This window comes from Rhodococcus sp. WMMA185 (assembly GCF_001767395.1).
In the GTDB taxonomy this organism is placed as follows: domain Bacteria; phylum Actinomycetota; class Actinomycetes; order Mycobacteriales; family Mycobacteriaceae; genus Rhodococcus_F.
In genome coordinates this window covers 4124647-4182317 of the sequence record NZ_CP017014.1, presented here as the reverse complement: position 1 = coordinate 4182317, position 57671 = coordinate 4124647, and the positions used below count along the sequence as shown (strand labels likewise).

The window sequence follows — 57671 nt, the reverse complement described above, 5'->3', positions numbered from 1 at the left end:
CCGCATGGGTCAGCCACTGAATTTTCCCGAAGGGTTGGCCGCGCACCACGGCTGACCCTTCACCTGCGACCGGAGCGGCCCATGCCTCACCCAAACTCGGCGATGACGCCCAAGCACCGTCTCATCGTCGCCTGGCTTCGGGCCGCCGTACTGATTCCTCGGCTCAGGCCATCGCTGTGCCAGTACGTCCGGAATCAACTCTGTAGGCAATCTCGACGCGCTCGCTCTCGGAACGATCAAGCAGTTCACGCAGTGGCGGGGCGAGGGCTCGGCGGTCGGACGGCAGCCAGGAATCTCGCCACCGCACCCACCGGCTCTCCCACTTGACCTGTGCGGCTGGCAGGCATCTCGCAACGGGCAAGAGCTTTCCTCAACGAGGCAATCACTAGATCCTGGGCGTCTCACCGTCTGCAATCCATGGCAGCGGTTTGATGATGCGACAAGGGTTCCCGGCAGCGAAGACGTGGGCCGGAACATTCTTCGTTACGACGCTGCCGGCCCCGATTACGGTGTTGTCGCCGATGGTCACACCGGGGCAGACCGTAACGCCGCCACCCATCCAGACATTGTTGCCGATGGTGATCGGCGCAGCGGTCTCCCAGCGCTGCCGCCGGGCCTGGTGGTCGGCCATGGGATGTAGCGCGGTCAAGAGCTGTGCCCTGGGTCCTATCGAGACGTCGTCACCGATGGTGATCGGCGCACAGTCCATCAGGATCGCGTCGTAGTTGAGGAAGCTGTTCGCGCCGATACGAATGTACTGACCGTAGTCGCATTGGAACCGCGGCATGATCCATGACCGTTCGCCCAGCGAACCGAGGAGCTTGTCCAGTAATGCCCGGCGGACATCGTCCTCCTCGGCAAGGGTGGCATTGAACCTGTCGAGCAGCCGTTGGCACGCCTTGCGATCGGCAACCAGATCCGCGTCGTTGTCCTGGTACGAATCCCCACGCAGCATGCGTTCACGTTGTTCACCCACAATCGGCGACCCTAACTGTTGCGGGTCAGGAGGTTATGGCCAGATCCGACCCTCGCGCGAAGCGGCTCGTGATGCTCGAGTCCGGGACGGAGCACGATCTGTAACTCCGCTGGTCACCTGCCCGAGGCACTTCGATCGGCTAGTTAAACTAGCGTCGCATCTCGCTAATCTTCGCTGCTGCTCGACAAGAACTACCCCCGCGCCATGTCTACGAACTTGGACAGGTGAAGTTGGTGTGCCACGGTGATTGTCGCCGTCGGGCCGTTGCGGTGTTTGCCGAGGATGAGGTCGGCCTCGCCGCCGCGTGGGTCGTCTCGCTCGAAGGCATCGGGGCGGTGGAGCAGGATGACCATGTCGGCGTCCTGCTCGAGCGAGCCCGACTCGCGAAGGTCAGACACCATCGGTTTCTTGTCCGTTCGCTGCTCGGGTCCACGGTTGAGCTGACAGATGGCGACCACGGGGACCTCGAGTTCCTTGGCGAGAAGCTTGAGGCTGCGGGAGAACTCGGAGACTTCCTGCTGACGTGACTCGACCTTCTTGCCGGACGTCATCAGCTGAAGGTAGTCCACCACAATGAGTTTGATGTCATGCTTCTGCTTGAGGCGGCGGGCCTTGGCGCGGATCTCCATCATGGTGAGGTTGGGGGAATCGTCGATGAAGAGCGGCGCCTCGCTGATCTCACTCATGCGGCGAGCGAGTTTCGTCCAATCGTCGTCGCTCATCTTGCCCGAACGCATGTCACCGAGTTTGATCTTCGCCTCGGCGGACAGCAGTCGCATGACGATCTCGGTCTTCCCCATCTCCAGGGAGAAGATGACGGAGGCCATGCCGTTCTTGATCGAGCACGATCGCAGGAAATCCATGCCGAGCGTGGAATTGTGCGTTGGGATCATCGACCGGCCGGCGAGATAGAGATGCTCAGCGTTGTCGACCTCGACGCAACGCACTGGGACGCTGTCGATCCGGCGAACATCGACGATTCGGCGCGCCGAACTGACGGGACCGCGAAGTTCCTTGTGCTGGATTGCCTTTCGGTGAAGCTGGAACACTTCCTCATCTGCAGAGAACGTGAGACAGCGATCTTCGTGGCGGCAGTCATATCCCAACCCGACTACCAGCTCGCGAACATCCGCCGCGAGCGGAATCTCCTTGGCCTCGAAGCGAACCGATCCGTCTTCACTGACCGAACCGCCTACGTCGAGCAGACCGGCCAGCAGCTCGCGCCGCTCCAACACCGAGCCGCGCAGCAATTCAGCCGGAACGCGCTTGTCCGCCTCTGGGACCCCGCAGGCGAGCGCGGCTCCCAGCGCGTAGGGGTCGACGTCGAGGCTCGACGTAGGTAACTCGAGCGCGCCGGCATGTGCGACGTAGTGCCCCCGCCCCAGCGATTCGGCAATCTGATCCGTGGTGCGGACGGCGGCCACACCGCCGGTCCGCGTCAGCCACTGATGCTGGGCGTCTGCGACCAGGACGGCGCCGTCGGAGAACTCCACCTCGTAGCAGGGCCGGTCGAGCATGACCTCGGTGGCCGCGACGACGCGAGTGGGTAAGCCGTCGGCGTCGATCAGATGATCACCCACCTGAACCTCACCCATGGTGGTCCAGCCCGTCGGGGTGGGGAGGGGTGTGTCGAGAGCGAGCGCCTTACCCACACCGGGCCGGGCCGCGACGATGATCATCTGGCCCGGATGGAGGCCGTTGGTGACCTCGTCGAGTTCGACGAACCCGGTGGGCACACCGAGGGAGATTCCGCCGCGGCTGGCGATGGAGTCGATCTCGTCCATCGTGGGCTGCAGCAACTGCTCGAGTGGGACGAAGTCTTCGGCCGTGCGCCGCTCGGTGACCTCGAAGACCTCCGCCTGGGCGCGGTCGACGACCTCGGCGACATCCTGGCCGTCAGCGCCGGTGTAGCCGTACTGCACGATGCGGGTACCGGCATCGACAAGGCGTCGCAGGATCGCCTTCTCGGCCACGATGTCGGCGTAATATCCGGCGTTGGCGGCGGTCGGCACCGTCTGGGTGAGCGTCACCAGGTAGGGCGCTCCGCCGATCCGTCGGAGTTCGCCGCGCCTTTCCAGTTCAGCGGATACGGTCACCGGGTCGGCCGGTTCACCACGGGCGTAGAGGTCGAGGACGGCGTCGTACACAGATTGATGCGCGGGGCGATAGAAATCGCCGGGCCGGAGCACCTCGAGCACGTCGGCGATGGCGTCCTTGCTGAGTAGCATGCCGCCGAGCACCGACTGCTCGGCTGCCATGTCATGCGGAGGCTGCCTGCCGAACTCCTCGCCCGGCTCCTCGGGTGGACCCGGGTAGTCGGAACGGCCCCGATCGTCTACTACAGCCACTCGACCGCCCTTCCGCATCACGTTCCGTTGCTGCCGAGAACTCCATCTCGTGAGCTTCAAGATCTTTGGTACTCGCCCCTACCGACAACCTTCTCAGGCTCGTTGCGGCAAACGGCGCCGTGACAGGGAGACACGCTGAAACGAGGTTAAGGACGGGGTGCCCCTGTGTTCAAACCGTCCTGTGCACAGGGTTGGGGACAAATTGTGGAAACAACTGGACAGGTTTGTGAACCCCATGGGGACAACCTGAGGATAAGTGTGGATCACAGTCCCAAAATGCCAGTTCAGCCTCGATTTTTAGTTTTCCACCGTTGTGGATGGAAACTCGTTCGGCGTGTCTTTGACGTCGAGGAGCCGGGCGTGTCGTGCCCGTTGCTCCCGCCTGGGAAGATGGTCCGAGCCACATTTCGCACGGATCATGGGCCATCCCGCAGATTCGACAAACGCAGGCCCCGACGCTCCGAGGAACGTGGGGCCTGCGCTTGTCAGGAACGGAGTCGGCTAGGCGCTGACGACGTTCAGGTGGAACTTCGCAACCACGTCGGGGTGCAGGTTCACGGCGATGGCGTGCTTGCCGGTCGCCTTGATGTGAGCCTTCGGCAGGTCCAGGATGCGCTTGTCGAGAACGGGTCCACCTGCGGCCTTGATGGCACCTGCAACATCGGCGGCGGTAACCGAACCGAAGAGCTTGCCCGAGCCACCTGCGGTCTTGACCGACAGCGACACCGACTCGAGGCCCTCGATCGCAGCCTTGAGCTCCTTCGCGTGGTCGAGACCGCGCACAGCGCGAGCCTCCTGAGCACGACGGATGCCCTCGACCTGCTTCTGGGCGCCACGGGTGGCGACGATCGCCAGCCCGCGCGGAAGCAGGTAGTTGCGGCCGTAGCCGTCCTTGACCTCGACGGTGTCGCCGGGGGCACCGAGGTTTTCCACGTCAGCGGTGAGGATGAGCTTCATGTCTTTCCTCCCTTTCCCTTAGCGAGCCACGGTGGCGTAGGGCAGCAACGCCACCTCACGAGAGTTCTTGACGGCAATGGCAACGTCGCGCTGGTGCTGGACGCAATTGCCAGTGACACGGCGCGCGCGGATCTTGCCGCGGTCGCTGACGTACTTACGCAGAAGCGTCGTGTCCTTGTAATCGATCTCCGTGTTCTTCTCTTTGCAGAAGACGCAGACCTTCTTCTTCATTACCTTGTCGCGCAAGGGCGGCTTAGGCATTTGTTCGCTCTTTTCTGGATGTTCCGATCAGGTACGGATCAGAACGGTGGTTCGTCGCTCCCACCACCAGAGCCTCCGAAGGAGCCCTGCGCCTGCGGCGCACTACCCCACGGATCGTCTCCGACACTGGTGGATTGCGAACGTCCGCCGCCCGATCCGCCGGAGGAACCGAAGCCACCTCCGCCTCCGCCGCCGCGACTGACCTTGTTGACCTTGGCCGTGGCGTACTTCAGCGAGGGGCCGATCTCGTCGACCTCGAGCTCGACGACAGTGCGCTTCTCACCTTCACGAGTTTCGTAGGAGCGCTGCTTGAGCCGGCCGCTCGCGATCACTCGCGAGCCGCGGGTCAGGCTCTCCGCCACGTTCTCGGCTGCCTCGCGCCAGATGTTGCAGCGCAAGAACAGGGCTTCGCCGTCTTTCCATTCATTGGTCTGACGGTCGAAGGTGCGGGGCGTGGACGCAATGGTGAAGTTCGCGACCGCGGCACCCGCGGGTGTGAATCGAAGCTCCGGATCAGCCGTCAAGTTTCCTATGACGGTGATTACGGTGTCGCCTGCCATGTGGTTCCTCCTGCAGAATGTGGAGTTCGGTTGGGCACGAGCCTAAGGCTGGTGGCCGACAGAATCACTTGTTGTGGCGCAGAACCTTCGTACGAAGCACCGATTCGTTCAGGCCGAGCTGACGATCGAGCTCCGCGACAGTGGCGGGAGCAGCGCTGATATCGATCACCGCGTAGATGCCTTCGCTCTGCTTGGCGATCTCGTAGGCGAGGCGACGCTTACCCCAGACATCGACCTTGTCGATCTTGCCGCCGTCCTGGCGAACAACATTGAGGAACGTATCCAGCGAAGGAGCAACAGTGCGCTCGTCCAGGCTGGGGTCCAGGATGACCATCAATTCGTAATGACGCATAAGACCTCATCACCTCCTATGGACTAGTGAAACGGCCACGGGCTGTCCGTGGCAGGAGGGTCGTTGCGTCAGCAACCTTTGCAGGCTACACGACGGGCCCCTGACCAGCGAAATCAGGACTACGCGTCGAGGAAATCGGACTTTTTGGCGAAATCACCCGCCCAAACCGCGAATAGTTATACACTCCCGGCTGTTCTATTCACCCTCTCAAAGGCGGCACAGTGAACATCTCTCGATCGAGGCGCGCGACGGTTGCCTCCCTGACGGCCGCGGCTGCCATCCTGGTTTCGCTGCCGGCGACCGCGAACTCTGCCGAACCGTCTGAGGACACACCCCTTGCAGACACACCCCTTGCAGACACACCTTCGGTAGACGCACCTTCCACGGACACAACTTCCGCGGACACAACTCCCGCGGACACGCCTGCCGTCGACACCGATCAGCTCGGGTACGACGAGACCACCACAGTCGGCGTCCACAACGCCTACGAGAAGTTCGCGTTCCCCTACCTCGCCGATGGGCTGGACTCCGGTGCCGCGCTGATCGAAATCGACGTGTGGAGCAACGGCGCGGGCAAGGGATGGCGGGTCTCCCATTCCAATCCCATTGGCAATGACAACAACTGCGTCGGCGCGGAGTCGGAGGCGCAGTTACGCAAAGGGTCACGCGATCAGGGGCTCGATGGCTGCCTCACAGATATTCGGACCTGGCATGAGGCGAACCCCGACCACCCTCCGGTCATCTTCAAGATGGAGATGAAGGACGGGTTCAACACAACGCAAACCGGCGGCGCCACCGGGTCCAGCGGGTCGGGCGGACCGGCGGCCTTCAGGCGAGGGCCGAGCGAGTTCGACGAACTCGTGAGGGAGCAGCTCGGTGACGCGCTGTTCAGTCCGTCCGATCTGGTCGGCGACTCAGGATTGACCTTGGACGAGGCAGTGCGCACCAACGGCTGGCCGACCCGTGACGCGATGCGGGGCAAGTTCCTCTTCTACGTCACCAATGGAACGGTGGAGGGGGAGAACCCGCTCGATAGCCTCAAGACCGACATCGAGTACGCCACGCATCTTCGGGATCTGGCGTCGGACGATGAGCTCGACAAGGCCGCAGCCTTCCCCGCAGTTCTCGGCTCGACGAAGGGCGACCCCCGAGCGAAAAAGTATGAGGACGAGTCGATTCGGCCCTGGTTCGTGGTGTTCGACAGTGGTGCGTCCGGATACATCTCGAAGAAGATCGACACCGACTGGTATCGCGAGAACGGATACCTGCTGGTGATGACATCCGCGCACAGTGTGCCGCCCGCGATCGATGCCTGGACGCCTACCGAAGCGGAGGCGCTTGACCGTGTAGCCGAACTGGCCGCTCACTCGGCGAGCATCGTCACCTCCGACTGGACCACGCTGCCGACGGTGCTGTCCGAGGTTCTTCCGCGGGGCGAATGACACAACTCCTCGCCGACGTCTTGTGTCCGGTGGTCCGACCTAGGTAGTTCGTGTCGGACCACCGGACACAAGACCAAGTGAGCTTCACGAGATGCGGCGCCAAGCTCCGACTGGCCGCACACCAACCCCAAGGCGTTTTCGGGGTGGCTCGGATGACGTGCTCACCTCAGAGCGTCTCGTGGACCTACACCGGCTGACTGTCTCGGAGGCCGCCAAGCTCTAGTGGTTGTCCCGCCGATCGCTTCAGGCGACGTGAGCTGCGTTGCCGGCAGGAGCGTGAAGTGGCCGCCTACCCCGCTTCGAGGGTGGGCGGCCACTTCACATTTATGCGGTTCGGGCCAGGGCGTACAGGTCCCTGAGCCCCTCAAATCAACTCCCGCCCAAGCTTCCCCAAGGGTTGGATGGGACGGGCTCGGTTGCCTCTGTGATGTCGAGGGTGGCCTCGAGGATCGCGTCGTCACCGACCCCGTTGGATGCGGTCACCGTGAACGTGTACGTCCCGGCAGTCGTCGGGGTTCCGGACAGCACACCCTGCTCGCTCAACGCGACCCCCTCGGGCAGGGCCCCGGCGGTGACGGCCGCGGTCGGCGCAGGTTCTCCGGTGAGGGTGAAAGTGTGCTCGTAGGGCTGGCCGACGACCCCTGCAGTCGGTGTTCCGGCGATTTCGGCCGGAGTCTTACCGATCGCGATCACCGACACGGTGCCGTCGCCCCAGTTGGTGACATAGGCGTGGGCACCGTCCGGGGTGATCACCACTCCGGACGGACGGTCGCCGACCGGGACGGTGGTGGCAATCGTGTTCGTGGCGGTATCGATCACCGACACTGAACTTCCGTCAAAGTTGTTGACGTAGGCGAGGTTGCCGTCCGGTGTGATTGCGATCCCGTTTGGTCGGTCGCCGACCGAGACGGTGGTGACGACCGCGTTGGTAGCGGTATCGATCACCGACACCGAGTTGTCACCCTGGTGGGTGACGTAGGCGAGGGCACCGTCCGGGGTGAATGCCACCCCGATCGGTTGGACGCCGACCGGGACGGAGGCGATGACTGCGTTGGTAGCAGTATCGATCACCGACACCGAGTCACCGAGGAAGTTGGTGACGTAGGCGAGGGCACCGTTTGGGGTGAATGTCACCCCGAACGGCACCCGCCCAACCGGGACGGAGGTGATGACCGCGTTGGTAGCGGTATCGATCACCGACACCGAGTCGTTGGACGTGTTGGGGACGTAGGCGAGGGCACCGTCCGGGGTGATCGCCACCTCGTTCGGTGTGCCGCCGATCGGCACGGTCGTGATCTCGGTGTTGATGGAGGTATCGATCACCGACACCGAGTCGTCAATCAGGTTGGTGACGTAGGCGAAGGCGCCGTCCGGGGTGATCGCCATGCCGGACGGCCCTTCGCCGACCGGAATGGTGGCGGTGACCGTATTGGTGGCGGTAGCGATCACCGACACAGAGTGACCGTTCTGGTTGGCGACATAGACGTGGGCGCCGTCCGGGGTGATCGCCACCCCTCCCGGTCCCGCCTCGACTGTGATCGTGTTCGTGACGACGTCGGCGGTTGCCTGCCCGACAGCAGTAGTGAGGGCCGTGGCTACGACGAGAACGGTGCCGCCGAGTACCGCCGGCATCCGCGAAGATCCGACGCGTGAGCGCGGCCGATCAATGGTGGCCAAGAAATTGTTCCCTTCCAACGGAATCCGCATCCCGGGCACAGGCCACGGGAGGTAGCCACAGGAGGTGGCCACGCCCAAGGAACCTACATAACGGACGGTCGCCTTAGTCAGTGTTGGGCGAAAATGCCCGGCAGTCGACAGCTCGAGCTCAACACCATCACCATCACCACCGGCACGCAGCGGCCGAGAACCTGCACGAATGCCGAAGCCTCCACATGCCGGTAATCTCCGAATGGGGGCCGCGCACCCGGAAGGACCAGCCGTGAAGGTCTTCTACTCTCCCGACTACGCCGCATCGCCCCACGCGTTCGACATCACGCTCAAGTCCCAGTGGGTCGCCGAATCGCTTCTTCGTGATCCCATTGACGGGGTGGAGCTGGTACGCCCGCACTCGCTGGATGTCGGGGAACTGGCCGCCGTCCACGACCTGCAGTACGTGGAGGCGGTGCACTACGGCACACCCCGTGGCCTCGCCGGGTCGCCGGGACTGACCTGGGACGAGGATCTATGGACCGCAACTACGGCGGCGGCCGGGGGCATGGTGGACGCGGCCCTGGTCGGGCTACGGACCGGTGGGGTAGCGGGATCGCTGTCGTCTGGGCTGCACCATGCCTGCCGGGCCTCGGGCCGCGGCTTCTGCACGTTCAACGGCCTGGTACTGGCCGCCCGCGCCGCGCTCGATGACGGCGCCGAATCCGTACTGATCGTGGACTTCGACGCGCACTGTGGCGGCGGAACCGCCTCGCTCATGCAGTCGGACCCCCGGATCTGGCAAGCCGATGTATCCGTGGACTGGTTCGACTTCTACGATCCGACAGACCGCTGTCAGCCGACCCTGGTCTCGGAGGGGGAGCAGTACCTGGCCGCGTGCACCCAGGCCCTGAGCCGGATCGAACACATAGGGCCGAATTTCGACCTGGTTCTCTACAACGCCGGGATGGACCCCTACGAAGGCTGCGACACCGGCGGCCTGGACGGCATCACGAAAGAGGTGCTCGAAGCCCGCGAGAATCTGCTGTTCCGGTGGTGCCAGGAGCGCAAGATGCCAGTCGCCTTCGCCTTGGCCGGGGGCTACGTCAGCGCGCACCTCGACGAGAAGGAGTTGGTGGACCTGCACCGGCTGACGATTGCGGAGGCCAGCCTGCTCGACTAGGGATGCGAAGTCTCCCAACCGGTCGCCTCACCGCCTGATCACTCCCCGGCGAGCCGTCCGCAGTGATCGCACATTTGGCGACAAGCCCGGAGTCTGGCACCCCCGGACACTAGTGTGGATCCATGGTTATCGGAGTTCGGCAGCGGACGCCGATCGCAGCCATCGCCGTCGGATTGGCGGGTTTGGCCATGGTCGCCGGCTACCTACAAAAAGCCCGCTGCGCCGGGCCGCCATTCAACGAGGTCGGCCGCAGCCTGATCTTCGACCGGATCAAGGACACGCAGGTCTGCTATTCCGACATCCAGTTGCTGTGGCTCGGCCGCGAGATCAACTTGCACGTATTCCCCTACCTCACCGGTGGAATCAGCTCTGACGGCAAACTCATCGGGGGCAGCGTGGAGTACCCGGTACTCAGCGGTGTCCTGATGTGGCTCGGCGGCGTCGGTTCGCACACCGACGCCGATTTCCTCCTGCACTCGGCGTTGATTCTCGCCCCATTCGGTCTGCTCACAGCGTGGATGCTGGGACGTCTGACCGGCTGGTGGGCTCTGCTCTGGTCGATAAGCCCACCGTTGGTTCTGTATGCATTCCACAACTGGGAACTGCCAGTGATCGCGATGTCGGTCGCCGCGATCTTCGTGATGAGCCTCGAGAGTATCCCGTTCCGCAGGCGCGCGGTCATCGCTGCGGTACTTCTGGCCGTGGGCTTCTGCCTCAAGCTGTATCCCGGCGCGTTCGTGCTTCCGCTGATCGCTTACGTCCTGACACGAGGCGGCGGGGCCGAACGCCGGTACGACGTGCGCGGCGCCGTGATGGTCGGGGCAGCCGCGGTGACCACCGTGGTGGCGGTGAATCTGCCCTTCGCACTGATCTCGTACGAGGGCTGGCGTGCATCATTCACGTTCCAGCAGAATCGGCTGGCCGATATCACCACCAACTCGATCTGGTACTGGGGTCTGCGACCGTTGTTCGGACCGCACAACACCGATACACCCTTGCCGGCCTATGACCAGACCGTCGGCATCGTCTCGCCGCTACTGGTGTGCGTGGCGTTTGCGGTGGCGTTGCGGCTGGGCTGGCTGCGGTACCAACGAGAGGGCTTGTACCCGTGGATCCAGGTCAGCGCCGCGATGCTCTGCGGATTCCTGTTGCTACACAAGGTGCATTCGCCGCAGTACACACTGTGGCTGGTCCCCTTCTTCGTCCTGCTACGGGTGCCCTGGGGCCTCGTGGCGGCGTATCTGGTGGCCGACCTCTCGCTGGGGATCGGAGTGTTCAAGTACTTCGGGGCGCTGGTCGCTCAAACCGACCCGACGACATACGAGCTCCTGGTGAAGTTCGGGGTGTGGGGTCGCGCGGGACTACTCATTGTGCTGTTCTTCGTATTCCTGCGCGCCACGCTGCGCCGACCGGCCACAGCCGAAGCCGAACCCGCCGGCCCACCGCCATCCGACGCGAAAGTTGCTGCGGGTAGAGGCATCTGACCACTGCGCGGATCTTCGACCTGGACAGCGGCGTCTATACTCCTATCGCCCCTATATCGGGCGTGACAACGGGGAGGCCACCGCATGACGCACTGCACGGATCAGCAACCGGTCGTCCGGGAAGACGGGCCGCTTGCACCGCCTCCGGCCAGCCATCTATCGCTGGCGATTCTGGCAACCATCGCGTTCTTCCCGCTCGGTGTGATGTCGTTGATGCGGGCCGGCAGGGTAAGCACGCTCTGGGAACTCGGTGAGTACGACGCCTCGGTGCGGGCAGCAGCCGATGCCCGAAGCTGGGCCAAGCGGAGCTTCGGCGCCGCTCTCGCCCTGTCAGCAGTGGCGTTGGCCGGGATGTTGCTGGTGCTGCCCTGACCCTAACCGGTTCACGACGGAACCGTCTGGGCAGGAACTGCTTCCACAGCCGATCGTGGACGCAGCCAGTTGGGTAGCCATCGTGGTTGTGCGTCGGGCGCCTGGTCGAGCACACCGCCGGACGGATCGTCGATGAAGCCGTACCGCACCAGGTCCTCGCCGGGCCGGTAGATCTGACGGACGATCAGCGCGCAGATGACGATCACGGCGATGTCGCGAACCACCACCGTGGCCGTGAACCACTGCTCGGGCAAGCCCTTGTTCGACGTGCCGAGGTAGTAGAACATCCGGGGTACCCACACCAGCGCGTCGATCGTCATCCAGGCGAGCAGGATTCGCCGGTGCGGGAAGGCGAGAACGGCCAGCGGCACCAGCCACAGTGAATACTGCGGGCTCCACACCTTGTTGGTGAGCAAGAACCCGGCAACCACCAGGAAGCAGAGCTGCATGAGTCGCGGCCGGGTCGGCGCCGTGAGCGCGATGTAGCCGATACCGACACACACCAACGCGAACAGCAACAGCGATACCGTGTTCAGGACCGTCGGAGATTCACCCGCCGCAAGGACGCCGTCGAATCCGGCCCAGCCGGTGAAGGACGTGATCACGTTGTAGATCGAATCGGGATCGGCCCCGCGCTCGGAGTTCAGACGGAAGAACTCGGCCCAACCACTCGGGAACAACAGGGCGATCGGCAGATTGACCGCGAGCCACGCGCCGAGACCAGCCAGCGCCGCCACCGACCAGTCGCGCATCTTGCCCGCTCGAAGGCACAACACCAGCAATGGCCCGAGCAGTAGCAGCGGATACAGCTTGGTCGCGCCGCCGAGCCCTAGCAAGATTCCGGCGAGCATCGGCCGCTTCCTAGACCACGCCAGCAACCCGCCCGCCGCGAAAGCCGTTGCAAGAGGGTCGAAATTCGTGAACGCATGCACGATCACGACGGGTGAAGCCGCGATCATCGCGGCATCCCAGATTCGGCGGCCCGCCAGAAGCGCACTGGACCATACCGTGACCAGCCACGCCAGCGCCAAGCCGAACGCAACGACGTTGAAATAGATCACGACCTGCAAAGCGCCGGGAAGCCAGTGCACGGAATCCCACGCCTTCGCGACGGTCATCGAGACGTACTGATAGAGCCCGGCGATCACCGGATACTCCATGTAGCGGACCTGAACCTGGCCGTCGCGGCCGTCCTCCTCCCACGACTTCTTGTAAGGGAAGGCTCCCTCGTTCAACCGTTCCGCTCCGTAGAGCGGCACCGTGTCCGAGTAGCACATGGCAACGTATTGCCGACCGCCGCTCCAATCCAGCGCGAGCGCGCCGTTCTCACCTACAGGTGCCTGTTGAATGCACGGCGCCTTTGTGAACCAGCCCAGCGCGAGGAACACGATCGCCAGCAACACGATCGCGCGCATCGGCGTGAAGAAGCGGGTTCGTCCCACCACCGCATGTCGACCGACGGGACCGCCTATCACTGCCGAGAGGTCAGCTGTCAGCGGATCGGTGCGCCCCGGAAGATCCCGCCAGTCCGCGCAGCGCCGATCCTGCGCCAGGGGTGCGGGCGAGACATATCCCGCCTCGTCTGCATCTCGGGCGGCATGCGCATCAGCGTTCTCGGCCACTCCGCGAGGCTACCGGGCGCCGCAAACCGGTTGGAACTTACTGTCCGCCCGCGCCCGGTCCCGGCGGGGGAAGCAGGCGCGGAATCGGAATGGAGATCCCGGGCAGAATCTCGACCGGCTCCTGCGTAATGACTACGGGCGGGATGAGATCCGACGGAATTTCGAGTGTGTCCGTCGGCTCCTCCGACGTGGTCGTGGGCGGCCCAGTGAAGGACGGAACACCCGATTGACCGCCGATCGATCCAGGCCTCGGGAACTTCTCGTTGGACGTGCCCGCCAGGGCGTCGTCCATCGTGTCCTTCCAGATGTCGGAGGGTAGACCGGAGCCGTAGATCATTCCACCGCTGGCGGTGCGCAGCGCCTGACCGTCGGCAGTGCCCACCCAGACCGCAGTCGACAGCGATGGCGTGTAGCCGACCATCCAGGCGTCCTTGTTCTCGCCCGTGTCACCCAACTGAGCGGTACCGGTCTTCGCTGCCGACGGGCGCCCGCCTGCCAGGTTGTGGTTGCGCGAATACGCGGCGATGGGTTCCATCGCTGCAGTGACATTGTCGGCTACGGCCCTGTCGATGCGATTCTCACCGGGGACGATGCCGCGATCGAACAGCACGGTGCCGTCCGCACTCACCACCTTCTGGACGAAATGTGGAGCGTGATACGTACCGGAATCGGCCAAGGTGGCATAGGCCGACGCCATGTCGATCGGGCGCGACAGGTACTGGCCGAGAACGATTCCGTTGTTCGGACCTCTGTCGTCGGGCTCTGTCAGGGTTGGCCCGATCCCCGGGATGTCCTCCGGTATGCCCGCCTCGTGAGCGATGTCCGCGATAGCCTGCGGCCCACCGTCGAGCTCGAGCTGCAAGCGGTAGAAACTGGTGTTGAGAGACCGCTTCAGCGCCTCGGCGATGGTGCAGGTGCCACAATCCTCGCCTCCGACATTGCCGATGGTGATGCCGTTGACGGTGAGTGGAGAGCTGTCGTACATCTGTGACAGCGGGATGCCCTGGTCGAGTGCGGCCGCGAGCCCGAACACCTTGAACGACGAACCGGTCTGCAGGCCGGCGTTCGCGAAGTCATACCCGACGCCGTCTTCGCCGCCGTAGTACGCCCGCACCGCACCGGTCTTCGGATCCACCGAGACGACGGCGGCGCGCAGGTCGTCCGACTCACCCGTCATGTTGGAGCGAACGGCATCGACGGCAGCAGCCTGGGCCTTCGGATCGATCGTGGTCGTGATGTCCAAGCCCTCGGTGTTGAGTAGCTGTTCACTGATCCCTGCCTCGCCCAGCTCACGCAAGACCTGGTTCTTGATCAAACCCTCCGGCCCGGAGCCCTGGTCGCCGTGGTCGACCTGAGCGAGCGGCACGAACGCGGGGTATTGCATGCCCGCCCTGGCCGACTGGTCGAGCGTTCCGGCGTCAACCATGCCGTCCAGCACATAATTCCAACGCGCCTGTGCACCCTCCGGATTGGTCTCCGGATCGAGCAGCGACGGCAGCTGGATCGACGACGCCAGGACGGCGCTCTCCTCGACCGTCAACTGCCCGACCGGCTTGTTGAAGTACGCCTTCGACGCCGCCTCGATGCCATACGCACCACGTCCGAAGTAGATGGTGTTCAAATACGCGGCGAGAATGTCGTCCTTCGTCCACTCGCGGGCCATCTTCGACGAGATGACCAGTTCCTTCATCTTGCGCACCAGTGAACGTTCGGAACCGACCATCGTCTTCTTCACGTACTGCTGAGTGATGGTCGAGCCACCGCCCGCGCTTTCCTTACCCAGGACGTTGTCGCGAGCGGCACGCACGAAGCCGCCGATCGAGAAGCCCGGGTTCGAGTAGAAATCCCGGTCCTCGGCAGCCAGTACGGCGTCCCGCGTGTGCTTCGGAATCTCGTCGAGCGCTACCTCGGATCGGTTGCCCTCGGGCGGCACAACCCTGCTGATCACTGTAGTTCCGTCGGCCGCGTAGATCGTGGCCACCTGGTTGGTCTTGAGGTCGCCCGGACGCGGGACTTCCTGAACGACGTAGGCCGCCATGAACACCAGGATCGGGACGAGCAGGGCCAGCGCGATACCCGCATACGCCGTCCGCCGAACGATCCTCCACACCGACTTCTTTTTCTTAGCGGCTGCCTTCTTGCCGCCCCTCGGTGGTTCACCCCCGCGGCCACCGCCACCGGTCCTACGGCCGCCCGAGGGCGGGGGACCGGGCGGACGCCCACCGGAGCCCGATTGGCTGCGAGTTTCCTGCGAACGCGGTGCGGGGCGTCCCGGTGGAGGGCCGGGACGGCGCGGCGGCGGGCCCGAACGTCGCGGCTGGCCCGGGGGGCGGCCACCACCTGCGGTCGGGGGCACGGCCGGGCGCCCTCCAGTCGGGGGGCCTGCGGGGCGTCCACCGGTCGGGGGGCCCGCGGGGCGCCCACCGGTCGGGGGGCCTGCGTGACGGCGTGGAGGGGGACCGGGAGGACGACCGGCCCCCTGAGAGGGTGGGTACGGCCCGCGCCGGGGCGGGGGCGCGCCCGCAGGCTGTCCGCCGTGGGGTGGTGGACCGCCGGGGCGTCCTTGTGGCGGGGGGCCACTCGGTCGCCTCGGACCGTTCGGTCGATCACCCGGGGCGTTGCTGCGGGGGGAACTCACGTACAAATCTCCAGTGGTTGGGGACCTGATTCAGTCCTTCGTTGCTACTGTGCGAATTACTCGGCCCGCATTCCGGTGCCGACCGGGATCTACTCGCTTGCGGTCCGACGGGCCCGTGGCGAAGACCGGCTCGGACTTTTCGGTGTTGGTAGGGTACCGAGAACATAGGACTGCACCAGGTGATTCCAACTACACGTGCGGCATACCTCGACCACGTGAACCGAGAACTCCTCCTGAGTAGCCGCGAGGCGGACCAGTTCTTCTGCCGTGCGGGCTGACCCCGAAACGGAACCCAACTTCTCACCGAATACCCAGGAGACCAGAGTCAGCTGTTCCTTGCGGCAGATAGGGCATACGACGTCACTGCCCCTGCCGTGAAACTTTGCAGCTCGGAGCAGGTATGGGCTGGCGTCGCACACCTCGGCGACACCCGTCCTACCTGAGTAGACCTCGGCCAGGAGAGACCGGCGCTGAAGCGCATAGTCCACCACCTGCCGCTGTATCCGCACGCAGACCAGAGTACGTGCGTGCGGCGTCATAGCTAGTGCGACTCCCATTTTCGGCTTTCCTGCAGTGCGCCTCGTCACGTCCACCCAATGTGACATTCGTTCAGTCAGACGATCCAGGTGTGACATTGGGCGCACCTAAGCAGAAACGCCGATGCGCCGCGCATCCAGTACCGGCAACTCGTGGTTTCATGGTGCATCCATCGACTCGGCATATCGCCATATATATCGGTGCGATATAATCGGCAGGAATCAAGTGATTTTGGTTGGGCGACTCGGGAGGTGGGCATGCTCGAATTGGCGATTCTCGGACTGCTCCACGAGTCGCCCATGCATGGTTACGAGCTACGCAAGCGGTTGACAGGACTGCTGGGCGCATTTCGCGCCTTTTCCTACGGCTCCCTCTACCCGACGCTTCGACGCATGCAGGCGGACGGCTTGATAGCCGAGGACGCAGGATCACCAGGGACTGCCAAACGACGTGCCCGCCGTGTCTACCAGCTCACGCCGATCGGCAAGAAGCGGTTCGAGGAACTGGTCGCCGACACAGGTCCCCAGAACTACACCGACGACGGATTCGGTGTTCATCTGGCCTTCTTCAGTCGCACCCCCGCAGAAGCGCGGATGCGGATTCTCGAAGGCCGGCGACGCCAGGTCGAGGAGCGCCGTGAAGGGCTCCGCGAAGCGATCGGAAGAGCTAGCGGCACACTGGACCGCTACACCAGACAGCTCCACCAACTCGGTCTCGAATCCAGCGAACGTGAAGTGCGCTGGCTCAACGAGCTGATCGCAGCCGAGCAATCGACAGCAACACAAAAGAAAGAAGGAGAACCCGACAATGGGTGAGAACAGCACCGCGGTGCGCGTGGCCATTGTGGGCGTGGGGAACTGTGCCTCGTCCCTGGTCCAGGGCGTGCAGTACTACAAGGATGCCGACGAGACCGCAACCGTTCCCGGTCTGATGCACGTCAAGTTCGGCAGCTATCACGTCCGTGACGTCAAGTTCGTCGCAGCTTTCGACGTCGACGCCAAGAAGGTCGGATTCGACCTGTCCGAGGCCATCTTCGCCAGCGAGAACAACACCATCAAGATCGCCGACGTTCCGCCGTCCGACGTGACCGTGTTGCGAGGCCCCACACTCGACGGCATCGGCAAGTACTACGCCGACACCATCGAGGTCTCCGAGGCCGAGCCCGTTGACGTCGTCCAGGCACTGAAGGACGCCGAGGTCGACGTGCTGGTCTCCTACCTGCCCGTCGGCTCCGAGGACGCCGACAAGTTCTACGCCCAGTGCGCCATCGACGCAGGCGTCGCGTTCGTCAACGCACTGCCCGTGTTCATCGCGTCCGACCCCGAGTGGGCCGCGAAGTTCAAGGATGCCGGCGTTCCGATCGTCGGTGACGACATCAAGTCTCAGGTCGGTGCCACCATCACCCACCGCGTGATGGCGAAGCTGTTCGAAGACCGCGGCGTGCAGCTCGACCGCACCATGCAGCTCAACGTGGGCGGCAACATGGACTTCAAGAACATGCTCGAGCGTGATCGCCTGGAGTCCAAGAAGATCTCCAAGACGCAGGCTGTGACGTCCAACCTGACCCGCGAACTCGGCGACGGCAACGTGCACATCGGCCCGTCTGATCATGTCGGTTGGCTCGACGACCGCAAGTGGGCATACGTGCGACTCGAGGGCCGCGCATTCGGTGACGTCCCCCTCAACCTGGAGTACAAGCTCGAGGTCTGGGACTCCCCGAACTCGGCCGGCATCATCATCGACGCGGTCCGCGCCGCCAAGATCGCCAAGGACCGTGGCATCGGCGGGCCTGTCTACCCGGCATCGGCATACCTGATGAAGTCCCCGCCGGTCCAGATGGCGGACGACAAGGCGCGCAGCGAGCTCGAGGCGTTCATCATCGACGCGTAGAGTCCAAGTCGCTCGGGTCACACCGGTCGCTCAGCTCCGAGGGCACCGGTCGCTCAGCTCCGAGGGCACCGGTCGCTCAGCTCCGAGGGCGAATGTGCCTTCCGGCGCCGTCAAGGCACCAGAAGGCACATTCGCCCTTTTGCGTTCGTATTCGACGTGTGTCAGCGGATGCGATTTCGTGCGCGAACGGCGAGCCCTGTCAGGGCCAGGCAGCCGAGCAGCACCAGCGCCGGTGTGACGCCGGGATCGCCGCGAAAGACCTCGGCGACCGCCGCGATGAACGCCATTACCGTGAAGAACCCGAGGATCCCGATCAACACCTCGAGCCGCTGTCGTTTCGCAACCGGATGCACTAGTTCAGTGTCCCATTCGCTTCGCAGGACTGGTCTAGCTCTTCACACCACCGGCCGTCAGACCGGAGACGATTCGGCGCTGGAACAGCAACACCATGATCACAAGCGGAATCGTGACGATGGTTCCGGCCGCCATGATCGCCGCATACGGCACCACATGCGGGTCGTTGCCGGCGAATCGCGCGATCGCGACGGTGACCGGCTCGGTCGCGGGACTCGACAGCTGACTGGCCAGCAGGTACTCGTTGACAGTCGCGATGAACGCGAGAATCGCGGTCGTGAACAGCGCTGGTGCCGCGAGCGGCAGCATGACGAGCCGGAACGCTTGCCCGCGAGTGGCGCCGTCGATACGCGCAGCCTCCTCGAGTTCCCAGGGCAGATCCTTGAAGAACGACGTCAGCGTGTAGATGGTCAGTGGTAGCACGAACGAGATGTTCGGGATGATCATCGCCTGATAGCTGCCGATCCAGCCGATATTCGTAAACAACTGGAACAGCGGAGTGACCAGCGCGACGACGGGGAACATCGACGCACCCAGCACGATGCCGACCACCAGGTACTTGAAGCGGAAGTCGATGCGCGCCAGCGCGTACGCGGTGAATATGCCCACGGCGAGAGCTATAGCGGTAGTGATGCCGCCGATGATCATGCTGTTCACCAGGGCCCGAGGAAAGTTGTTTCCGTTGCTCGTCGACAGCGCGTTCTGGAAGTTCTCGAACGTGACGTGCGTGGGCCACGGGGTGGTGTCGAATGTGTAGGCGGGATCGCGGAAGGCCGTCACCACCATCCAGTAGAACGGCGCCAGCCCCCATACGAGAATGATCGTGACACCGACATAGATGCGGTAATTCTTGAACCAAGCAGGCCGCGGACGGGTCTGCTTCAACGGCGGGGCCGGCGGACTCGTCGCCTCCAGGACGCGGTGGGTCACGACGTCGTCCCCTTTCGCTGGGCTTCCTGAGTTTCGACGGCATTCGCGCCGAGGAATTTCACCAGGACGAACGCCACCGCAAAGATCATGAGGAAGGTGATCGTCGACAACGCGGACGCACTGTTGAAGCCCTGCCGCACCTGGTCGACCACGAGAATCGACACGGTCCTGGTGGCGGGGTTGCCTTCGGTGAGGATTGCGGGAAGGTCGTACATCCGAAGCGCGTCCATCGTGCGGAACAGAATCGCGACCATCAACGCGGGCTTCACCAACGGGAGCGTGATCATTCGGAACCTCTGCCACGCGGAAGCGCCATCCACCTTCGCCGCCTCGTAGACGTCCTGCGGAATCATCTGCAGTCCCGCCAAGATCAGCAGGGCCATGAAGGGGGTGGTCTTCCAGACATCCGAGATGATCACCGCGAATCGCGCGGGCCAGGAGTCCGACGTCCACAGGATCTCGGTACCGAGCAGCCGGTTGGCGATGCCGTCGTACGCGAAGATGAAGTACCAGAGCTTGGCGGTGACCGCCGTCGGGATGGCCCACGGAATCAGGACCGACGCACGCAGCAGAGCCCGGCCTTTGAATGTCTTGCCCATGATGATCGCCATCCACAGGCCGATCGTGACTTCCAGGCTCACTGTCACGACCGTGAAGAACGCGGTGTTCCCGACCGCGGGCCAGAACTGCGAACCCAGGGTTCCCGGCGGGCACGACGTGACAACGCCGCCCGGCGCCGCGCACTGCTGCAGGATCCAATGCGTGTAGTTGGTGATCCCAGCCCAGCCGCCCGGGGTGAACATACCCGTCACCGGGTCGAGGCCGGCGTCCTTCTGCAGCGACATCACCACTGCCCGGACAACCGGGTACCCGATGACAATAGCCAGCACGGACAGCGCGGGAACGATGAGCAGCCATGCACGGCGACTACTCAGCGCCATGCGTCGACTGCTCTCGCTCTTCTCACGCGAACCGCGGCCGGGGTTTGAATCCCCGGCCGCGGCACGTGCTGGCGCTCCACTGGTTGTCCCAGCCGGAACGGCCATCTTTGCTACTCCTGTGTTCGACGAACCAACATTTTACGAACCTGCGGCCTGAATGCCGGACTGCATGTCAGTGATCGCCTGGTCCACCGACTTCTCACCTCTGATCGCAGCGTAGGCGTTGTCCTGCACAGCCTTCGACACGGCCGGGTAGAACGGCGTGACCGGACGCGGGACCGCGTTCTCGATCGACACCTTCAGCGTCGGCATGAACGGGTACTTCGCGACAACGTCCGGGTCGTCGTACAGGTCGGCGCGGACCGGGGGAAGCGAGTCCATCGCCATGATGCGCTGAGCCTGCTCGCTCTGGAGGAACTCGAGGAACTCATGGGCGGTCGCCTTGTTCTCCGAGTACGCGCTGATAGCGGCGTTGTAGCCACCGAGCGTCGATGTGCCGATGCCGTCCTTGCCGGGCAGCGGGGCCACGTCGAAGTTGCCCGCCACCGCGGAAGAATCCTGTCCAGCGGTTGCGTACACGTACGGCCAGTTGCGCAGGAACAGCACCTGACCGTCCTCGAAGGCCTGCTGGCTCTCGGGCTCCTGGAATGTGGTGTCCTGGGCGGGGATGTTGCCATCCTCGAAGTTGTCGACCAGAACCTGCAGACCCTCGCGTGCCTCAGGGCTGTCGATCGTCGGGGTCGTCCCGTCCGCACCGACGAACGATCCGCCGTAGGCGTTGATGACCTCGGCGGTGTTCACCATCAGGCCCTCGTACGGAGCAAACTGACCCGCGTAGCAGTCGATGTTGTTTTCCACGGCGACGGCGCAGTCGGCTTCGAGCTCGTCCCAGGTCGTCGGCGCTTCCTGCAGCAGATCGGTGCGGTAGTAGAGCAGGCCGCCGTTGGTGTTCTTCGGCGCCGCGTACTGGGTGCCGTTGTAGGTGGCGCTTTCAACCGTCGCCGGGATGATGCCGGTGTTGTCCATCGCGAAGTCGCCGGTCAACGGCTGCAGCCAGCCCCTGGCCGCGAACTCTGCCGTCCAGGGGACGTCGAGCGCCATGACGTCATAGTCGGACTGCTGCGCCTGAAGATGCTGAACGAGATCGTCGTGCGCCTGATCGGCGTCGTTCGACTGCTCATGGAACGTCACCTGCTCGTCGGGGTGCTCGGCATTCCATGCGTCGATGATCTGCCGGACCACACCGGTATCGGTGGTATCCCTGCCCTCGACGTAGGTGATGGGGCCGCGACCTTCGAGGTTTTCTGACGTGGAGTCGCTCCCACTGTCACTCGTCGAACAGGCGGTGAGCGTGACTAGCGAAGCGGTGGCAAACACCGCGGTGCGCCGGACCGCTCTCGAAATCTGAACCATGGAGTCTCCTCGTAGGCAATTGGATGAAGCGTGTCAGTGCCGAAAATCACGGAATCCGTGCCGTGTCGGAACATACTTTGGCATGAAACGCCGTGCAAGGGCGGCATCACCCCCGACCTGCATCGGTCAAGGACGCAATCAGACCTTTCGGACTAGGCCAGTCGAACTCCCGTCGAGGCCGAGAACAGATGCACCCGAGCTGGGTCGACATGGAGTTTCACCAGGTCTCCCTTGCGCGGCGGGTCGCGCCAATCGGTGCGAGCAACCAACTGCTGCGTCTCGCCGTTAATTGTGTTCCGGCCGTAGATGTAGGCGTCGGAGCCGAGTTCCTCCACCACCCCGACCTCCATCGGGATCCCAGTGCTCGAGAGCACGAGGTGCTCGGGCCGTATCCCCACCACCACCTCACGCTCGCCGGTAGAGGGGAGGAACTGGCCCGGCAGTGGAATGGTCGCGTCGCCGAGCACAACACCCTCGGGTGTAATCGGGAGCGTGAAGAGGTTCATCGATGGTGAACCCATGAAGCCGGCGACGAACACGTTCGCGGGCGTGTTGTAGAGGTCCTGCGGGGTCGCGCACTGTTGCAAGACTCCCTGATCGAGCACGGCCACTCGATCACCCATGGTCATAGCCTCGACCTGGTCGTGCGTCACGTAGACCATGGTCGTCCCCAGACGACGCTGCAGTTGGGCAATCTGGGTGCGGGTCTGCGTTCGCAGCTTCGCATCGAGGTTCGACAGCGGCTCGTCCATCAGGAACACCTGCGGTTGGCGAACGATCGCACGGCCCATCGCGACCCGCTGCCGCTGGCCGCCGGACAGCGCCTTGGGCTTGCGGTCCAGGTACGGTTCGAGATCCAGGAGTTTCGCGGTCTCCTCGACGCGCGCGCGGATATCGGTCTTCTTCATGCCGGCGAGCTTGAGCGCGAAGCCCATGTTCTCGGCCACTGACATGTGGGGGTAGAGCGCATAGTTCTGGAACACCATCGCGATGTCGCGCTGCTTCGGTTCTTGCATGGTGACGTCGCGGTCGCCGATCAGAATCCGTCCGCTGTGTACCTGCTCGAGTCCGGCCAGCATCCGCAGCGACGTCGACTTTCCGCAGCCAGAGGGGCCGACGAGCACCAGGAACTCACCGTCCTCGATCTGCAAGTCGAGATTCTCGACGGCCGGCTTGTCCGAACCAGGGAACAAGCAGGTGGCACCGTCGTAGGTCACTGTGGCCATGAACTTCGATGTCCCTTCTACCCGGCTCCTCGCTCAGGTGCGTGCGAACTTACCTTTTCACTCACGCTCGCACCCACCCGGGAGAGGAGAACGATCACCGACGGACGGCAACACACCGTGCGCTTACTACCCTCGGGTAGATCGCTGGGCGTAGCCTCTCGGCGTGAATTCGGACAAGATGCTGACCCGGATCGGTGGACTGCTCCGGCAAGCGGAATCGACCGATAACCAGCATGAGGGTGAGGCCTTCATGGCCGCGGCGCAGCGGCTTGCCACAGCCGCGTCGATCGATCTCGCCGTCGCACGCGCACACACAGCGGGCAAGGAGAAGCGCGCCACCCCCACGCAGCGCCTGATCACCATCGGCGAACCGGGCAAGAAAGGGCTCCGCACGTATGCCGAGCTCTTTCTGGTGATTGCCGCCGCCAACGATGTCCAGTGCGACATCGCCCAGACGTCCGCAATCGTCTACGCTTACGGCTTCGCCAATGACATCGACGTGTGCGAAGCCCTTTATGCGAGCCTGCTGATCCAGATGGTCCGGGCGTCCGACGCGTATATCAAGTCGGGCGACTATCGCAGCGAGACCACGGTACGCACCCGGATCGAGAAACGGGGACGACGCCGCGGTGCGGCTGATGGAAATCGCCGTGTCGTGACCGAGGTGCGACGTCCCGTCGCGGGGGTGACCGCACGTCTGAACTTCCAACTCGCCTACGCCGCCCGTATCGGGCAGCGCCTCGCCGATGCAAAGAAGGAAACCGAGAAGGAAGCGGTGTCGGTACCCGAATCGTCGTCGGAGACAGCGATCGTCCTGCGCGACAAGCAGATCGAACTGAGGGACTACTACCGGGAGAACTCGCAGGCACGAGGCACGTGGCGAGGGGTGCGCGCTGTGGCCGGGCACTCGTCGAACGCCAGGCGTGCCGGGGATCGCGCCGCGAGGACCGCGCGGCTGAGCAATGCACCGGAGTTGCCGGCGGCGAGAAAGCGGCTACCGCAATGAGCGGCCCCCGCGACACCCAGCGCGCAGCGGTGTATGACGCAGAGTCATTGGTGCGCACCATGTTCGATCGCGCAGACGAGCGGGGACTGCGCATCGTCGAGGTGATGGGATCGCAGGTAACACTTCCGGTGGAGCGGAAATTCGGGTCCATTGATTCCGTGCAGGATTACGTCGACCGCGTTCTCTCCCTGAACTGGGTCCGGTCCACCTGGACGAGGGCCGCAACCCCGATCCACGTTCGCGCGAGAGCTGGCAACAAGGCATCGCATTACGAGAGTGATTGCGCCACGATGGCAATTCCCGAACATCGGGGAGGGAAGGCCTGGGCAATGCGTGAGCTGGTGGTACTCCACGAGATCGCTCACCACCTCGACCCGTCCCACCCCGGCTTCCCGACGGAAGAGCCGCACGGACCGGGTTTCGTCGATCGCTACCTCACCCTCGTCGACGAAATCATCGGACCCGAAGCCGCGTTCGTCTCGAGGGCGACCCTCATTGCAGGCGGGGTGCGGCTGAACTGACGTCATTCGCCCGTTCGGATGCGACAGCCTCAGCTGCGAGTACGGAACCTGACGAACCGAATCTGCCGGCCGGCCTGACGAAAATCGTCGGCGCTGCCGTCCACCTCGAACCCCATCATCTTGCACAGCCGCACACCCACTTTGGGGTGTTCGGCCCCGTACCGGGTCATGAACTCCCCACCCTCGTCGGGGCTGAGGAACTCGGCGGTCACGGGAAGGCGCTTGCTCCCCACCTGGATCGTTACGTCGTTCTGCGCCAAAAGGTTCCGGTACCAGTCGGTCTTGGGTCCGAAGCCGACCCCGACGACGTACCCTTCCGATACGTCGCTGCTGTTGACCACTTCGAGCACCACCTGGCGGGTCTTGCCCGACTTGCGGCCGATGTGCTCGAGGAGCAGGAACCTGCCACCGAGCAGAAAACCCAGATGCCAGCGATAGAGGTGGATCGGAGCACGGAAGAGTGCTTTGCGTAGACCAGTCGGCGGGTCCGGCCTTTCTGTGACCTTCATACCCTCAGCCTTCCAGATCCACCGCGCAATCTCTGGCGTGATCGAAAGCTCGGCGCGTCCGACCGGTAGCCATCTCGAAATCGTGCGAGCAAGATGGATTCGTAAGACGACCTGCACGAACCAGCCCGGTGCCGTGCCCTCACCAATCGGAGGAGCCCGCATGACTCGCCCAGTTCGCATCGGAATTCAGATTCAGCCTCAGCACGCGCCGGAGTACGGTCTCATCCGCGACGCGGTACTCAGAGCCGAGGATGCCGGCGTCGATATCGTCTTCACCTGGGATCACTTCTACCCACTGTTCGGCGATCCGGACGGTGCGCACTTCGAGTGCTGGACGATGCTCGCGGCGTTCGCCGAGCAGACCGAAAGAGTGGAGATCGGCGCGCTCGTCAGTTCTGCCGGCTACCGGAACCCGGACCTCCTCGCCGATATGGCTCGCACCGTCGATCACATCAGCGGGGGACGGCTCATCCTGGGACTCGGAGCGGGGTGGTTCGAGCGAGACTACGACGAGTACGGGTATGAATTCGGCACCGCCGGATCACGACTGAGGCTGCTCGCCGAGTATCTTCCGCGCGTGACAGCTCGACTCGGCAAGCTCGTACCGCCGCCCACCCGTCACATTCCGGTCCTCATCGGCGGCGGGGGTGAGAAGAAGACGCTTCCGCTGGTCGCGCAGCACGCCGACATCTGGCACAGCTTCGGGGACCTCAAGACGTACTCGCGCAAGGTCGGCATCCTCTCGGAGCGGTGCGCCGACCACGGCCGCAGCCCGGACAGCATTACGCACTCGACGAAGTGGCCGGGCATCGAAGATGCGAAGAAGCATGTCGACGCCGGAGTCACCCTGTTCACCGTCCACGCGGAGGGGCCGAAATTCGATTTCACCGAGCTGAAGAGGGCCATCGCCTGGCGAGACGAGAACACTCCGCCGCCGCTGTCCGGCCTGGCGTAGGGCCTGCGACAACAGTCTGTTGCGTCCGCGTTTGCGGTCGCATTGCTCGGGTACGCGTCACTTGCCCGCTAGTGCAGCCCGGCTCATACTGCGCGCATGGGATCTCCGACTCCGTGGCACTTTCTAGTCATACTGTTCTTCGTCGTGCTCATACTCGCGGTTATCGCCGGCGTTGTGCTTCTGATCGTGAAGGCCGGCAAATCGAGCAACAAGACGCCGTCGGTTCAGGCGGCTGTCCCGGGTTGGTATCCCGACCCGCATGACCCTCGCTTCGTCCGCTGGCACGACGGCAGGCAATGGACCGATCACACACAGCCGCGCGGCACCGACACGCCCGGCGGCTAGTCGGAACAAGACAATTTTGAGCATTTTGCTCTAAGCAGTTGGCTCACTTCTGCCACGTTCCGGGCCATATCCCGTCCCCATTTGTGCTCAACCGACAACACCCCGACCGAACTCGAGTCTCCGAGACCGTTTCGCGCCACATTGCCCGTCGATAGTGTCTGATGTCACACAACAGACGAAGGGGCAGATGAAATCGTGTCGCACATTGGCTATTTCGCTTGGGATCTTGCTTTGGAGCGCGGAGAGGCGCCGTGCCTGCGCGACGACCGCCTCGAACTGAGCTACGAGCAGTTCGCCGAACGGGTCGACGCGTTCGCCGCCCAACTGTCCGAGAGAGGGGTCGATCGCGGCGACGTAGTCGCGATCATGCTGCCCAACCGTGCAGAACTCCTGATCGCCCTGATGGCCTCATGGCGGATCGGCGCGGCCGCGACGCCGGTCAACCCCACGTTCACCGCGAACGAAGCGGATTACCAAATCTTCGACGCGGCAGCGGTTCTCGTCGTCAATGAGGGACCTGACGCACCCTCTGCCGGAAAGCCGACCATCGCAGTCGACGAAATGGCAACCACAACCCCGTCAGGATGGACACCGAACGTCAGTCCCGACGGCGAGGACTTGGCGCTGCTGATCTACACGTCAGGGTCCACCGGACGACCCAAGGGCGTCATGCTCTCCCACGACAACCTGCAGTTCATGAGTTCCTCCATGGCACAACACTTGTCGCTGACCCAGGAGGATCACTGCCTGCTGATCCTCCCGCTGTTCCACGTCAACGCCATCTGTGTCAGCTTTCTGTCCCCGATGCTGGCCGGTGGCCAACTGAGCGTTACGGGACGCTTCTCTCCTGCGCGGTTCTTCGACGACGTCGCCCGACTGCGCCCGACGTACTTCTCTGCCGTCCCGACCATCTACGCGCTACTGACCTCAGAGCCGGACACGGCATCCGACCTTTCCTCGCTGCGTTTCGCCGTCTGTGGGGCCGCGCCGATCTCGAAAGAACTCCTCGACCGCGCCGAGAGGCGCCTCGGTCTGGTGATCGTCGAGGGGTACGGGCTGACCGAGGGTACCTGCGCATCGGCGTGCAACCCTCCGGACGGCATCCGGAAACTCGGCACCGTCGGCCCCGCGCTTCCGGGCCAGACTCTCGCGATCGTCGACCAGGCCGGTTCGCCTTTGCCGACGGGAGCGACCGGCGAGGTGGTGATCCGCGGCGCGAACGTGATGCGGGGATACCTCGGCCGTCCGGATGAAACCGAACGGACCATCGTCGATGGCTGGCTACACACCGGAGACGTCGGAAGACTCGACGAAGACGGCTATCTCACACTCGTCGACCGCATCAAGGACATGATCATCCGTGGCGGGGAGAACATCTACCCGAAGGAGATCGAGAACGCCCTCGCCACTCACGACGGTGTGCTCGAGGCAGCCGTGATCGGCGCCCCGCACGAGGTGTACGGCGAGGTGCCCGTCGCGTACGTCGTCACCTACCCGGACGCTCGAGTCGCCGGCGACGACCTCGCAGAACACCTGGTCGACCGACTCACGAAAGTCAAACTGCCAGTGGCTATCCACGTCGTCGACGCGCTCCCACGCAACCCGGTCGGCAAGATCGACAAACCCGGCCTCCGCAGCCGCCACCCCCAGCCGATGAGCTGACACCACTATCCACCCCAGACCTCGGCCCGCGCCCGAGGCGATATCCTCACTACCTCAAGGAGCCTTGCGATGGGATTCATGACAGGGAACCCCCCTGAAGTCGACCCTGCCACATTTCTCGAGCGCCCGTTCCTCGACCGCATTCGCGTTACGTCGACGCACTGGGTCGAAAACGGTTTCGGATCACCGAAGATGGTGCACACCATCTACATTCTGAAACTGCTCGTCGTCTACATCGGCGCGGGACTGTCCATCGCGACCTTCACCTCCGGCCACAACGTGCTCGACATCGGGGCGTGGTGGAACGAGCCGATCGTGTATCAGAAGCTGATTCTGTGGACGGTGCTGCTCGAATCGATCGGGTTCGCCGGATCGTGGGGCCCGCTGGCCGGCCACTTCAAGCCGATGACCGGCGGCTTCCGGTATTACCTGCGCCCCGGCACAATTCGACTCGCACCGTGGCCGGGGAAGGTGCCGCTGACCTCCGGTGACACCCGGACCGTCTTCGACGTCGCCCTGTATGCAGCACTGCTGGTGAACCTCGTCCTCGCGCTCATCCTGCCGGGAGCGCACACAGCGTCGATCGACGCGGCGATCGCGGATAACTCAGGCCTCGTCCGCCCTGCCGTGTTGTTCCCGATCATTGCGCTGCTGGTCATCATCGGGCTCCGCGACAAGATCATCTTCCTCGCCGCGCGCAGCGAGCAGTACCTGCCCGCGATCGTGTTCTCCGCGACGTTGTCGTTTGTGGACATGATCGTCGCGCTCAAGCTGCTGATCGTGGTGGTGTGGGTCGGCGCGGGCATCTCGAAAATCGGTCACCACTTCTCCATGGTGGTGCCTCCGATGATCAGCAACACGCCGTGGATGCCGTCCAAGGCGGTCAAGCGCGCGCATTACCGCAACTACCCCAACGATCTGCGCCCGTCCAAGGTTGCCGGAGGTGTCGCCCACGTACTCGGCACGATTGTCGAGGTGGCTGCACCCCTGGTGCTGCTGTTCTCCACCAACCGCACGCTGACCCTCGTGACCGTGGCACTGATGGTCGCATTCCACCTGTTCATCCTGTCGACGTTCCCGCTGGCGGTGCCGCTCGAGTGGAATCTGCTGTTCACCTTCGCGACGATATTCTTGTTCGCCGGCTTCCCGGCGTGGGACGGCTACGGCGTCACGGACATGTCGTCGATGTGGCTGCTCGCAGCAATCGTCGCCGGGCTGCTGTTCTTCCCGATTCTGGGCAACCTGCGTCCCGACCTGGTCTCGTTCCTGCCGTCCATGCGCCAGTACGCGGGCAACTGGGCCTCAGCCACCTGGGCTTTCGCGCCGAGCGCCGAGGCGAAACTCGACCAGTTCATCCCCCGTCCCGCCAAGATCACCCGCACCCAACTTCTGGACACCTTCTCGCCGGAGGAGGCGGACGTGGTGATGCACCAACTGCTCGGGTTCCGGTCGATGCACAGTCAGGGACGTGCCCTGTTCTCACTGATGATCAACCACCTCGGAGAGGACATCGACACCTACACGCTGCGTGAAGCCGAATTCAGCTGCAATTCTCTGGTCGCCTTCAACTTCGGTGACGGCCACTTCCACAACGAGCACCTGATCGCCGCTATCCAGAGACGATGCAACTTTGCACCGGGTGAGTTCCTCGTCGCCTGGATCGAATCGCAGCCGATCCACAAGGGCGTTCAGGAATACAAGGTGATCGACGCCGCGCTCGGTGTCATCGAACGGGGAACCTACAAGACGGCCGACGCGATCAACGAGCAGCCGTGGCTACCGAACGGACCCATCCCGTTCGACGTGCAGTGGACACTGGAAGTAGATGCGAATCGGGCACTGACCGACCCGGGCCTGATCGAGGAGCCGAAGATGCACGAGCGCGGTGACAGCAGCGGAGTGCACTCGTGACCACTGCTGTCGTGGTCGGCAGTGGGCCGAACGGGCTCGCTGCCGCCGTCCACCTGGCCACCCACGGGGTCGACGTCGAAGTCCTCGAGGCCGCCGACACCATCGGCGGTGGCACACGATCCGGGGAACTGACGGTGCCCGGGCTGCTTCACGACCACTGCTCGGCATTCCACCCGATGGGGGCGGGATCGCCGTACCTGCAAACACTCGGCCTCGAGAAATACGGGTTGACGTGGAAATGGCCTGAGATCGACTGCGCCCACCCCCTCGACTCCGGCGATGCCGGATTACTTCGTAGGTCGGTCTCCGCGACCGCCGCCGGCCTCGACGAGGACGGCACACGCTGGCGGCGCATGTTCGGGGGTCTCGCGGACGGATTCGACGATCTGGCATCCGACCTGATGCGGCCGATCGCGAACGTACCCCGGCACCCGATCCGGCTCGCGAGCTTCGGGCCTCGCGCATTGCTGCCAGCCACCGTGACGGCCCGCTGGTGGCGCACCGAGAAGGCGCGCGCACTGTTCGGCGGCGTCGCCGCGCACGCCTACTACCGGCTCGATCGCCCCGCGACCTCGGCCGTCGGGTTGATGATCATCGCCGCAGGTCACCGCTACGGCTGGCCCGTCGCCGAGGGGGGATCGCAGGCGATCACCACCGCACTGGCCGCCGCGCTGGCCGATTGCGGCGGCAAGATCACCACGGATTCGCCGGTACGCACCTGGGGAGACATTCCGGCAGCGGACGTGGTTCTGCTGGATGTCGCACCATCGGCTGCACTGGGCATACTCGGGGATCGACTCCCTGACAGGGTCGCGCGTGCGTACCGACGATTCAAGCACGCGCCTGGGGCATTCAAGGTCGACTTCGCCGTCGACGGCGGGGTGCCCTGGAGCGACCCCGCGTGCGGGCGAGCGGGCACCGTGCATCTCGGCGGCACCTTCGCCGAAATCGCGCACGCCGAGCGAGAGGTCACCGCAGGGCGGATGCCGCAGCGGCCGTACGTGCTACTCGGCCAACAATACGTCGCCGATCCCACCCGATCGAAAGGTGACTTGCACCCGTTGTATGCGTACGCACATGTCCCGCATGGCTATACGGGCGACGCGACGGAGGCGATCACCGCGCAGATCGAGCGGTTTGCACCGGGCTTCCGGGATCGGATCGTCGCGACCACCAGCACCGGTCCAGCCGCGCTGGCCGAATTCAACCCCAACCATGTCGGCGGAGACATCATCGGAGGCGCCAACAACGAGACACAGGTGGTGCTCCGACCACGCGTTGCCCTCGACCCCTACAGCACAGGTGTGCCGGGCACGTATCTGTGCTCGGCATCGACTCCGCCCGGTGCAGGCGCACACGGGATGTGCGGGTACAACGCGGCGCAATCCGCACTGCGCTACCTGCGACGGGGCCGAGGGGGTGCGCGGTGAGCGGTGTCGGCGACAGCCAGGTCCGCGCGAAGCGTGCGGTGCCCAAGGTGACCACGGATGCCGAGTCCGAGGTTCTGGATATCGTCGCCGACATCGCTCGAAGACTCGACGCTCGTCAGGTGGAGATCACCCGCGCGATGACTGCGCTGCTCTCGCACGAGATCGATCAACTCGACGAAGACCCTCAACTGGTCGAACTACTCCAGGCCAGCGTGCAGGGCAACATCTCTACCATCATCCACGTCCTGGCCAACGATATTCCCGTCGACCACCTGCACCCGACCACAGCGGCCGTGGAATACGCACTGCGGTTGGCCCAACGAGACGTGTCGTCGAACTCGCTCGTGCGGGCGTACTACATGGGACAGGATGCCCTGAGGAATATCTGCTTCGACGAGGTCGGCTCCTTGGGCCTGCCAGGACCACTGACACTGGCTGTGCTCAAACACATGTCAGAGGTGATGTACAGCTATATCGACTGGATCACGCTCTACGTGTTCGGCGCATACGAGCAGGAACGACGACGGTGGCTCGGCGCCCGCGGCAACGTCCATTCGTCGATCATTCACACCCTCCTGGGTGGGACAGGCAGCGACGGGTCCACTTTCGAGACCGAGACGAACTACCGACTCGACCAGACCCACGTCGCGATGATTCTGTGGTCGAGCGGAGCAGACGACGAGGCGACTCTCAACGCGCTAGACCACCACGTGAGCGGCATTGCGCGCCACCTCACAACGGATTCCGCCCCCATAGTCACCGCCATCGACCGTCAAACCCTTTGGGCCTGGTTACCATTCGGCCGACGGCAACCCGTCATCGACACCACCGGACTGCCCGCGAGCCCGGGGATTCGGATCGCGATCGGGCTACCGTCGACCGGAATCGCCGGGTTCCGGCGCTCGCACGAACAAGCTCGCGCCGCCTACTCGGTCGCCAACGTTCCCAACACACCCGCCCGGCCGATCGTCAGCTTCGGCGACCGCGGAGTCGCCGTCGTGTCGCTACTGGCCGAGAACCTCGAATCCACACGGGCGTGGGTATGGGAAGTACTCGGCCCGCTCGCCGTGAACACCGATCAGGCCGCCACTTTGCGAACCACGCTGAGCAACTACTTCGCAAACGGCGAAAGTCACCTGCGCACCGCCCAGCAAATGAATCTGCACCGCAACACGGTCAAATACCGCATCACCAAAGCACTCGGCGAGCCCGGCACGGGAATCGCCGGACACGGCAAACTCGACCTTGCTCTTGCCCTACAGGTTTGTGAGTTCCTGGGCCCGACGGTCTTGCGCTAGAGCCATGGGCTCGCCGTAGGCGCCTGTAGAACGCTGAAGAACGCTCACCGGGACCTACACCCGCCCGGCGACTGGTCGGCACAAGACAGTGCTGCACACCGCGTTCTAAGCGGTTGCTCAGTTCTGCCACGTTCCGGGGCATGTCCCGTCCCTGTTTGTGCTCAACCGACAACACCCCGCGTGAACTCTAGCCCCCGAGACCGTTTCCTATCACAAATCCCGCCGATAGTGTCTGATGTCACAGAACGGACGAGAGGGCGGACGAAATCGTGTCGCACATTAGCTATTTCGCTTGGATTCTTACTTTGGAGCACGGAGAGTTGCCGTGCCAGCACGACGACCGCCTCGAACTGAGCCCCGAGCAGTTCGCCGAATGGGTCGACACCTTCGCCGATCAACTGTCCGAGAGAGAGATCGGTCCCGGTGACGTCATCGCGATCATGCTGCCCAACCGAGCAGAGATCCTGATCATTCAGATGGCCTCGGAGCCGTCGCCGGAAGCGACCTCGCCGCACACCTGGTCGACCGACTCACGACAGTCACACTGCCGCTGGCTGCCCCTGTCGTCGACGCGCTCTTACGCAACCCGGTCGGCAAGATTGACAAGCCGGGCCTGCGCAGCAGCCGCCGCCAGCAACCGGTGAGCTGACGCCCCCACCACTTCACACCTCGGCCCGGACCCGAGGCGATTCACCCTTTACCTCTAGGAGCCCTGCGATGGGATTCATAACAGGAAATCCTCCCGAGGTCGACGCGGCCACCTTCCTCGAGCGCCCATTCCTCGACCGCGTTCGTGCGACGTCGACGCACTGGGTCGACTACGGGTTCGGAACACCGAAGATGGTGCACACCATCTACATTCTGAAACTGCTCGTCCTCTACATCGGCGCCGGATTGACGATCGCAACCTTCACGTCTAGCCAGAACGTTTTCGACATCGGGACGTGGTGGAACGAGCCGATCGTCTATCAGAAGCTGATTCTGTGGACGGTACTGCTCGAATCGATCGGAATCGCCGGATCGTGGGGTCCGCTGGCCGGTCACTTCAAGCCGATGACCGGCGGCGTCTTGTACTGGCTTCGCCCAGGCACGATTCGGCTGCCACCGTGGCCGGGGAAGGTGCCGCTGACCTCCGGTGACACCCGGACCGTGTTCGACGTCGTCCTATATGCGGCACTTCTGGTGAACCTCGTCCTCGCGCTCACTCTGCCCGGCGTGCACACTTGGCCCGTCGCCGCTGCGAGCGCAAACAATGCGGGCCTCGTCGTCCCCTCGCTGTTGTTTCCGATCATTGCGTTGCTGATCATCATCGGACTACGCGACAAGGTGATCTTCCTCGCCGCGCGCAGCGAGCAGTATCTGCCTGCAATCTTGTTCTTCGCGGCGTTGTCGTTCGTCGACATGATCGTCGCGCTCAAGCTGCTGATCGTGGTGGTGTGGGTCGGGGCAGGCGTCTCGAAGATCGGTCACCATTTCTCCATGGTGGTTCCGCCGATGATCAGCAACACCCCATGGATGCCGTCCAAGGCGATCAAGCGCGCGCTCTACCGCAACTACCCCAACGATCTACGCCCGTCGATCGTTGCCGGCGGCGTCGCCCACATGCTCGGAACGCTTGTCACGGTGGTTACCCCCCTGGTGCTGCTGTTCTCCACCAACCACACGCTCACCCTGGCGGCCGTGGTGCTGATGGTCGCGTTTCACCTGTTCATTGTGTCCACGTTCCCGCTGGCCGTACCTCTCCAGTGGAATCTGCTATTTGCGTTCGCAACGATATTCCTGTTCGCCGGATTCCCGGCATGGGACGGCTACGGCGTCACGGACATGTCGTCGATGTGGCTGCCCGCGGGCATCGTCGCCGCACTCGTCTTCTTCCCGATTCTGGGTAACCTGCGTCCAGACCTGGTGTCGTTCCTGCCGTCCATGCGCCTGTACTCGGGCAACTGGGCCTCAGCCACCTGGGCTTTCGCGCCGGGCGCCGAGGAGAAGCTCGACCTTTTCATCCCCCGTCCCGCCCCGCTCACCCGCACCCAACTACTGGCCACCCACACACCGGAGGAGGCGGACGTGGTGATGCACCAGTTGCTCAGCTTCCGGTCGATGCACAGTCAGGGACGTGCCCTGTTCTCGCTGATGATGCGCCACCTCGGCGAGGACATCGACATCTACTCGGTGCGGGAGGCGGAGTTCAGCTGCAATTCACTAGTGGCGTTCAACTTCGGTGACGGCCACTTCCACAACGAGCACCTGATCACCGCTATCCAGAGACGCTGCAACTTCGCACCCGGCGAGTTCATCATCGCTCAGATCGAATCGCAGCCGCTTCACAAGGGCGTTCAGGAGTACAAGATGATCGACGCCGCCCTCGGCGTGATCGAACGAGGCACCTATCGGGTCGCGGACGCCGTCGCCGAGCAGCCGTGGCTGCCCAACGGACCCATCCCGTTCGACGTCCTGTGGACACTGGACAGTGACGGGGTGGAGGCGAAGATTCGGGAGGCGATGATGCGCGAGGCGATGATGCGGGAGACGATGATGCGGGAGACGGATATGGCAGAAACCTACTTGGTGGCACAGCCATGACCACCGCAACCATCGTCGGCGGAGGTCCGAACGGGCTGGCTGCCGCCGTCCACCTCGCCCGGCACGGCGTCGATGTACAGGTACTCGAGGCCGCCGACACCCTCGGCGGCGGAACCCGCAGCTCGGAGCTCACCGTCCCAGGTCTGCTGCACGACGAATGCTCGGCCTTCCACCCGATGGGTGCCGGGTCGCCGTACCTGCAGACCCTCGATCTCGCCAAGTACGGGCTCACCTGGAAGTGGCCCGACATCGACTGCGCGCATCCCCTCGACACGGGGGAGGCGGGACTGCTGTACCAGTCCGTCCAGGAGACGGCCTCCGGCCTCGGCGCGGACCGGAGCCGCTGGCAGCGGATGTTCGGCGGGCTCACCGACGGATTCGACGACCTTGCCGCCGACCTGATGCGCCCGATCGCGAACGTACCCCGGCACCCGCTCAGACTCGCGAGCTTCGGGCCTCGCGCATTGCTGCCGGCAACCGCGACGGCCCGCTGGTGGCGCACCGAGAAGGCGCGCGCACTGTTCGGCGGCGTCGCCGCGCACGCCTACTATCGACTCGACTGGCCCGCGACGTCGGCTGCCGGTCTGATGATTGTTGCCGCGGGTCATCGCTATGGGTGGCCGGTGGCCGAGGGTGGGTCACAGTCGATCACCACTGCCCTCGCGAACATGCTCACCGACTATGGCGGCAAGATCTCCACCGGAGTCCACGTGCGCAGCCGCAGAGACATCACGCCCGCCGACGTCGTCCTGCTCGACCTCTCCCCGTCAGCCGCACTCGACATTCTCGGGGACGAGGTCCCGTCGCGAGTAGCAAAGGCGTACCGCCGGTTCCGGCACGGACCGGCTGCCTTCAAGGTCGACTTCGCTATCGAGGGTGTGGTGCCGTGGACCAACCCCGACTGCGGTCGGGCCGGAACTGTGCACCTCGGCGGCACTTTCGCCGAGATCTCCACCGCCGAACGGGATATCGCGACGGGCCGGATGCCGACACGGCCGTTCGTCCTCGTCGGACAGCAGTACGTAGCCGACCCCACCCGGTCGAATGGAGACCTACACCCCCTGTACGCGTATGCCCATGTTCCGCACGGATATTCGGGAGATGTGACCGATGCGGTGGTCGCGCAGATCGAGCGGTTCGCGCCGGGATTCCGCGACCGCATCGTCGCCACCGTCGCGAGCGGGCCAACACAATTGGTCGCCCGCAATGCGAACTATATCGGCGGCGACATCATCGGCGGCGCAAACACCGCGACCCGAATGGTGCTGCGGCCGCGGCTCGCCCTCGACCCTTACAGCACCGGAGTTCCTGGAACCTACCTGTGCTCTGCATCAACGCCGCCCGGCGCCGGGGCTCACGGGATGTGCGGGTACAACGCGGCACAATCGGCACTGCGGTATCTGCGCCGGGAAGCAGGTGACGTTCTGTGAACAGCCCAGACGAGCAGAGCACTCCGGGACCGCGTCCACGCCTCGCGCGTGCACCCGCGCCGGCGGAAACGGAAGTCCTCGACATCGTCGCCGGCGTCGCACGCAGGCTCGATTCCCAGCAGGCTGAGATCACCCACGCGATGAGTGCCCTGCTTGCGCGCGAGATCGACGAGCTCAACGAGAATCCGGAACTCTTCGAACTGATGGAAGCGAGCGTACACAGCAACATATCGACCATAATTCACGTTCTTGCCAACGATATTCCGGTCGAACACCTGCAGCCCCCCACTGCGGCAGTCGAATACGTGCTCCGACTGGCTCAACGCGATGTGTCGTCACATGCCGTCGCACGGGCTTACCATATGGGCCAGGACGACCTCATGAAGATCTGTTACGACGAGGTACATGCGCTCGAACTGTCTGCTCCGCTCACACTCGCTGTCCTCAAACATCTTTCGGATGTTGTGTTCAGCTACATCGATTGGATCACGCTGTACGTTTTCGAGGCGCACGAGCAAGAACGCCAACGCTGGATCGGCGCCCAGGGTAACGTCCATTCCTCAACCATCCACGGACTCCTCGAGGACACCGGTAGCGATCCCGGACAATTCGAGGCTGAGACGCAATATCGGCTCGAGCAGAACCATGTCGCCATAATCGCCTGGTCTACCACCCGCGACGACAGTGCGTCCCTGAATTCCCTCTACCGATATGTGCGGGACGTCGCGGCGCACCTCACTACGGATTCGGCCCCTATCGTCACCGCCATCGACCGCAACACCATCTGGGCATGGATGCCGTTCGGATCCAGACGACCTGCGATCGACAGCGCTACCCTGCCCACCGACACGAATGTCCGTGCGGCGATCGGACTCCCCGCGCACGGAATCGCCGGGTTCCGGCGCTCGCACGAACAAGCTCGCGCCGCTTACTCGGTCGCCAACGTTCCCAACACACCCGCCCGGCCGATCGTCAGCTTCGGCGACCGCGGAGTCGCCGTCGTGTCGCTACTGTCCGAGAACCTCGAATCCACACGGGCATGGGTATGGGAGGTCCTCGGCCCGCTCGCCGAGAACACCGATCAGGCCGCCACTTTGCGGACGACGCTGAGCACCTACTTCGCAAACGGCGAGAGTCACCTGCACACCGCCCAGCAAATGAATCTGCACCGCAACACGGTCAAATACCGCATCACCAAAGCACTCGGCGAGCCCGGCACGGGAATCGCCGGACACAGCAAACTCGACCTTGCTCTCGCCCTACAAGTTTGCGAGTTCCTCGGCCCGACGGTCTTACGCTAGACGCCAAGCACCCAACCGCTGGACCCGTGAAACACGCTGAGCTTTGGTCCATTCCGTCAAGTCCAGGCCAGTCACGTCGAGTCGTTCGGGGTTCAACTACGGGACAGTGATGCACGCTGGTACTTGCTCGAGTGCGGCCATCGAGACTGCTCCCGGCGGCTTGACCCAATTCTGCCTGACGGTTAGAGTTCCGCTACTGCCAGAGAGCACCAGGAATACGGGGAGGGCTGGATCATCTGGGAAAAGAAATCTACGCGGGGCGGTGCTTTGCTGCCACCGACGGACCGGTCGATGCGCACAACGGACGGTCAAGGCACACAATGGATGTCCGGAGGGGCGCTCCCAGCGAATCCCGTGGACCGAAGTCGCCCCGCCTGACGTTTCACTGGCTGATTCGGTGGAACCCCACTGGGGTGACATACGCGCGTGGATGAGCGATTCACGCAACACTCCTCGCATTTCGACCTGTATCGAAATTCGTTGCCTGAGTCGATGAGCCCGGGCACACACTGACTACGCGCCGATCACAAGCGCGAAGCCCTGGGAGCTGCGATGTGCGTCGGCCCCCAGGCCGGATGCTTCGGCGAACACACGTCGAATTCGTCCGCCGTTCATTTACCACAACTCGGAGGAAATACGTTGAGAAAGCTCACTGCCGCCGCCACCATCGCCGCCGCAGCGTCAGCCATTACCATTGCGTCAGCGGGTACAGCATCTGCAATGGAGATCGTTCACCACTATTCCGGGTGGGGCGCCGAGTACGCCTGCAATGCGGACAAGAATGTGCTCGGTCCTGTGCCGAACTCCATGACCTTCTGTGAGGATCTGAACAACGGCGTCTACCGGCTGACGATCGTGCCCAACCACGAGATTCCGGCCTACCTTGGAAACATGTTTGTCCGGGGATTCTTCGGATCCTGACCCAACCATCCGATGGCGGCCCGGCCGAATGGACTCGACCGGGCCGCCTTCTGGATTGTCAATCGGGTTACACCATTGAGTCGTCAGATCACCAATTCAGGGATCCTTCTCCGCCAGTGTGGCTTTGGTGGCACACGACGGGCAGCTGTGGATCCGAGGCTAGTCGCCGGAATCGGAACCCATGACAATACCCTGGACGATTGCTGCGGCAAACGGCATGATCGTCGGAAGCATGGCACTACCGACGACGCTGCCGAGGATCGCTGATCCGATGGCGGCTCCTGTGGTATCCGGGGGCGGGAGCAGCTCGCTGATGCGACCACCGAGGTTGCCCTGCCAGGTGAATTGCTGATCGTCGTAACGGAAATTGGTGATTCTCACCGTGAACCTCGCCGGGTCGAGGTTCACGTAGTTCACTCGGAATCCGTATCTGACGGTCGCGCTCGTGTATGGCGCGATGTAACTCGGCTCACTCCCCGCATTGCGGTACGTCCGGTCCGCAACGTAGTTCCTGGTGCCGTACGTAAGTGTCGGTGAGTCGATTTCCCAGCTTTCGAGGCCTTCGAATCCCGCAGTGTAGATGACGTCGATGTAGGTGTAGCAGTCGTAGTCGTCGCAGTTGACCGCGTAGCCGCCGATGGCGACCCGGTCTCCGCGCTGTGGGTCAGTGAGAGCCTGCCCAAAATTGTCGACGGAGTATTGCGAGGCCGCGTTCGCGGTAGGAGTTGCGATCATCGCCGGTACACCGAGAATGGCGAACGCACTAACGGCGACGGCGATCTTGCGGGTGACGCTGCGAATGGACAAGCGGATTCCCCCCAGATAAGTGAATTTCAACGATGCCTCATGGCATCGAGGGAAACATAGCGGGTCGATGCCCGAATTGTCCAAAAATATCTGAGGGCTGGAATGGGTTGTGGCCGAGTCTGTTGTGGTCGATCCAGCCCTGCAACCCTTTGCAGGGCTGCAGGGCGATCCTATTCGTACTCAGGTGTGTCCAGCAACAGCACTCAGGCGGACTTGGTATTCACGACCTAGAGACCATGTGAACCGAGAAGCGCTCTGGCTCAACGAGCTTACTGCGGCGGGAAGGAATCACATTCTCGCGAGAATTTCGGCCTTCTTCTGCGCAAACTCCTCTTCCGTGAGGACACCCGCGTCACGAAGTTGACCTAGCTTGGCAAGCTGCTCCATCGCGTCCGGCTCGTTGGAGACCGCCGGCGCCGCTGGCTCTACCGGGGCCGAGGGAGCGGCATTCGATGAGATATGCCGAGTGTTGGCCACTGTCTGGGCGTTCATGCGTGCTTGATGTGCGACCTGGTTGATCACGTTCACCGCTTCGCGCGGGTTCGGCACATCACTCAAGATCACCTGTTCGACGCCGGACATCCGATGGATGTGCACGATCACGTCGCCCACGCCTCGCGTCTTTTGCGTTAGTGACTGACGCATATCGATATCGAACAGCTGATTAGTAGGTACCTGCTGTGAGTCCGTCGTCAGCGTGCCCCGTTCAAAGAACAGTGTGGTAGCAGTCAGCCGGTACCGCCCACCGCCGATACCGGTCAGTGGCTGACCCTTCGCTGACCAGAGAACGTCGGGTGATTCATCGAGAGCGGATGCTTCCGCCGACGCCCTTGCTGTGAAATCTTGCGCCGCCGAGCGGATGCGATTCGCAAATCCGTTCAGCCCCGCCTCCGGTTGATCGTCGACTACGATCTGCCAGCCTTCGGGTGCGGGCGGCCAGGATGGGTCCGGTGCCCAACCCTGGTGGGGCAGCCACCCCTCGGGTGCTGTGGGCTATCCAGGAGCAGGGTTGAACCTCTTTGCCATGTGTGCCTTCTGTTCGTGTAGTGCGGGATCTTCCCGGTATCAAACCAGACGACCCCGCGAGCCTGAGTTGGTCAGGCTGCAAGTGCAGGTTGGTTGATTGTCTCAAACTGGATCCAGTCGATCGTTCGAGGCGTCGCTGTCGAATCCCCAGACTGTAATGTGCCCACGTGAGGTGGACGGCTCGCTGCCACGAACTTCGCGACCTCGGCACAACATCTTGCGCCCAGTGTGTTCCACCACAAACACAAGCAGCACCGGTTGTCCGCGGAGACTCCACCTGCCATAGTCAATCCGCCGACATGCAGGAGCGACCGTTGCCGCCCGCAAAATCCTCCGTCCTGGGAGAACAGCCGCTAACAGAGTTAGGCTTCTCTTTATGCTGTCTTCCGTCGGAGCGAAGGTCCGGGTATTGGTCGCACTGCTGCTCGCCGCAGTGCTGGCACTGACCCTGGCATCGTGTTCGAGCGACGGAAGTTCACAGGGGGCGGCACCACCGGACCTGTGCGCTCCACCGGGGCCGGGCTCGGCAACTGCCGCACCCACAAATGTGGAAGCCGCCTCGGGGGCGGGCGCCGTAGACAGGTACACCACCGACGACGTCATCCCGCTCGATCAGATCGACACCTCGAGGTTGAATCTGATCACCCCCGGAGTCCTGACCGTCGGCACCCTGACGGACGCACCACCGAGCATCTGCATCAACTCGGACAACCAGTTCACCGGCTACGACAACGAACTCCTGAAGGCCATCGCCGCGAAGCTGGGCCTGCGGGTCGACTTCGTGGGCACCGACTTCGCCGCGCTGCTCGCACAGGTTGCCGCCGACCGCTTCGACGTCGGATCCTCGTCCATCACCACCACGGACGAGCGTCGCGCCACCGTCGGTTTCACCAACGGCTACGACTTCGGCTACTTCTCGTTGGTTGCCGCCACCGACGGGCCGATCCAGGGGTTTGACGACCTGAACGCGTCCACCCGCATCGGCGTCGTCCAGGGAACCGTCCAAGACGACTACGTGGAGAACACCCTCGGACTCAACCCGGTCAAGTTTCCGGATTACGCCACCGCGTACGCGAACCTCGTCTCCGGGCAGATAGACGCCTGGGTTGCGCCGTCGCAGCAGGCCGAAGGGCTCGTCGAACCCGGCGACCCGACCTCCATCGTCCAGAACACGTTCAGCATCAACAACTTCATGGGCTGGGCTGTCGCGAAGGAAAATCAGCCACTGATCGACGCCCTGAACTCCGGACTCGACGCGATAATCGCGGACGGCACATGGGCGCAGCTGTATTCGGACTGGGTCCCACGCCCACTACCCGAAGGCTGGAAACCCGGCAGCAAAGCCGCACCCATGCCCGACCTCCCCGACTTCGAAGCCCTCGCCGCCCTCAACCCCCAACCCACAACGGAAACACCAGCAGCACAACCCAAATCAACACTCCAACAACTACGAGACACCTTCTTCGACTGGGACCTGTACACCCGGGCATTCCCCGACCTCCTCAAAACCGGCCTCCCCAACACCCTCATCCTGGCCTTCGTCTCCGGCGTCGTCGGCACAATCCTCGGCATGCTGCTCGCCATGGCCGGCATCTCCCGCACCCGCTGGCTCCGCTGGCCCGCCCGCGTCTACACCGACATCTTCCGCGGCCTGCCCGCCGTGGTCATCATCCTCATCGTCGGACTCGGCATCGGACCCGTCGTACGCGGGCTGACCGGCAACAACCCCTACTGGCTCGGCGCGCTCGCACTCTCCCTGCTGGCCTCGGCCTACATCGGCGAAATCTTCCGAGCCGGCATCCAAAGCGTCGAACCCGGACAACTCGAAGCCTCACGAGCACTCGGCTTCAGCTACCGCAGATCCATGGCCCTGGTCGTCGTACCCCAAGGAGTCCGCAGGGTCCTACCCGCGCTGATGAACCAGTTCATCTCCCTGATCAAGGACTCGTCCCTGATCTACTTCCTCGGCCTGCTCGTCACCCAACGAGAACTCTTCGCCGTCGGCCGCGACCTCAACGCACAAACCGGCAGCCTCTCACCACTGGTCGCCGCCGGCCTGTTCTACCTCGCCCTGACCATCCCACTGACCCACCTCGTCAACTACATCGACCACCGCCTGCGCACCGGCCGCAAGGACAGGTCTAGAACTCTCGATCCGGTGGAGCAGTCCATCGTCGTGGAAGGAGGATAGGGCGATGGCCTACTCGCTCACTGGCACCAACCTGCATCTGGCATTCGGCAACAACCGGGTGCTGCGAGGCGTGGACCTCCACGTCGACGCCGGGCACACCGTCACGGTGATCGGCCCGTCCGGCTCCGGAAAGTCGACGCTTCTGCGCGTACTCAACCGGCTGCACGAACCCGACCAGGGTGACATCCTCCTCGACGGCAAGTCGGTGCTGAAGGACAATCCAGACAAGCTGCGCCAGCGCATCGGAATGGTGTTCCAGCACTTCAACTTGTTTCCGCACAGGACCGTCGCCGACAACATTGCCCTCGGTCCGCGCAAGCTCAAGGGGATGTCCAAGGACGAGGCGCGATCACTGGCGCTCGAGCAACTCGAACTCGTCGGGCTCGCGAACAAGGCCGATTCACGGCCTGGCAATCTGTCCGGCGGGCAACAGCAGCGAGTCGCCATCGCGCGGGCGCTGGCCATGAAGCCGCAGGTGATGTTCTTCGATGAGGCCACGTCCGCCCTCGACCCCGAACTGGTGAAGGGCGTGCTCTCGCTGATGGCCGACCTCGCCAAGGGCGGCATGACCATGGTTGTGGTCACCCACGAGATGGGTTTCGCCCGTGAGGTATCCGACACGGTGCTGTTCATGGATCACGGTTCGGTAGTGGAGACCGGCAAACCCGATCAGCTCTTCGAGAAGCCGGAAACCGAACGGCTGCAGCAGTTCCTATCACAGGTTCTGTAGCAGTTTCAGCGCACAGCGAGGCCGGCATGTCTTCCGTCGGAGCGAAGGTCCGGGTATTGGTCGCACTGCTGCTCGCCGCAGTGCTGGCACTGACCCTGGCATCGTGTTCGAGCGACGGGAGTACGCAGGGGGCGTCGCGCGATCTGTGTTCCCCTCCCGGACCCGGCTCGGCAACTGCCGCGCCCACAGACGTAGAGCTGGGCGCGGGGGCGACCGTCGACCGATACACCACCGACGACGTCATCCCGCTCGATCAGATCGACACCTCGAGGTTGAATCTGATCACCCCCGGCGTCCTGACCGTCGGCACCATGACAGACGCACCACCGAGCATCTGCATCAACTCGGACAACCAGTTCACCGGCTACGACAACGAACTCCTGAAGGCCATCGCCGCGAAGCTGGGCCTGCGGGTCGACTTCGTGGGCACCGAGTTCACGGGACTACTCGCCCAGGTCGCCGGCCGCCGCTTCGATGTGGGTTCGGCATCCATCGGAACCACGGACGAGCGCCGTGACATTGTCGGCTTCACCAACTCCTACGACTTCGGCTACAACTCGTTGGTCGCTCCCACCGACGGGCCGATCCAGGGGTTTGACGACCTGAACGCGTCCACCCGCATCGGCGTCGTCCAGGCAACACAGCAGGACGACTACGTTCGGAACACCCTCGGACTCGACCCGGTGGAGTTTCCGGATTACGCCACCCTCTACGCGAACCTTCTATCCGGGCAGATCGATGTCTGGGTGGCAGGGTCACCACAGGCCGAAGGAATCGTCGAACCCGGCGACCCGATGTCCATCGTCCAGAACTCGTTCATTCCCGACAATGTTGCGGCGTGGGCTGTCGCGAAGGAAAATCAGCCACTGATCGACGCCCTGAACTCCGGACTCGACGCGATAATCGCGGACGGCACATGGGCGCAGCTGTATTCGGACTGGGTCCCACGCCCACTACCCGAAGGCTGGAAACCCGGCAGCAAAGCCGCACCCATGCCCGACCTCCCCGACTTCGAAGCCCTCGCCGCCCTCAACCCCCAACCCACAACGGAAACACCAGCAGCACAACCCAAATCAACACTCCAACAACTACGAGACACCTTCTTCGACTGGGACCTGTACACCCGGGCATTCCCCGACCTCCTCAAAACCGGCCTCCCCAACACCCTCATCCTGGCCTTCGTCTCCGGCGTCGTCGGCACAATCCTCGGCATGCTGCTCGCCATGGCCGGCATCTCCCGCACCCGCTGGCTCCGCTGGCCCGCCCGCGTCTACACCGACATCTTCCGCGGCCTGCCCGCCGTGGTCATCATCCTCATCGTCGGACTCGGCATCGGACCCGTCGTACGCGGGCTGACCGGCAACAACCCCTACTGGCTCGGCGCGCTCGCACTCTCCCTGCTGGCCTCGGCCTACATCGGCGAAATCTTCCGAGCCGGCATCCAAAGCGTCGAACCCGGACAACTCGAAGCCTCACGAGCACTCGGCTTCAGCTACCGCAGATCCATGGCCCTGGTCGTCGTACCCCAAGGAGTCCGCAGGGTCCTACCCGCGCTGATGAACCAGTTCATCTCCCTGATCAAGGACTCGTCCCTGATCTACTTCCTCGGCCTGCTCGTCACCCAACGAGAACTCTTCGCCGTCGGCCGCGACCTCAACGCACAAACCGGCAGCCTCTCACCACTGGTCGCCGCCGGCCTGTTCTACCTCGCCCTGACCATCCCACTGACCCACCTCGTCAACTACATCGACCACCGCCTGCGCACCGGCCGCAAGGCACGCAGTGCCGAACCGGACAACCTGTCTGACCACGGTTGACACCTCGATGTAGCTGGCTAGCGTGGCAAGCATGGCGACGAGCAGTCCGTTGGTCTCCGAGGTTCGCGAATTCAATCGCTTCTACGCGCGAGCCCTCGGTTTGGTCCGTCCCGAGTCGATGGAGTCTTCCCCCGACCCCGGCGAACAGGAAGGCCTCGGCGAACTCGGCATCGACCGTCTCAGCGTGGCCGAAAGCCTTCTGGCCCCGCTGGGACCGGCTCAGCGGAAGGAACTCGTCGAGGCGATGGCGAAGATTCGCGATACGCTCGGCGAGCAGCCTCGATCTCCGAACGTCGTACTGCGCGCCCCGCAGCCCGGTGACCTCGGCTGGGTCATCGAACGGCACGCCGCCCACTACGCCAGCGAACAGCAGTGGGACGCAACATTGGAAGCAACCGTGGCCCGGATCGTCGCCGACTTTGCCGAGGGCGACGACAGTAGACAGGCCGCCTGGATCGCCGAGTCGGACGGCGAACGGGTCGGCTGCGTCTTCTGCGTCGCAGCCGACCAAGAGGCAACCGCCCAACTCCGCCTGCTACTGGTCGAGTCCTCGGCACGCGGTGCCGGTATTGGAACCAGGTTAGTGGAGGAGTGCCTGCGCTTCGCCAAACAGTCCGGCTACACCGCCATCATGCTGTGGACTATCGAAGTGCTGGTTGCCGCACGTCGGATCTATGCCCGTTCCGGCTTCAAGATCGACAAACGGCAGCGTAGCAACCATTTCGGACACGAACTGGTCGACGAGTTCTGGTCGCGCAGCCTTTGACTGTCGGGTAGTCGATTCACCGATCTCGCTGTCGTGAGCTCCGCCACCGCTAGTGTGGATCTACCATGACCGCAGTCCGGTTGGAGCGCACCGATGAGAATCGCACTGTTCGTTACGTGCCTGGCTGACGCCCTGTTCCCCGATTCCGCCACAACGACCGTCCGGCTTCTCGAACGACTCGGTCACGAGGTCGTGTTCCCGGGAAAACAGACGTGCTGCGGGCAGATGCACATCAACACCGGATATCACGCCGAGGCGCTGCCACTTGTCCGACATCACGTGGAGGCGTTCGAGAGCGGTGCGTCCTGGGACGTCGCGGTGGCGCCGTCCGGTTCGTGTGTCGGATCTGTCCGACACCAGCACGCGATGGTAGCGCGACGGTACGGAGACGAACGGCTGGCGACACGTGCCGACGAGATTGCCTCGCGCACATACGAACTGTCCGAACTTCTCATCGATGTCCTCGGCGTCACCGACGTCGGAGCCTACTATCCTCATCGGGTCACCTACCACCCGACGTGCCACTCGCTGCGAATGCTCCGAGTCGCAGACAAGCCACTGCGACTACTTCGAGCCGTGCGGGGAATGACCCTGATCGAGCTTCCCGAAGCCGAATCGTGTTGCGGTTTCGGCGGAACGTTCGCCTTGAAGAACTCCGAGACTTCGACGGCGATGCTCGCAGACAAGATGACCAACGTTCTGCGCACGGGCGCCGAGGTGTGCACCGCTGGGGACTCGTCGTGCCTCATGCATATCGGCGGCGGCCTGTCCCGACTGCGGAGTGGGGTGCGGACCGTGCACCTCGCGGAGATTCTGGCAGGTACCGAGAAGACGGCGACCAAGACATGACCACGTTCCTCGGCACACCCACCTTTCACCCGGGCACCGGAAACATCAGGGGCGCAGAGCGTTTTCCTGAGGCCGCGCGGAAGTCACTGACCGATACCCAGCTGCGTGCCAATCTCGGAAGGGCTACCAGCACGATCCGCAACAAGCGCACCGCTGCCATCGCTGAGGTCGACGATTGGGAGGAACTGCGCCGCGCGGGGAGCGCCCTCAAAGCGGATGTGATGGCGCGTCTTCCGGACCTTCTCATGCAGTTCGAGGAAAACGTGGTCGCCCGTGGTGGCACCGTCCACTGGGCGCGCGACTCCGCGGAAGCGAACCGGATCATCACCGACCTCGTCAGGTCCACCGGTTCCGACGAGGTGGTAAAGGTCAAGTCGATGGCGACGCAGGAGACCGGCCTCGACGAACACCTCGAGGAGAGCGGAATCGCGGCGATCGAGACCGACCTGGCCGAGCTGATCGTGCAGCTCGCGGGGGATACACCGAGTCACATCCTGGTTCCGGCCATTCACCGCAACCGGGCGGAGATCCGGGAGATCTTCCTCGAATCGATGCCGGGAATCGATGCCGACATCAGCGACGACCCACGCGCACTGACCATGGCGGCGCGCGCATATCTGAGACGAAAGTTTTTGTCCGCCAGGGTGGCAATCAGTGGGGCAAACTTCGGTGTAGCCGAGACCGGAACGCTGGCGGTGGTGGAATCGGAAGGCAATGGGCGCATGTGTTTGACGCTTCCCGACACGCTGATCACGCTCATGGGCATCGAGAAATTGGTTCCCACCTTCACCGACCTGGAGGTATTCATGCAACTGCTGCCCCGATCTTCCACGGCCGAGCGCATGAACCCGTACACCTCCATGTGGACCGGCGTACATCCCGGCGACGGGCCGCAGAACTTCCACGTCGTTCTCCTCGACAACGGCCGCACCAACGTCCTCGCCGACGAGGTCGGCCGCAGCGCGTTGCATTGCATACGGTGCAGCGCATGCCTGAATGTGTGCCCCGTCTACGAACGGGCGGGCGGCCACGCGTACGGGTCGGTGTATCCGGGACCGATCGGGGCCATCCTCAGCCCACAACTGACCGGCACCACCGGCCACGACGACCCGAATGCCTCCCTGCCCTTCGCCTCGACACTGTGCGGCGCCTGCTTCGATGCCTGCCCCGTCCGCATCGACATTCCCGGCATTCTCGTTCATCTACGTGCAAAGCAGATCGACTCCGAACGACATGGACTGCGGGGTGGACAGGACCTCGCCATGAAGGCAGCGGGATGGGTCATGGAATCGGAGCGACGGTTCGCCGCAGCCGAAACCGCTTCGAAGGTCGGCAGAGTGCTCGGTGGCAGGAAGGGTCGTATCATTTCATTGCCGTACCCAGGGTCCGCCTGGACCTCCAGTCGAGATTTTCCCTCACCCCCGAAGGAAACCTTTCGGAAGTGGTGGGAACGCACCCACGGTGGCGAACGGTGAACGCACGCAGTGAAATCCTGTCCCGTATTCGTTCCGCGATCGCGGATGCGCCCACCCCCGAAACGATTCCCCGTGACTATCACCGGCAGTCGGCGTCCGAGCCTGGAAACGTCGAGTTCTTCGCTCGCGCAGTAGACGACTACCGCGCCCGGGTCCACCGCGCCGACCAGAACACGATCACCGGGATCGTCACGGGACTGATCGACGAGGACGCCCGCGTGGTCCTGCCGCCGGGGATGCCCGACACATGGCGACCTCGGCGCGACGTCGTCGTCGACGGGGAGCCCGGTGTGCTGTCCACACCGGAACTCGACGCCTTCGACGCCGTCGTCACCGGGTGCACGCTGGGGATCGCCACCACCGGGACGATCGTTCTCGACGGAGGCCAGGGACAGGGCCGGCGGGCCCTGACGCTGGTACCTGACCATCACATCTGCATCGTGCGCACCGACCAGATCGTCGACACCGTGCCGCAGGCCTTCCAAGCCCTCGATCCGACCAGGCCGCTGACTTTCGTCAGTGGCCCCAGCGCCACGAGCGACATCGAACTCGAGCGGGTCGAGGGCGTCCACGGTCCACGCAACCTGGATGTCATCATCCTGGGCGCGTAGCCGAGTCAGTTCAGGGTGTAGAGCGACGTGGTTGTGGCGGCGTAGGCCGTCTCATAGTCCTTTGCGGCAAGGGCCCCAACCTGCCCGACCTGAGCAAGTCTCTGCCAGTCTGCGCCTTCGCGGCTGCGCCAGGCGTATCCGTCAGTATCGATGCCCCACAACGCATCCCCAGCTCCTGCAAGCATCACCAAGGCTGGGGCGTCGTCCACGCTAGAGAACGTGTTGGCGCCATCCGTGCTGTGCTCGACACCTTGCGCGGTGATCGCCCAGATTCCGGAGGTGGTGACGGCCAGAGATGCGACGGGAAGGGCCGCACCCGGTGTCCAACTGGTGCCGCCATCCGCGGAGACGAGCAACCCACTGGTCCCGTCGAAGCCGACCAGAATGCTGTCGTCTGCTGCCAGAGTGTGGAAGTCGACCTGCCCTTCCAGCGACCTTTCTACCCAGGACTTTCCGCCATCGGTACTGCTGCGCAGCCCCAGGGGGTTGGCGGCGGTGCTGGACGGGCCGGGGTGACCGGAGGAGAAGAGCGTATCGGTGAAGGGTATCCCGGCCAGTCCCATGAAGTCGTCGTCGGACGTGCCGACGCGCTCAGGGGTACCGGAGGACTCGAGGGCGAACAGGCCGGTGTGGGTACCGGCCAGGACGGTCCCGTCGGCGTCGATGTGCAGTCCGTGCATGTGGCTCAGTTCGGTGGTGAAATCAACCGTCTGGACGCTGCTGTCCACTTCGACGCTGTTTGATTCTGCGGCCTCGTCTTGCGACGAGCATCCGGCAAGTACGAGCGCAGCGGCTGTAAGGGGCAGAAGGGTGCGAGAAGAGCGGCGGGAAAACACTGTGAAGGCCTCGTTTCTGTCGATGGATTGTGAATAGGCGCTGGGCTATTTGATGTAGGACAGAGTGGTCATCATTCCGGCCTCGCCGTGATAGAGGTTGTGGCAGTGCACCATCCACTGACCAGGGTTGGTCGCGTCGAAGTCCACCTCTACGGTCTGGTTCGGCAGCACCAACGTGGTGTCCTTGCGGGCCCCGACCCCCTTACCGTCGACGACCTGGAAGGTGTGCCCGTGCAGGTGCATGGGATGGAACATCATGGTCCTGTTCACGAAGCGCAGCCGCACCCGTTGCCCCTCGAGAACGTCGAGGGGCGTGTGCTCGTCGTAGGCGGCCCTGTTGATCGTCCACCGATACCCGGACATGTCCATACCCAGCGTCAGATCGTGGACCCGGTCGGGCTCGCGGCGATCGAGCCGAACGTCCTCTCTCGAACGCAGATCCAGGCCCGTGATCGGTGGTACATCGAGCTCGGCAGGCCGGACGTTCGGCTCGGGCGTCTGCCCTGCCCCGGTGCGGATCAGGGCCAGTCCCTGCCCCTGCTTGCCCTCGGCGGCCGCGACGATAGGGAAGACCCCGTCACCGAGGGTGACGATCACGTCGAAGCGCTCGCCCATCCCGATCAGCAGCGACGATCCGGTGACCGGCTCGACCGGATAGCCGTCGCTGTGGGTGACGGTCAGCTGGTGCCCGCCGACCGAGAAACGGAAGGCGGTGTCGGCGCCGGCGTTGATGATGCGCAACCGCACTCGTTGACCCGGGCGAGCCTGCACTCCGAACGGGTCCGCCGGGAGGGTGCCGTTGATCAGGTAATAGGGGTACTGAACGTCACCGGCGTCGGGACCGAGTGGGCTGTGCGGATCGGCCGCCGCCCCCATTCCCATACCACCCATCGCGCCGTGGCCCATTCCCATCCCGCCGTGGCCCATTCCCATCCCGCCCATCGGCATGCCGTCGCGGCGCAGGTCGCCAAGTTGCTGGTCCGGGGTGCGGCCGCCCACCCCGTCGAGCCAGTCGTCCAGGACCAGGACAGCCTCGAGGTCATAATCGGCGCCGTCGGCAGGGTCTTCGACGATGAGCGGCGCATAGAGGCCGCGGTCGAACTGCATCCCGACATGTGAGTGCAGCCAGTGAGTGCCGGCATCCGGCGCGAGGAACTCATAGGTGAACGTGTCGTTCGGAGCCACTCCGGGCTGGGTGAGGCCCGGCACCCCGTCCATGTCGTTGCGCATGGCGATGCCGTGCCAGTGGATGGTTGATTCGTCCGGGAGCTCGTTCACAAGGTCGGTGCGGAGCAGATCGCCGCGGCTGAGCCGGATTTCGGTTCCCGGAAGCCGGTCGTCGTAGGCCCATGTGTCGACCAGGACACCCCCGAGATCGATCGTGGTCGGGCGCGCCCGCAGCGACGCCGTCACAGTTCTCCCGGTCCCCAGATTGACGCGGCGGACCTGCTCGGCCGCGTTCACGACAGCCGAGTCGGGCCGCACGGTGGACACAGCCGGGTTGGCCGACCGGTTACTGAATCCAGCCACTGTCGCAGCTGCGCCCAGACCGGCCAGCACCAGAAAGTTCCGGCGGGTCAGATGGGCACGGGCGGGCTGGAATTGTTTGCTCATGGTAGGTAGTGCTCCTATCGAGGTGCCGATCAGGATCGCCGGGACCTGGCCGTCTACGCGGAAGCCCGGTAGACGGGGATGGGTCTCCTGACCTGCGATTCGCTGGCGGCCGACCACCTCGACAGGCGGTCGGAACTGATCAGCGTGGTGAATTCGTTGCCGGCGGCGCAGCCGTCCGGCCAGGTTCTAGGGACGAGAAAGCGGGAACGCGGATTGCGAACCCATCAGCACCTGTTGATACAGAGCTCGTTCAAGAGGGCCCGGCCCTGTCGGACCGGAACAGGCGAAGCAGGCGGGGGCCGCGGGCTCGACGTTGCCGATGCCAGGATCAGAAAGACCATGACGACGACGGCAGCGAGGGTCAGTGCGCGCAAAGGATTGTCCAGGCGCGGCATGGCCACGTCACCGTGCGCTTCGTAGGGCAGGTGCGTCGATCCACCGCCCATGTTCACTGGGCCGGGAGACGACGCTTCTTCGCTTTGAAGCAACGCCGTGGAAGAGGAGACGTAGATGTCTTTGCCGTGGTGATCGTGCGCCAGATAGATCCCGCACTGGGCGATCGTGTAGGCGAGAAAATACAGGACAGCCACGGCAGCAATAGCCGTCTGCATACGCAGGGGGGGTATAGCAGGGGCCGTCACAATTTCCCGACTATAGCAGCCACGACCTGGACATCCATTCCAGCCGAGTTGACCGTCTGCGGCGTCCGCGCACCCGTGGGACCCCTGGTGCTCTCGAGGTCATGGGGGAAAGTATTGGTAATAGTCACCAAAGTGAAAACTGACAACTAAAGTTACGGTGTGTCGGTTTGACTCATCCGCGTCGACTCGCCTACTCGACCGACCGTCAATCGCCAGATCTCGTGCGTCGGAAGGGACTGCGATGCGAAGAACACCGGGCAAATTCGGAGCACCAAGAAGACTGGCTGCCACAGTGGTGGGCGCCTCGGCCACGGTTGCCGTTCTAGTCACTGGGCCTCAGCCCGCATCCGGCGCACCGCCGACCACACCCGGCACCCACACCCAACCGTCGACTTCTCTCGCGACCACGGTGGCGGACATGTTATCCCTCACCACGGACGCCGCCGAGCCGACCGTGGAGGTGGTAGATCCGAGCGTATGGCAGACCGTCGCGAACATCACAATCGCTACCGTGGAGAGCGCCGAGGCCAACGGGTCACTCGGCGACGCCCTTGCTGTACTCGGGTCGCTGGCAGGTTGCCTGCTCGAATGGGCACTGTTCACCGATACAGCAACGACCAGCGCACTGAGCTCCTGTGGCAACGAGATCACCGGCATCGACACCAGCATCGGCCCCCGATTGATGGCCGCCCTTGCACGCGGAGTGGCGGTTGCCACGTCCCCGGACGAGGCAGACACCCACGACGAGACCGACGACGGGACGGGTACGCCGACACAAACCCCGGGGACGTGGAATGGGACCCGCGAGTTTGTGGCACCGTCCGCGGGGACGGTCACCTCCGGGTTCGGAGGTGCGCGCAACCACGGCGGTATCGACATCGCGAACAGTTTGGGGGCGCCGATCGTCGCGGTTGCCGATGGCGAAGTCATCAACGCCGGCCCCGCCCAGGGATATGGGATGTGGGTGCGCATCCGCCACGACGACGGCACGATAACCACATACGGACACAACAACACCAACCTCGTCACGGTCGGGCAACGGGTCAAGACCGGTCAGAAGATCGCGACCATCGGCAACCGAGGAAACTCGACCGGCCCACACCTGCACTTCGAGGTCGAAACACCAGCCGGCTACAAGACCGATCCGTTGAAATGGTTGGCCGATCGCGGCGTGTCGATCGTCGGGATCGACTGACCGTCAACTGTTTCTGTGATCGATCGGCGCCCGTGAAGGCGGCGCCGCAAAGGACAACCGATATCCAGCGACTCGTCACCCCGGCACAGGGCGCGGAGCGTCGGCCCACTCGAGCAACTCTTCGAGGGGCAGGGTGTTGACGACGTGCGATGGTTCCAACCCGCGTTCTGCTGCCCTCTCGCAGGCGAAACCTTGCCACGCGAGGTGTCCCGCGGAGTGTGCGTCCGTGTCGATGGCGAACATGCAGCCGGTGTTCAAGGCGAGCTCGATCAGCCGTCCAGGTGGGTCCCGACGCTGGGGACGGGAGTTGATCTCCACCGCTGTGCCGTTCATGCGGCACGCATCGAATACACGCTCGGCGTCGAACTTGGACTCGGGCCGCGTGCCCCGAGGTCCGTCCACCAAGCGTCCCGTGCAATGCCCCAGGATGTCGACGTGCGGGGACTTCACCGCCTGCACCATCCGTTTTGTCAGCGTTGCGCGGTCGTCGTCCAGGTGTGTGTGGACGCTCGCGACCACAATGTCCAAGTCGGCGAGCAGATCGTCGTCCTGATCGAGAGTCCCGTCGTCGAGGATGTTGACCTCGATGCCGGTAAGGACACGGAACGGCGCTAGCTCTGCGTTCAGTTCGGCCACCACGTTCAGCTGAGCGAGCAGTTGCTCCGCGGAGACTCCATTCGAGATGGCGGCGCCGAGCGAGTGGTCGGTCACGGCGCAGTACTCGTGCCCGAGCGACGCCGCACGACGCATCATCTCCTTGACCGAGCACCTACCGTCGGACCAGTCGGAATGGGTGTGCAGGTCGCCACGCAGGGCTTCGAGCAACTCCGCTCCACCGAGCCCGATCGGCTCGGCCGACCCGCGCAAGTAGACCAAGTAACTTGGAACGGAGTCGGTGCACTCGCGAATGATGGCGGCGGATTCGGAGCCTATATGTGGCGGAGGATGACGGTCGCTGCTCATCAGGGCCGCTCGCTGCTCGGCGGTGAGATCGGCGACGGTGTCGGCTGCACGCCGGAATGCCGCGATTCGGTGCGACTCGCCACCCGCACGCTCGAGCCAGAACGCGATTTCTCGTAGCGCTTCCACAGGGTCCACCCCTCCATAGTGCACCTCTATGGGGCCCTGGCTAAGGGTCAGTTTGCTGAACTCATCTTCTATCAGGAAACAGTGCGCGTCTGTACCCACAGCGGCGGGAGACCGCTTGATACCCGGGCAACGTTGCGAGCCGCCATCTCACAGATCCGCTGCCTCGCGGTGTCGCTTCCGCCTGCGACGTGCGGGCTCAGAAGGACATTGTCCATCGAGCGCAGTGGACTGTCGGAGGCGAGCGGTTCACTGTCGAAGACGTCCAGCGCGGCACCACCGAGGTGACCCGAGCTCAAGGCTTCGGTAAGGGCCGTCTCGTCGACGATCGGCCCCCGTGCGACGTTGACGACGATGGAGCCCGGATGCAGCAAGCCGATTTCGCGGCTGCCGATCATGCCTCTCGTCTGCTCGGTCAGCGGCACCGCCACCACTAGGACGTTGGACTCGGCGAGCAGGTCGTCCAATGGCAGATGCCGAGCCGTGGCACCAGGCCGGGCCCGGCGCGCGCTGTAGGCGACAGCGCACCCGAAAGCCTCGAACAAGGCGGCACACCGGCCGCCGATGTCACCGAAACCGAGGATCCCCACCCGCCGATCTCCCAGATCGCGGGAGCCACGTTTCAGGACCGCCCATTGGGGCCAGCCCGGCTCCCGCATCTGGACGTCGGCCCACATCATCGAGCGGCTCACGCTCGCCGCGGCCACCACTGCCCACTCGGCAACCGATGCAGCATTGGCGCCAGGGGTATTAGCCACCGGGACACCGACACGCACCCACGCATCGACGTCGATACAGTTGGTTCCTACGCTCGGCTGCTGGACGAGCCGAAGGTGCGGTGCGATCTCGGCTTCCGCTGCCCCCAAAGCAAGTTCGAAAGTCCAGTCTCCCACCACTACGTCAACACTCGGCAGTAGTTCCCGCACCTCTGCCTGAGTTCGAGACACCGGTAAGACCACATCGCCTCCGGGCACTGCGGCCTGCAAGGCGGCGGTCAGACTGCCTTCCTGATCATCCTTTGCCAGCAGCAGTATCCGCATGTCCAGACCATCCTCTCGCGCATGCAGTTGGCCGCCTTGGGGCCTGGGCCGATCCCATGGTCTGGCTGCTGATTCGGTAGGCTCGGTCAGGCCACACTCCCAGCGTGCCTCGACGCCTGCGCCAGGTACTCCAGACTGGCGGGTTGTACAGCGCCAGCTACGAATGCTGCGACCGGTGACTGCATTCGGAGTCTAACTGAAGCTCGGCACGGGGGACCTCTCTCACAATCACGGCTGGTGCGAACCCGACGAATTGCCGAATCGGGCCACTTAGGGTCACCTCGTTTTCCACCTGTTCACCTGGATGTCCCATTCCCCTCGCCTACGACTTTTATGGTGCCCGAATTGTCCATTTCTTCACTCGGGAGCCAATGTGAGCTTGAAACCTCTTGCACTGTTCGTCAACCACGAGGGCGAGTCTTCTCGCGCCTCGGTCACCTGCCAGTACAAATGTGGTAACGCCTGCTCACACGAGGTCCCGAACGCGTCCGAGGGAGAGTACTTCCGCGACATCGCCCGCACAGCGTTCTCGCGTCGCGGCGTCTTGCGTGGCGCCGGAATGGCGGTGCTCGCCGTCGGCGCCGGAAGCGCTCTGGCCGCGTGCTCGGACGATTCCGGCGACGTCTCGACGACAGCCGGAGGGGGGACTGGCGCCGAGGGAGGAGCGGCACCCGCAGGCACCGACTTCGACGTCGTCGCACCCAACACCCAGGACGCCGTCGTCGTCCCCGCGGGCTACGAACAGGCTGTGGTGATTCGCTGGGGCGACCCGGTTCTACCCGACGCTCCCGTGTTCGACTTCGACAACCAGACCGGGCAGGCGCAGGCACTCCAGTTCGGGTTCAATAACGACTTCGCCGGACTCCTCCCGGTCGAAGGGCAGCCCGACACCTTTCTGCTGGTGGTAAACCACGAGTACACCTCTGAACCGTTCATGTTCGCCGGCTACGACGCCGAGAATCCGACGCTCGATCAGTTCGAGACCGCGATCGCCGCCCACGGTTTGTCGGTGGTGGAGGTGAAGGGTGAACCGGGTTCGGGCAAGCTCGTTCCCGACTTCGGCGCCTACAACCGGCGTATCACCGGCAGCACGGAGTTTCTCGTCACCGGTCCCGCCGCAGGAAGCGAGTTCCTCAGAACATCCGCCGACCCGACCGGCACGTCCGTGCTCGGCACGTTCAACAACTGCGCGGGTGGTGTCACTCCGTGGGGAACGGTGCTGTCGGGGGAAGAGAACTTCAACCAGTACTTCGCCAACGCCGAACTGGTCACCGACCCCGCCGCCGCCGAGCGCCTCAAGCGATACGGCGTGAAAGGTACTGCAACCGAACGTAAGTGGGAGCGGTTCGACAAGAGATTCGATCTGGCACAGGAACCCAACGAGGTCAACCGCTTCGGGTACGTCGTCGAGGTCAACCCGTGGGATGCCACATCGACGCCGGTCAAGCACACCGCGATGGGGCGGTTCAAGCACGAGGCGGCGACCATCTACGTCACCGACGACGGCACCGTCGTTTCCTACAGCGGCGACGACGAGCGATTCGACTACATGTACAAGTTCGTCTCGAGCCGAAAGATGATGAGCGGCAACAGTCAAGCGTCGATGCGTCACAACATGACGCTGCTCGACGCGGGCACCCTCTACGTCGCAAAGCTTTCCGGGAACTCGCCGGACGAGATCGACGGTTCGGGAACGCTACCGCCGACCGGCGCATTCGACGGCACCGGCGAGTGGATCGCTCTGCTCCGCACGGGCGAGGACGGCAAGGGTGAATCGCTCGTCGACGGGATGGGCGCCGAAGAAGTCGCGGTGTTCACCCGGCTGGCCGCCGATAAGGTGGGCGCCACCAAGATGGACCGCCCCGAGGACTTCGAACCGAACCCGAAGACTGGCAAGGTGTACGTCGCACTGACCAACAACACCAAGCGTGGCGTCGACGGTGCCGCGCCCGCGGACGAGGCCAACCCGCGCAACAACAACA

General features: G+C 63.8%; 52 protein-coding genes and 1 riboswitch (2 of these 53 only partly in view). Of the genes, 29 read left to right on the top strand and 23 right to left on the bottom strand.

Going from position 1 to position 57671, the window contains the following annotated elements; translation table 11 throughout:
- Positions 1-20, top strand: the 3' end of a protein-coding gene (locus tag BFN03_RS18870) for an SDR family NAD(P)-dependent oxidoreductase (RefSeq protein ID WP_070380294.1). Its footprint begins 820 nt before the window's first position; only the last 20 of its 840 coding nucleotides appear in the window; its start codon lies beyond the left edge, outside the window; it ends in the stop codon at positions 18-20.
- Positions 21-385: 365 nt separating this feature from the next.
- On the opposite strand, the gene BFN03_RS18865 is transcribed toward BFN03_RS18870, so the two are convergent.
- The 6 genes from BFN03_RS18865 to rpsF all read right to left on the bottom strand — a co-directional run bounded on the left by BFN03_RS18865 (position 386) and on the right by rpsF (position 5454).
- Positions 386-976 (bottom strand): sugar O-acetyltransferase, encoded by a 591-nt coding sequence (locus BFN03_RS18865; protein ID WP_070380293.1) that lies wholly within the window; start codon positions 974-976, stop codon positions 386-388.
- 191 nt (positions 977-1167) lie between these two features.
- A complete protein-coding gene (dnaB, locus tag BFN03_RS18860; protein WP_070381085.1) occupies positions 1168-3324 on the bottom strand; it encodes a replicative DNA helicase in 2157 nt (718 codons plus the stop codon).
- Between the two features lie 501 nt (positions 3325-3825).
- The gene (gene rplI / locus BFN03_RS18855; RefSeq protein WP_070380292.1) at positions 3826-4281 is read right to left on the bottom strand and encodes a 50S ribosomal protein L9; all 456 of its coding nucleotides are present in this window, start codon (positions 4279-4281) and stop codon (positions 3826-3828) included.
- An 18-nt stretch (positions 4282-4299) separates the two neighbouring features.
- Entirely contained in the window at positions 4300-4542 is a 243-nt protein-coding gene (gene rpsR / locus BFN03_RS18850) for a 30S ribosomal protein S18 (RefSeq protein ID WP_070380291.1), read from the bottom strand.
- A 38-nt stretch (positions 4543-4580) separates the two neighbouring features.
- On the bottom strand, positions 4581-5102 hold the full coding sequence (locus tag BFN03_RS18845; protein ID WP_070380290.1) for a single-stranded DNA-binding protein: 522 nt from the start codon (positions 5100-5102) through the stop codon (positions 4581-4583).
- A 64-nt stretch (positions 5103-5166) separates the two neighbouring features.
- Positions 5167-5454 (bottom strand): 30S ribosomal protein S6, encoded by a 288-nt coding sequence (rpsF, locus tag BFN03_RS18840; protein WP_070380289.1) that lies wholly within the window; start codon positions 5452-5454, stop codon positions 5167-5169.
- 221 nt (positions 5455-5675) lie between these two features.
- Here rpsF and BFN03_RS18835 point away from each other — a divergent pair, with 221 nt between their 5' ends.
- A complete protein-coding gene (locus BFN03_RS18835; protein ID WP_070380288.1) occupies positions 5676-6896 on the top strand; it encodes a phosphatidylinositol-specific phospholipase C domain-containing protein in 1221 nt (406 codons plus the stop codon).
- Between the two features lie 85 nt (positions 6897-6981).
- A riboswitch (SAM riboswitch) is annotated at positions 6982-7054 on the top strand.
- A gap of 211 nt (positions 7055-7265) precedes the next feature.
- On the opposite strand, the gene BFN03_RS18830 is transcribed toward BFN03_RS18835, so the two are convergent.
- The gene (locus BFN03_RS18830) at positions 7266-8573 is read right to left on the bottom strand and encodes a virginiamycin B lyase family protein (RefSeq protein ID WP_198163302.1); all 1308 of its coding nucleotides are present in this window, start codon (positions 8571-8573) and stop codon (positions 7266-7268) included.
- Positions 8574-8835: 262 nt separating this feature from the next.
- Between BFN03_RS18830 and BFN03_RS18825 the strand changes: the two genes are divergently transcribed.
- From BFN03_RS18825 to BFN03_RS18815, 3 genes are all read left to right on the top strand, one after another.
- Positions 8836-9726: a hypothetical protein gene (locus BFN03_RS18825; protein WP_070380287.1), complete on the top strand. Its 891-nt coding sequence runs from the start codon at positions 8836-8838 to the stop codon at positions 9724-9726.
- Between the two features lie 122 nt (positions 9727-9848).
- Entirely contained in the window at positions 9849-11210 is a 1362-nt protein-coding gene (locus tag BFN03_RS18820) for a glycosyltransferase family 87 protein (RefSeq protein WP_084385695.1), read from the top strand.
- Between the two features lie 84 nt (positions 11211-11294).
- Entirely contained in the window at positions 11295-11582 is a 288-nt protein-coding gene (locus BFN03_RS18815) for a CD225/dispanin family protein (RefSeq protein WP_070380286.1), read from the top strand.
- Positions 11583-11593: 11 nt separating this feature from the next.
- On the opposite strand, the gene BFN03_RS18810 is transcribed toward BFN03_RS18815, so the two are convergent.
- From BFN03_RS18810 to BFN03_RS20340, 3 genes are all read right to left on the bottom strand, one after another.
- Positions 11594-13204, bottom strand: a complete 1611-nt coding sequence (locus BFN03_RS18810) for a glycosyltransferase family 87 protein (protein ID WP_070380285.1) — start codon at positions 13202-13204, stop codon at positions 11594-11596.
- Between the two features lie 37 nt (positions 13205-13241).
- Positions 13242-15314, bottom strand: coding sequence for a transglycosylase domain-containing protein (locus BFN03_RS18805; RefSeq protein ID WP_084385694.1), 2073 nt, complete (start codon positions 15312-15314; stop codon positions 13242-13244).
- A 617-nt stretch (positions 15315-15931) separates the two neighbouring features.
- Complete coding sequence (locus BFN03_RS20340) at positions 15932-16381, bottom strand: DUF5318 domain-containing protein (RefSeq protein WP_084385693.1); 450 nt, start codon at positions 16379-16381, stop codon at positions 15932-15934.
- Between the two features lie 255 nt (positions 16382-16636).
- On the opposite strand from BFN03_RS20340, the gene BFN03_RS18795 reads away from it, so the two are divergent.
- Both BFN03_RS18795 and BFN03_RS18790 read left to right on the top strand, forming a co-directional pair.
- Positions 16637-17194, top strand: coding sequence for a PadR family transcriptional regulator (locus tag BFN03_RS18795; protein WP_070380283.1), 558 nt, complete (start codon positions 16637-16639; stop codon positions 17192-17194).
- Positions 17187-18269, top strand: a complete 1083-nt coding sequence (locus BFN03_RS18790; RefSeq protein ID WP_070380282.1) for an inositol-3-phosphate synthase — start codon at positions 17187-17189, stop codon at positions 18267-18269. The genes BFN03_RS18795 and BFN03_RS18790 overlap by 8 nt, the downstream gene beginning before the upstream one ends.
- A 161-nt stretch (positions 18270-18430) precedes the next feature.
- Here the strand turns inward: BFN03_RS18790 and BFN03_RS18785 are convergent, their stop codons facing one another.
- From BFN03_RS18785 to BFN03_RS18765, 5 genes are all read right to left on the bottom strand, one after another.
- Positions 18431-18622 carry a hypothetical protein gene (locus BFN03_RS18785; RefSeq protein ID WP_070380281.1) on the bottom strand — a complete coding sequence of 64 codons (192 nt, stop codon included), beginning with the start codon at positions 18620-18622 and terminating at the stop codon, positions 18431-18433.
- A gap of 34 nt (positions 18623-18656) precedes the next feature.
- Complete coding sequence (locus BFN03_RS18780) at positions 18657-19553, bottom strand: carbohydrate ABC transporter permease (protein WP_442971856.1); 897 nt, start codon at positions 19551-19553, stop codon at positions 18657-18659.
- The gene (locus BFN03_RS18775) at positions 19550-20599 is read right to left on the bottom strand and encodes a carbohydrate ABC transporter permease (protein WP_070380280.1); all 1050 of its coding nucleotides are present in this window, start codon (positions 20597-20599) and stop codon (positions 19550-19552) included. Before BFN03_RS18775 ends, BFN03_RS18780 begins: the two co-directional genes overlap by 4 nt.
- 33 nt (positions 20600-20632) lie before the next feature.
- A complete protein-coding gene (locus BFN03_RS18770) occupies positions 20633-21907 on the bottom strand; it encodes an ABC transporter substrate-binding protein (protein ID WP_070380279.1) in 1275 nt (424 codons plus the stop codon).
- A 152-nt stretch (positions 21908-22059) separates the two neighbouring features.
- Positions 22060-23133 (bottom strand): ABC transporter ATP-binding protein, encoded by a 1074-nt coding sequence (locus BFN03_RS18765; protein WP_070380278.1) that lies wholly within the window; start codon positions 23131-23133, stop codon positions 22060-22062.
- A 163-nt stretch (positions 23134-23296) separates the two neighbouring features.
- Between BFN03_RS18765 and BFN03_RS18760 the strand changes: the two genes are divergently transcribed.
- Positions 23297-24139, top strand: a complete 843-nt coding sequence (locus BFN03_RS18760; protein WP_070380277.1) for a DUF2786 domain-containing protein — start codon at positions 23297-23299, stop codon at positions 24137-24139.
- Positions 24136-24660 (top strand): TIGR04338 family metallohydrolase, encoded by a 525-nt coding sequence (locus tag BFN03_RS18755; protein WP_070380276.1) that lies wholly within the window; start codon positions 24136-24138, stop codon positions 24658-24660. The genes BFN03_RS18760 and BFN03_RS18755 overlap by 4 nt, the downstream gene beginning before the upstream one ends.
- Positions 24661-24689: 29 nt before the next feature.
- On the opposite strand, the gene BFN03_RS18750 is transcribed toward BFN03_RS18755, so the two are convergent.
- A complete protein-coding gene (locus tag BFN03_RS18750) occupies positions 24690-25169 on the bottom strand; it encodes a nitroreductase family deazaflavin-dependent oxidoreductase (protein WP_070381081.1) in 480 nt (159 codons plus the stop codon).
- A 160-nt stretch (positions 25170-25329) separates the two neighbouring features.
- Between BFN03_RS18750 and BFN03_RS18745 the strand changes: the two genes are divergently transcribed.
- The 11 genes from BFN03_RS18745 to BFN03_RS18695 all read left to right on the top strand — a co-directional run bounded on the left by BFN03_RS18745 (position 25330) and on the right by BFN03_RS18695 (position 39005).
- On the top strand, positions 25330-26124 hold the full coding sequence (locus tag BFN03_RS18745; protein ID WP_070380275.1) for an LLM class F420-dependent oxidoreductase: 795 nt from the start codon (positions 25330-25332) through the stop codon (positions 26122-26124).
- Positions 26125-26220: 96 nt separating this feature from the next.
- Entirely contained in the window at positions 26221-26469 is a 249-nt protein-coding gene (locus tag BFN03_RS18740) for a DUF2510 domain-containing protein (protein ID WP_070380274.1), read from the top strand.
- A gap of 195 nt (positions 26470-26664) precedes the next feature.
- A complete protein-coding gene (locus tag BFN03_RS18735) occupies positions 26665-28131 on the top strand; it encodes a class I adenylate-forming enzyme family protein (RefSeq protein ID WP_070380273.1) in 1467 nt (488 codons plus the stop codon).
- A gap of 69 nt (positions 28132-28200) precedes the next feature.
- A complete protein-coding gene (locus BFN03_RS18730) occupies positions 28201-30042 on the top strand; it encodes a DUF3556 domain-containing protein (protein WP_070380272.1) in 1842 nt (613 codons plus the stop codon).
- On the top strand, positions 30039-31472 hold the full coding sequence (locus tag BFN03_RS18725; protein ID WP_070380271.1) for a phytoene desaturase family protein: 1434 nt from the start codon (positions 30039-30041) through the stop codon (positions 31470-31472). The genes BFN03_RS18730 and BFN03_RS18725 overlap by 4 nt, the downstream gene beginning before the upstream one ends.
- Positions 31469-32770, top strand: a complete 1302-nt coding sequence (locus BFN03_RS18720) for a helix-turn-helix domain-containing protein (RefSeq protein ID WP_157109657.1) — start codon at positions 31469-31471, stop codon at positions 32768-32770. Before BFN03_RS18725 ends, BFN03_RS18720 begins: the two co-directional genes overlap by 4 nt.
- Before the next feature lie 269 nt (positions 32771-33039).
- The gene (locus BFN03_RS18715) at positions 33040-33414 is read left to right on the top strand and encodes an AMP-binding protein (RefSeq protein ID WP_157109656.1); all 375 of its coding nucleotides are present in this window, start codon (positions 33040-33042) and stop codon (positions 33412-33414) included.
- Between the two features lie 73 nt (positions 33415-33487).
- Positions 33488-35353, top strand: a complete 1866-nt coding sequence (locus tag BFN03_RS18710; protein ID WP_070380269.1) for a DUF3556 domain-containing protein — start codon at positions 33488-33490, stop codon at positions 35351-35353.
- Entirely contained in the window at positions 35350-36783 is a 1434-nt protein-coding gene (locus tag BFN03_RS18705; RefSeq protein ID WP_070380268.1) for a phytoene desaturase family protein, read from the top strand. The genes BFN03_RS18710 and BFN03_RS18705 overlap by 4 nt, the downstream gene beginning before the upstream one ends.
- Complete coding sequence (locus BFN03_RS18700) at positions 36780-38084, top strand: PucR family transcriptional regulator (protein WP_070380267.1); 1305 nt, start codon at positions 36780-36782, stop codon at positions 38082-38084. The genes BFN03_RS18705 and BFN03_RS18700 overlap by 4 nt, the downstream gene beginning before the upstream one ends.
- Positions 38085-38723: 639 nt before the next feature.
- Positions 38724-39005, top strand: coding sequence for a hypothetical protein (locus BFN03_RS18695; RefSeq protein ID WP_157109655.1), 282 nt, complete (start codon positions 38724-38726; stop codon positions 39003-39005).
- 159 nt (positions 39006-39164) lie between these two features.
- Here the strand turns inward: BFN03_RS18695 and BFN03_RS18690 are convergent, their stop codons facing one another.
- Positions 39165-39812, bottom strand: a complete 648-nt coding sequence (locus BFN03_RS18690) for a hypothetical protein (RefSeq protein WP_157109654.1) — start codon at positions 39810-39812, stop codon at positions 39165-39167.
- Between the two features lie 288 nt (positions 39813-40100).
- Entirely contained in the window at positions 40101-40544 is a 444-nt protein-coding gene (locus tag BFN03_RS18685) for an SHOCT domain-containing protein (protein ID WP_269748467.1), read from the bottom strand.
- 670 nt (positions 40545-41214) lie between these two features.
- Here BFN03_RS18685 and BFN03_RS18680 point away from each other — a divergent pair.
- The 7 genes from BFN03_RS18680 to BFN03_RS18650 all read left to right on the top strand — a co-directional run bounded on the left by BFN03_RS18680 (position 41215) and on the right by BFN03_RS18650 (position 49277).
- A complete protein-coding gene (locus BFN03_RS18680) occupies positions 41215-43029 on the top strand; it encodes an ABC transporter substrate-binding protein/permease (RefSeq protein WP_070380264.1) in 1815 nt (604 codons plus the stop codon).
- A 4-nt stretch (positions 43030-43033) separates the two neighbouring features.
- Complete coding sequence (locus BFN03_RS18675; protein WP_070380263.1) at positions 43034-43759, top strand: amino acid ABC transporter ATP-binding protein; 726 nt, start codon at positions 43034-43036, stop codon at positions 43757-43759.
- A 26-nt stretch (positions 43760-43785) separates the two neighbouring features.
- Positions 43786-45576, top strand: coding sequence for an ABC transporter substrate-binding protein/permease (locus BFN03_RS18670; RefSeq protein ID WP_070380262.1), 1791 nt, complete (start codon positions 43786-43788; stop codon positions 45574-45576).
- Positions 45577-45607: 31 nt separating this feature from the next.
- On the top strand, positions 45608-46342 hold the full coding sequence (locus tag BFN03_RS18665) for a GNAT family N-acetyltransferase (protein ID WP_070380261.1): 735 nt from the start codon (positions 45608-45610) through the stop codon (positions 46340-46342).
- Positions 46343-46435: 93 nt separating this feature from the next.
- Complete coding sequence (locus BFN03_RS18660; RefSeq protein WP_070380260.1) at positions 46436-47191, top strand: (Fe-S)-binding protein; 756 nt, start codon at positions 46436-46438, stop codon at positions 47189-47191.
- Positions 47188-48666, top strand: a complete 1479-nt coding sequence (locus tag BFN03_RS18655) for a lactate utilization protein B (RefSeq protein WP_070380259.1) — start codon at positions 47188-47190, stop codon at positions 48664-48666. Before BFN03_RS18660 ends, BFN03_RS18655 begins: the two co-directional genes overlap by 4 nt.
- The gene (locus tag BFN03_RS18650; protein WP_070380258.1) at positions 48663-49277 is read left to right on the top strand and encodes a LutC/YkgG family protein; all 615 of its coding nucleotides are present in this window, start codon (positions 48663-48665) and stop codon (positions 49275-49277) included. Before BFN03_RS18655 ends, BFN03_RS18650 begins: the two co-directional genes overlap by 4 nt.
- Before the next feature lie 5 nt (positions 49278-49282).
- On the opposite strand, the gene BFN03_RS18645 is transcribed toward BFN03_RS18650, so the two are convergent.
- The 3 genes from BFN03_RS18645 to BFN03_RS18635 form a co-directional block, all read right to left on the bottom strand.
- Entirely contained in the window at positions 49283-50113 is an 831-nt protein-coding gene (locus tag BFN03_RS18645) for a F510_1955 family glycosylhydrolase (RefSeq protein ID WP_070380257.1), read from the bottom strand.
- A 45-nt stretch (positions 50114-50158) separates the two neighbouring features.
- The gene (locus BFN03_RS18640; protein ID WP_070381078.1) at positions 50159-51727 is read right to left on the bottom strand and encodes a multicopper oxidase family protein; all 1569 of its coding nucleotides are present in this window, start codon (positions 51725-51727) and stop codon (positions 50159-50161) included.
- A gap of 224 nt (positions 51728-51951) precedes the next feature.
- A complete protein-coding gene (locus tag BFN03_RS18635) occupies positions 51952-52338 on the bottom strand; it encodes a hypothetical protein (protein ID WP_070380256.1) in 387 nt (128 codons plus the stop codon).
- A 448-nt stretch (positions 52339-52786) separates the two neighbouring features.
- Here BFN03_RS18635 and BFN03_RS18630 point away from each other — a divergent pair, with 448 nt between their 5' ends.
- A complete protein-coding gene (locus BFN03_RS18630; RefSeq protein WP_442971855.1) occupies positions 52787-53563 on the top strand; it encodes a M23 family metallopeptidase in 777 nt (258 codons plus the stop codon).
- A 75-nt stretch (positions 53564-53638) separates the two neighbouring features.
- Here BFN03_RS18630 and BFN03_RS18625 read toward each other — a convergent pair whose 3' ends face one another.
- Positions 53639-54661: a PHP domain-containing protein gene (locus BFN03_RS18625; protein ID WP_070381077.1), complete on the bottom strand. Its 1023-nt coding sequence runs from the start codon at positions 54659-54661 to the stop codon at positions 53639-53641.
- Between the two features lie 62 nt (positions 54662-54723).
- On the bottom strand, positions 54724-55689 hold the full coding sequence (locus BFN03_RS18620; protein WP_070380254.1) for an NAD(P)-dependent oxidoreductase: 966 nt from the start codon (positions 55687-55689) through the stop codon (positions 54724-54726).
- A gap of 373 nt (positions 55690-56062) precedes the next feature.
- Between BFN03_RS18620 and BFN03_RS18615 the strand changes: the two genes are divergently transcribed.
- Positions 56063-57671 carry the 5' portion of a PhoX family protein gene (locus BFN03_RS18615; RefSeq protein WP_070380253.1) on the top strand. Its footprint extends 470 nt past the window's final position, so the window shows 1609 of its 2079 coding nt (coding positions 1-1609); its start codon is at positions 56063-56065; its stop codon lies beyond the right edge, outside the window.

What these genes read in the sequence shown, in the direction of transcription:
- rplI (WP_070380292.1), bottom strand. Translation starts at nt 4,281, where the DNA reads ATGAAGCTCATCCTCACCGCTGACGTGGAAAACCTCGGTGCCCCCGGC.
- rpsR (WP_070380291.1), bottom strand. Translation starts at nt 4,542, where the DNA reads ATGCCTAAGCCGCCCTTGCGCGACAAGGTAATGAAGAAGAAGGTCTGC.
- BFN03_RS18845 (WP_070380290.1), bottom strand. Translation starts at nt 5,102, where the DNA reads ATGGCAGGCGACACCGTAATCACCGTCATAGGAAACTTGACGGCTGAT.
- rpsF (WP_070380289.1), bottom strand. Translation starts at nt 5,454, where the DNA reads ATGCGTCATTACGAATTGATGGTCATCCTGGACCCCAGCCTGGACGAG.
- BFN03_RS18820 (WP_084385695.1), top strand. Translation starts at nt 9,849, where the DNA reads ATGGTTATCGGAGTTCGGCAGCGGACGCCGATCGCAGCCATCGCCGTC.
- BFN03_RS18815 (WP_070380286.1), top strand. Translation starts at nt 11,295, where the DNA reads ATGACGCACTGCACGGATCAGCAACCGGTCGTCCGGGAAGACGGGCCG.
- BFN03_RS20340 (WP_084385693.1), bottom strand. Translation starts at nt 16,381, where the DNA reads ATGACGCCGCACGCACGTACTCTGGTCTGCGTGCGGATACAGCGGCAG.
- BFN03_RS18795 (WP_070380283.1), top strand. Translation starts at nt 16,637, where the DNA reads ATGCTCGAATTGGCGATTCTCGGACTGCTCCACGAGTCGCCCATGCAT.
- BFN03_RS18790 (WP_070380282.1), top strand. Translation starts at nt 17,187, where the DNA reads ATGGGTGAGAACAGCACCGCGGTGCGCGTGGCCATTGTGGGCGTGGGG.
- BFN03_RS18775 (WP_070380280.1), bottom strand. Translation starts at nt 20,599, where the DNA reads ATGGCCGTTCCGGCTGGGACAACCAGTGGAGCGCCAGCACGTGCCGCG.
- BFN03_RS18770 (WP_070380279.1), bottom strand. Translation starts at nt 21,907, where the DNA reads ATGGTTCAGATTTCGAGAGCGGTCCGGCGCACCGCGGTGTTTGCCACC.
- BFN03_RS18765 (WP_070380278.1), bottom strand. Translation starts at nt 23,133, where the DNA reads ATGGCCACAGTGACCTACGACGGTGCCACCTGCTTGTTCCCTGGTTCG.
- BFN03_RS18755 (WP_070380276.1), top strand. Translation starts at nt 24,136, where the DNA reads ATGAGCGGCCCCCGCGACACCCAGCGCGCAGCGGTGTATGACGCAGAG.
- BFN03_RS18750 (WP_070381081.1), bottom strand. Translation starts at nt 25,169, where the DNA reads ATGAAGGTCACAGAAAGGCCGGACCCGCCGACTGGTCTACGCAAAGCA.
- BFN03_RS18745 (WP_070380275.1), top strand. Translation starts at nt 25,330, where the DNA reads ATGACTCGCCCAGTTCGCATCGGAATTCAGATTCAGCCTCAGCACGCG.
- BFN03_RS18740 (WP_070380274.1), top strand. Translation starts at nt 26,221, where the DNA reads ATGGGATCTCCGACTCCGTGGCACTTTCTAGTCATACTGTTCTTCGTC.
- BFN03_RS18730 (WP_070380272.1), top strand. Translation starts at nt 28,201, where the DNA reads ATGGGATTCATGACAGGGAACCCCCCTGAAGTCGACCCTGCCACATTT.
- BFN03_RS18710 (WP_070380269.1), top strand. Translation starts at nt 33,488, where the DNA reads ATGGGATTCATAACAGGAAATCCTCCCGAGGTCGACGCGGCCACCTTC.
- BFN03_RS18705 (WP_070380268.1), top strand. Translation starts at nt 35,350, where the DNA reads ATGACCACCGCAACCATCGTCGGCGGAGGTCCGAACGGGCTGGCTGCC.
- BFN03_RS18680 (WP_070380264.1), top strand. Translation starts at nt 41,215, where the DNA reads ATGCTGTCTTCCGTCGGAGCGAAGGTCCGGGTATTGGTCGCACTGCTG.
- BFN03_RS18675 (WP_070380263.1), top strand. Translation starts at nt 43,034, where the DNA reads ATGGCCTACTCGCTCACTGGCACCAACCTGCATCTGGCATTCGGCAAC.
- BFN03_RS18670 (WP_070380262.1), top strand. Translation starts at nt 43,786, where the DNA reads ATGTCTTCCGTCGGAGCGAAGGTCCGGGTATTGGTCGCACTGCTGCTC.
- BFN03_RS18665 (WP_070380261.1), top strand. Translation starts at nt 45,608, where the DNA reads ATGGCGACGAGCAGTCCGTTGGTCTCCGAGGTTCGCGAATTCAATCGC.
- BFN03_RS18660 (WP_070380260.1), top strand. Translation starts at nt 46,436, where the DNA reads ATGAGAATCGCACTGTTCGTTACGTGCCTGGCTGACGCCCTGTTCCCC.
- BFN03_RS18655 (WP_070380259.1), top strand. Translation starts at nt 47,188, where the DNA reads ATGACCACGTTCCTCGGCACACCCACCTTTCACCCGGGCACCGGAAAC.
- BFN03_RS18640 (WP_070381078.1), bottom strand. Translation starts at nt 51,727, where the DNA reads ATGAGCAAACAATTCCAGCCCGCCCGTGCCCATCTGACCCGCCGGAAC.
- BFN03_RS18635 (WP_070380256.1), bottom strand. Translation starts at nt 52,338, where the DNA reads ATGCAGACGGCTATTGCTGCCGTGGCTGTCCTGTATTTTCTCGCCTAC.
- BFN03_RS18630 (WP_442971855.1), top strand. Translation starts at nt 52,787, where the DNA reads ATGTTATCCCTCACCACGGACGCCGCCGAGCCGACCGTGGAGGTGGTA.
- BFN03_RS18620 (WP_070380254.1), bottom strand. Translation starts at nt 55,689, where the DNA reads ATGCGGATACTGCTGCTGGCAAAGGATGATCAGGAAGGCAGTCTGACC.